The 53,264-nt window shown below is 59.4% G+C and carries 50 protein-coding genes (1 of these 50 running past the window's edge); 19 read left to right on the top strand and 31 right to left on the bottom strand.

Going from position 1 to position 53,264, the window contains the following annotated elements; translation table 11 throughout:
• The first annotated feature begins 118 nt into the window (after positions 1-118).
• Entirely contained in the window at positions 119-391 is a 273-nt protein-coding gene (locus tag AB5Y67_RS13795) for a hypothetical protein (protein ID WP_155737328.1), read from the top strand.
• 222 nt (positions 392-613) lie between these two features.
• On the opposite strand, the gene AB5Y67_RS13790 is transcribed toward AB5Y67_RS13795, so the two are convergent.
• Complete coding sequence (locus AB5Y67_RS13790) at positions 614-1,660, bottom strand: nitronate monooxygenase family protein (protein ID WP_064341403.1); 1,047 nt, start codon at positions 1,658-1,660, stop codon at positions 614-616.
• Positions 1,661-1,777: 117 nt separating this feature from the next.
• Positions 1,778-2,419 (bottom strand): ribonuclease, encoded by a 642-nt coding sequence (locus tag AB5Y67_RS13785; RefSeq protein WP_123172425.1) that lies wholly within the window; start codon positions 2,417-2,419, stop codon positions 1,778-1,780.
• A 203-nt stretch (positions 2,420-2,622) separates the two neighbouring features.
• Here AB5Y67_RS13785 and AB5Y67_RS13780 point away from each other — a divergent pair, with 203 nt between their 5' ends.
• Complete coding sequence (locus AB5Y67_RS13780) at positions 2,623-3,183, top strand: carbonate dehydratase (RefSeq protein WP_005343397.1); 561 nt, start codon at positions 2,623-2,625, stop codon at positions 3,181-3,183.
• 69 nt (positions 3,184-3,252) lie between these two features.
• Here the strand turns inward: AB5Y67_RS13780 and AB5Y67_RS13775 are convergent, their stop codons facing one another.
• Both AB5Y67_RS13775 and AB5Y67_RS13770 read right to left on the bottom strand, forming a co-directional pair.
• Positions 3,253-6,291, bottom strand: coding sequence for a cytochrome c peroxidase (locus AB5Y67_RS13775; RefSeq protein WP_325794053.1), 3,039 nt, complete (start codon positions 6,289-6,291; stop codon positions 3,253-3,255).
• Positions 6,292-6,481: 190 nt separating this feature from the next.
• Positions 6,482-7,390, bottom strand: a complete 909-nt coding sequence (locus AB5Y67_RS13770; protein WP_199427656.1) for an S-adenosyl-l-methionine hydroxide adenosyltransferase family protein — start codon at positions 7,388-7,390, stop codon at positions 6,482-6,484.
• A gap of 198 nt (positions 7,391-7,588) precedes the next feature.
• On the opposite strand from AB5Y67_RS13770, the gene AB5Y67_RS13765 reads away from it, so the two are divergent.
• The 3 genes from AB5Y67_RS13765 (at position 7,589) to AB5Y67_RS13755 (ending at position 11,024) form a co-directional block, all read left to right on the top strand.
• Positions 7,589-8,053, top strand: a complete 465-nt coding sequence (locus AB5Y67_RS13765) for a hypothetical protein (RefSeq protein WP_005354477.1) — start codon at positions 7,589-7,591, stop codon at positions 8,051-8,053.
• Positions 8,054-8,209: 156 nt separating this feature from the next.
• On the top strand, positions 8,210-9,679 hold the full coding sequence (locus AB5Y67_RS13760) for a GGDEF domain-containing protein (RefSeq protein WP_064341400.1): 1,470 nt from the start codon (positions 8,210-8,212) through the stop codon (positions 9,677-9,679).
• Positions 9,680-9,776: 97 nt separating this feature from the next.
• Positions 9,777-11,024: a DEAD/DEAH box helicase gene (locus AB5Y67_RS13755; RefSeq protein ID WP_325794054.1), complete on the top strand. Its 1,248-nt coding sequence runs from the start codon at positions 9,777-9,779 to the stop codon at positions 11,022-11,024.
• Positions 11,025-11,108: 84 nt separating this feature from the next.
• Here AB5Y67_RS13755 and AB5Y67_RS13750 read toward each other — a convergent pair whose 3' ends face one another.
• Positions 11,109-12,380, bottom strand: a complete 1,272-nt coding sequence (locus AB5Y67_RS13750) for a hypothetical protein (RefSeq protein WP_064341398.1) — start codon at positions 12,378-12,380, stop codon at positions 11,109-11,111.
• A gap of 215 nt (positions 12,381-12,595) precedes the next feature.
• Positions 12,596-13,360: a CphA family subclass B2 metallo-beta-lactamase gene (locus AB5Y67_RS13745; RefSeq protein ID WP_081043470.1), complete on the bottom strand. Its 765-nt coding sequence runs from the start codon at positions 13,358-13,360 to the stop codon at positions 12,596-12,598.
• A 944-nt stretch (positions 13,361-14,304) separates the two neighbouring features.
• Here AB5Y67_RS13745 and AB5Y67_RS13740 point away from each other — a divergent pair.
• Entirely contained in the window at positions 14,305-15,516 is a 1,212-nt protein-coding gene (locus AB5Y67_RS13740; RefSeq protein ID WP_199427654.1) for an ATP-binding protein, read from the top strand.
• A gap of 87 nt (positions 15,517-15,603) precedes the next feature.
• Here AB5Y67_RS13740 and AB5Y67_RS13735 read toward each other — a convergent pair whose 3' ends face one another.
• Positions 15,604-17,307, bottom strand: coding sequence for an amidase (locus tag AB5Y67_RS13735; RefSeq protein ID WP_325794055.1), 1,704 nt, complete (start codon positions 17,305-17,307; stop codon positions 15,604-15,606).
• Positions 17,308-17,432: 125 nt separating this feature from the next.
• Positions 17,433-18,530, bottom strand: coding sequence for an agmatine deiminase (gene aguA, locus AB5Y67_RS13730; protein ID WP_199416432.1), 1,098 nt, complete (start codon positions 18,528-18,530; stop codon positions 17,433-17,435).
• Positions 18,531-18,686: 156 nt separating this feature from the next.
• Between aguA and AB5Y67_RS13725 the strand changes: the two genes are divergently transcribed.
• Positions 18,687-19,640, top strand: coding sequence for a LysR family transcriptional regulator (locus AB5Y67_RS13725; protein WP_123172417.1), 954 nt, complete (start codon positions 18,687-18,689; stop codon positions 19,638-19,640).
• A gap of 491 nt (positions 19,641-20,131) precedes the next feature.
• Positions 20,132-20,476, top strand: a complete 345-nt coding sequence (locus AB5Y67_RS13720) for an endonuclease domain-containing protein (RefSeq protein WP_064341393.1) — start codon at positions 20,132-20,134, stop codon at positions 20,474-20,476.
• A 62-nt stretch (positions 20,477-20,538) separates the two neighbouring features.
• Here the strand turns inward: AB5Y67_RS13720 and AB5Y67_RS13715 are convergent, their stop codons facing one another.
• A complete protein-coding gene (locus tag AB5Y67_RS13715) occupies positions 20,539-21,105 on the bottom strand; it encodes a TetR/AcrR family transcriptional regulator (RefSeq protein WP_005335495.1) in 567 nt (188 codons plus the stop codon).
• 199 nt (positions 21,106-21,304) lie between these two features.
• Between AB5Y67_RS13715 and AB5Y67_RS13710 the strand changes: the two genes are divergently transcribed.
• A complete protein-coding gene (locus AB5Y67_RS13710; protein ID WP_064341391.1) occupies positions 21,305-22,342 on the top strand; it encodes an alkene reductase in 1,038 nt (345 codons plus the stop codon).
• A 99-nt stretch (positions 22,343-22,441) separates the two neighbouring features.
• Here AB5Y67_RS13710 and rpoS read toward each other — a convergent pair whose 3' ends face one another.
• The 10 genes from rpoS to putP all read right to left on the bottom strand — a co-directional run bounded on the left by rpoS (position 22,442) and on the right by putP (position 30,905).
• Positions 22,442-23,425, bottom strand: coding sequence for an RNA polymerase sigma factor RpoS (rpoS, locus tag AB5Y67_RS13705; RefSeq protein ID WP_005362773.1), 984 nt, complete (start codon positions 23,423-23,425; stop codon positions 22,442-22,444).
• A 45-nt stretch (positions 23,426-23,470) separates the two neighbouring features.
• Positions 23,471-24,541, bottom strand: coding sequence for a LysM peptidoglycan-binding domain-containing protein (locus AB5Y67_RS13700; protein ID WP_199427652.1), 1,071 nt, complete (start codon positions 24,539-24,541; stop codon positions 23,471-23,473).
• A gap of 9 nt (positions 24,542-24,550) precedes the next feature.
• Positions 24,551-25,132, bottom strand: a complete 582-nt coding sequence (locus AB5Y67_RS13695) for a YqaA family protein (protein WP_005354505.1) — start codon at positions 25,130-25,132, stop codon at positions 24,551-24,553.
• Entirely contained in the window at positions 25,129-25,746 is a 618-nt protein-coding gene (locus tag AB5Y67_RS13690; RefSeq protein WP_005335507.1) for a protein-L-isoaspartate(D-aspartate) O-methyltransferase, read from the bottom strand. The genes AB5Y67_RS13695 and AB5Y67_RS13690 overlap by 4 nt, the downstream gene beginning before the upstream one ends.
• Positions 25,747-25,753: 7 nt before the next feature.
• Positions 25,754-26,515 carry a 5'/3'-nucleotidase SurE gene (gene surE, locus AB5Y67_RS13685; protein ID WP_040068372.1) on the bottom strand — a complete coding sequence of 254 codons (762 nt, stop codon included), beginning with the start codon at positions 26,513-26,515 and terminating at the stop codon, positions 25,754-25,756.
• A complete protein-coding gene (gene truD / locus AB5Y67_RS13680; protein ID WP_325794057.1) occupies positions 26,496-27,554 on the bottom strand; it encodes a tRNA pseudouridine(13) synthase TruD in 1,059 nt (352 codons plus the stop codon). Before truD ends, surE begins: the two co-directional genes overlap by 20 nt.
• The gene (gene ispF / locus AB5Y67_RS13675; RefSeq protein WP_199427650.1) at positions 27,554-28,030 is read right to left on the bottom strand and encodes a 2-C-methyl-D-erythritol 2,4-cyclodiphosphate synthase; all 477 of its coding nucleotides are present in this window, start codon (positions 28,028-28,030) and stop codon (positions 27,554-27,556) included. Before ispF ends, truD begins: the two co-directional genes overlap by 1 nt.
• Positions 28,031-28,176: 146 nt before the next feature.
• Positions 28,177-28,869, bottom strand: coding sequence for a 2-C-methyl-D-erythritol 4-phosphate cytidylyltransferase (gene ispD / locus AB5Y67_RS13670; protein ID WP_199427649.1), 693 nt, complete (start codon positions 28,867-28,869; stop codon positions 28,177-28,179).
• Entirely contained in the window at positions 28,862-29,179 is a 318-nt protein-coding gene (gene ftsB, locus AB5Y67_RS13665; protein WP_005335520.1) for a cell division protein FtsB, read from the bottom strand. Before ftsB ends, ispD begins: the two co-directional genes overlap by 8 nt.
• A gap of 208 nt (positions 29,180-29,387) precedes the next feature.
• Complete coding sequence (putP, locus tag AB5Y67_RS13660) at positions 29,388-30,905, bottom strand: sodium/proline symporter PutP (protein ID WP_026035040.1); 1,518 nt, start codon at positions 30,903-30,905, stop codon at positions 29,388-29,390.
• Between the two features lie 326 nt (positions 30,906-31,231).
• Here putP and AB5Y67_RS13655 point away from each other — a divergent pair, with 326 nt between their 5' ends.
• The gene (locus AB5Y67_RS13655) at positions 31,232-32,125 is read left to right on the top strand and encodes a DUF535 family protein (RefSeq protein WP_199427648.1); all 894 of its coding nucleotides are present in this window, start codon (positions 31,232-31,234) and stop codon (positions 32,123-32,125) included.
• Between the two features lie 69 nt (positions 32,126-32,194).
• Here AB5Y67_RS13655 and AB5Y67_RS13650 read toward each other — a convergent pair whose 3' ends face one another.
• The 8 genes from AB5Y67_RS13650 to AB5Y67_RS13615 form a co-directional block, all read right to left on the bottom strand.
• Positions 32,195-33,121, bottom strand: a complete 927-nt coding sequence (locus tag AB5Y67_RS13650; RefSeq protein ID WP_005354531.1) for a L,D-transpeptidase family protein — start codon at positions 33,119-33,121, stop codon at positions 32,195-32,197.
• Positions 33,122-33,308: 187 nt separating this feature from the next.
• Positions 33,309-34,550, bottom strand: coding sequence for a mechanosensitive ion channel family protein (locus AB5Y67_RS13645; protein WP_058059635.1), 1,242 nt, complete (start codon positions 34,548-34,550; stop codon positions 33,309-33,311).
• A gap of 143 nt (positions 34,551-34,693) precedes the next feature.
• Entirely contained in the window at positions 34,694-35,893 is a 1,200-nt protein-coding gene (locus tag AB5Y67_RS13640; protein ID WP_005354534.1) for an acetate kinase, read from the bottom strand.
• Between the two features lie 274 nt (positions 35,894-36,167).
• Positions 36,168-36,638 (bottom strand): YhcH/YjgK/YiaL family protein, encoded by a 471-nt coding sequence (locus AB5Y67_RS13635; RefSeq protein ID WP_019445320.1) that lies wholly within the window; start codon positions 36,636-36,638, stop codon positions 36,168-36,170.
• 314 nt (positions 36,639-36,952) lie between these two features.
• Entirely contained in the window at positions 36,953-38,059 is a 1,107-nt protein-coding gene (locus AB5Y67_RS13630; RefSeq protein ID WP_199427647.1) for a 1-acyl-sn-glycerol-3-phosphate acyltransferase, read from the bottom strand.
• Between the two features lie 130 nt (positions 38,060-38,189).
• Complete coding sequence (locus tag AB5Y67_RS13625) at positions 38,190-38,888, bottom strand: aspartate/glutamate racemase family protein (RefSeq protein WP_151287376.1); 699 nt, start codon at positions 38,886-38,888, stop codon at positions 38,190-38,192.
• A 126-nt stretch (positions 38,889-39,014) separates the two neighbouring features.
• Entirely contained in the window at positions 39,015-39,605 is a 591-nt protein-coding gene (locus AB5Y67_RS13620) for a LysE family translocator (RefSeq protein ID WP_199427646.1), read from the bottom strand.
• 125 nt (positions 39,606-39,730) lie between these two features.
• Positions 39,731-40,327 (bottom strand): LysE family translocator, encoded by a 597-nt coding sequence (locus AB5Y67_RS13615; RefSeq protein ID WP_040068356.1) that lies wholly within the window; start codon positions 40,325-40,327, stop codon positions 39,731-39,733.
• 116 nt (positions 40,328-40,443) lie between these two features.
• Between AB5Y67_RS13615 and AB5Y67_RS13610 the strand changes: the two genes are divergently transcribed.
• From AB5Y67_RS13610 to AB5Y67_RS13600, 3 genes are all read left to right on the top strand, one after another.
• Positions 40,444-41,820, top strand: a complete 1,377-nt coding sequence (locus AB5Y67_RS13610) for a PLP-dependent aminotransferase family protein (protein ID WP_199427645.1) — start codon at positions 40,444-40,446, stop codon at positions 41,818-41,820.
• Positions 41,821-41,874: 54 nt separating this feature from the next.
• Positions 41,875-42,342: a hypothetical protein gene (locus AB5Y67_RS13605; protein ID WP_199427644.1), complete on the top strand. Its 468-nt coding sequence runs from the start codon at positions 41,875-41,877 to the stop codon at positions 42,340-42,342.
• Positions 42,343-42,510: 168 nt separating this feature from the next.
• Positions 42,511-44,172, top strand: a complete 1,662-nt coding sequence (locus tag AB5Y67_RS13600) for a hypothetical protein (protein WP_325794058.1) — start codon at positions 42,511-42,513, stop codon at positions 44,170-44,172.
• A gap of 117 nt (positions 44,173-44,289) precedes the next feature.
• On the opposite strand, the gene AB5Y67_RS13595 is transcribed toward AB5Y67_RS13600, so the two are convergent.
• Positions 44,290-44,703 (bottom strand): CBS domain-containing protein, encoded by a 414-nt coding sequence (locus AB5Y67_RS13595; protein WP_040068349.1) that lies wholly within the window; start codon positions 44,701-44,703, stop codon positions 44,290-44,292.
• A gap of 154 nt (positions 44,704-44,857) precedes the next feature.
• Here AB5Y67_RS13595 and AB5Y67_RS13590 point away from each other — a divergent pair, with 154 nt between their 5' ends.
• From AB5Y67_RS13590 to AB5Y67_RS13580, 3 genes are read left to right on the top strand one after another with little or no spacing between them, the layout of a single operon-like run.
• Complete coding sequence (locus AB5Y67_RS13590; RefSeq protein WP_201954292.1) at positions 44,858-46,768, top strand: ABC transporter ATP-binding protein; 1,911 nt, start codon at positions 44,858-44,860, stop codon at positions 46,766-46,768.
• Positions 46,761-47,222 carry a DUF2390 domain-containing protein gene (locus tag AB5Y67_RS13585; RefSeq protein WP_005343337.1) on the top strand — a complete coding sequence of 154 codons (462 nt, stop codon included), beginning with the start codon at positions 46,761-46,763 and terminating at the stop codon, positions 47,220-47,222. Before AB5Y67_RS13590 ends, AB5Y67_RS13585 begins: the two co-directional genes overlap by 8 nt.
• Entirely contained in the window at positions 47,216-48,070 is an 855-nt protein-coding gene (locus AB5Y67_RS13580; protein WP_047439456.1) for a 23S rRNA (adenine(2030)-N(6))-methyltransferase RlmJ, read from the top strand. The genes AB5Y67_RS13585 and AB5Y67_RS13580 overlap by 7 nt, the downstream gene beginning before the upstream one ends.
• A gap of 104 nt (positions 48,071-48,174) precedes the next feature.
• Here the strand turns inward: AB5Y67_RS13580 and AB5Y67_RS13575 are convergent, their stop codons facing one another.
• Positions 48,175-48,381, bottom strand: coding sequence for a hypothetical protein (locus AB5Y67_RS13575; protein WP_325794059.1), 207 nt, complete (start codon positions 48,379-48,381; stop codon positions 48,175-48,177).
• 191 nt (positions 48,382-48,572) lie between these two features.
• Between AB5Y67_RS13575 and AB5Y67_RS13570 the strand changes: the two genes are divergently transcribed.
• Positions 48,573-48,938, top strand: a complete 366-nt coding sequence (locus AB5Y67_RS13570) for a DUF2061 domain-containing protein (RefSeq protein ID WP_005343334.1) — start codon at positions 48,573-48,575, stop codon at positions 48,936-48,938.
• Between the two features lie 131 nt (positions 48,939-49,069).
• On the opposite strand, the gene AB5Y67_RS13565 is transcribed toward AB5Y67_RS13570, so the two are convergent.
• Positions 49,070-49,450 (bottom strand): hypothetical protein, encoded by a 381-nt coding sequence (locus tag AB5Y67_RS13565; protein ID WP_325794060.1) that lies wholly within the window; start codon positions 49,448-49,450, stop codon positions 49,070-49,072.
• A gap of 293 nt (positions 49,451-49,743) precedes the next feature.
• On the opposite strand from AB5Y67_RS13565, the gene AB5Y67_RS13560 reads away from it, so the two are divergent.
• Complete coding sequence (locus AB5Y67_RS13560) at positions 49,744-50,340, top strand: MliC family protein (RefSeq protein WP_042084554.1); 597 nt, start codon at positions 49,744-49,746, stop codon at positions 50,338-50,340.
• A 38-nt stretch (positions 50,341-50,378) separates the two neighbouring features.
• Here the strand turns inward: AB5Y67_RS13560 and AB5Y67_RS13555 are convergent, their stop codons facing one another.
• A complete protein-coding gene (locus AB5Y67_RS13555) occupies positions 50,379-51,554 on the bottom strand; it encodes an aspartyl protease family protein (RefSeq protein ID WP_325794061.1) in 1,176 nt (391 codons plus the stop codon).
• 611 nt (positions 51,555-52,165) lie between these two features.
• On the opposite strand from AB5Y67_RS13555, the gene AB5Y67_RS13550 reads away from it, so the two are divergent.
• Positions 52,166-53,264, top strand: the 5' portion of a protein-coding gene (locus AB5Y67_RS13550) for a DNA/RNA helicase domain-containing protein (RefSeq protein ID WP_325794062.1). Its footprint extends 371 nt past the window's final position; only the first 1,099 of its 1,470 coding nucleotides appear in the window; the start codon lies at positions 52,166-52,168; its stop codon lies off the right edge, out of view.

Here is a 53,264-nt window from a genome sequence, read left to right as displayed (position 1 = left end):
CGCCAGCGTTCAATCTGAGCCATGATCAAACTCTTCAATTTAAGTTTGGTTGCTTCGAAAAGCGGCTCAATGAATTGCTGAAATAAACTGTTCGATTCCTTATTGCTAAGAAATCGTCTTGGTCACTTCACCAGACATTGAAAATCAAAAATTGTTTTTGATGTTCGATGCTGTGAGTGCCCACACAGATTGCTTGATTCAAATTGTTAAAGAGCGACGCAACAGTGTGTTGCTGCGGGAGTGGAATTCTACTCAACCGCCTTCTCGAGTCAAGCCTTATTTTCAAGGGCTTTTCGAGGTTACCGACGAGGTTGTTTGCGTTGCCGCTTGCCCTGTCGATGTGGCGCATTATAGAGATCCAGCTCACATTGGCAAGGCTTTACCGCAATAAAATTGCAAAAAAGTGCAACTTCTTGGTTATTCATATCAACACACAGCCTTTATACAGACTTATCCACAACCAAGGGTGAAGTGAGAACGTTTTACACCGGATAAATGCCTTACAAGGGTACTGGCCTGGCACTCATCCACCATTGCCACACTGTCGCGTCTAACGCGCAGCGCCCTCGACATCTTCTATATAAGAAGGCGTATGAGGCATATATAGAAGCGCTTATCCCAATCCAGCCTCTTTGACCCAGCACGCCATCAGCTCGCTGGCAGGAAGATCCCTGCAACCCGATACATCCTGCCCAGCCCAGAGCGGAGAGAAGCCACTGTCCCCCGCCTTCTCGGCGGCGACGCGCAGCGGTGCCAGTGCGCCACTGGCATAGGGGAAGTGAGGGGCAAGATCCGAGAGCGGGCCCAGCTCTTTCATAAGACGGTTGACGATCCCCCGCGCCGGACGGCCACTGAACAGATTGGTCAGTGCCGTCTGCTGGCCCTCTGGTGAATGGATGGCGGCGCGATGCAACGCCGAGGTGGTCGCTTCATGGCAGCAGAGAAAGGCGGTGCCCATCTGCACGGCACTCGCCCCCATTGCCAACGCGTTGGCGATCCCCTTGCCATCGACGATACCGCCAGCGGCAATCACCGGCAGATCGGTCACCGCGAGAATTTGTGCCAGCAGGGTCAGGGTGCTCTGCTGCAAGGCGAGATCATCGGAGAGGAAATGACCGCGATGACCGCCCGCCTCCAATCCCTGAGCGATGATGGCATCGGCGCCGTGTTGAGCGAGCCATACAGCCTCCGCCACCGTGGTGGCGCTGGCCAAGACCTTGGCCCCCGCTGCTTTCACCCGGGCAAGCAGCTCGGGAGCGGGCAAACCGAAGTGAAAGCTGACCACCGCCGGTCTGAACTCAGCCACCATGGCGGCATGTTCCCCATTGAAAGGGGCACGACTTGGCGCCGTCGTAACGGTTGGGGGAAGTATGCCGAACTCGGCGTAGTAGAGAACCAGGCGCTGCTGCCAGCGGGCCAGTTCAACGGGATCCGGTTCCCGTTGCCGATGGCAGAAGAAGTTGATGTTAAATGGCCCAAGGCCGCTTTGGGCAAGACGCCCCAGTTCGCTGCGCAGTTCCGCTGATGTGAGCATGGCGGCAGGCAAGGAGCCCAAGCCGCCCGCACGGGTCACGGCCAGCGCCAGATAGCTGCCCTGCACACCGGCCATCGGTGCCTGAATAATGGGATAACGCATCCCCAGCTCGGCAAACAGGCTCATCCGTTCACCCCGAGCAGCATTGCCCGCTCTTGCGGGCCAAACCGGTTGTTGCCATCCATCTGTCAGACTCCTTTCTGATAACCGTGGTTACACATCAGGCCCGCAAAGAGTGGAGGCTTAACGCACGCTGCGCAGCAGGAAATCCGGCTGACCACAGGAGCGACGCTCACGCTTTTGCATCTCGGCGGAGCAGGTGACCGCATCCGTCCCCTCTTTATTGACGCAGATGTAGATCTCCCGCAGGAAGCGGCCACCATCGGCGCAAGCCACCGTGATGTTGTCGGGAGCCAGCCACTGGTTGGCGCTCGCCAGATCGGCCTTGAGCTGGAAACTGGTTTTGCGCAGAGGCTCTTCCGGGGATTGATAAGCCGCCGGGATCTTCACCTTCTGGCGCAGATCGCTTGCCAGCTGATGGAAGGCGTGCTGGCTCAAGCCGGAGCAGGTACCGTGCTTCTCCCACTCATGGCGATAGAGGAAACGGCTGGGGTAGAGGTCGGCAAACTCGCTCTCCATATCGGGATCGAGCCGTTCGCGAGTGCAGTTGCTGGGGTAACCGCGATCGTACTGGGGCCAAAGACCGTGCAGCACAAAGCCCAGCTTGCGGGAACACTGGTCCCGATCGGCCGGTTTGACGGCGCAATGCTCGGGCGACCAGGAGAGCGCCATGGCGTAATAGTCAAACTCCCCCGCCTCCCCTTTGGCCTGCACGGCCGAGGAGAGCAATAAACCACCCACCAACAGGGCAATCATCTTCTTCATCTTTATATGTCCATCTAACGCGACTCGGGATAACAGCCATGCTCCCATATTCTGGCGACCGGAAACAGCCATGCCGAAACGGCATACGACAAGGGTCAGACCAGTCAGGGGTTTCACCAGAGGGCGAGCAGGGGTAAGCTGACCGACCGGTAGGCTCCTCGTCCACCACCAGATAATCCCTCTTGGCAACCACAGGATGTAACATGATCCGCAAGAATCCCTCCGGCCATCTGCCTGTCATCGACGAATCCGCCTATATCGACAAGACCGCCATCATCTGCGGCAAGGTGATCATCAAAGAGAATGTCTTTGTCGGCCCCTATGCGGTGATCCGCGCCGACGAAGTGGATGCCAACGGCGAGATGGAACCCATCGTCATCGGCGCCAACTCCAATATTCAGGATGGCGTGGTGATCCACTCCAAATCCGGCGCCGCCGTCACCATCGGCGAGTACACCTCCATCGCCCACCGCTCCATCGTCCACGGACCGTGCGAAGTGGGAAACCGGGTCTTTATCGGCTTCAACAGCGTGCTGTTCAACTGCCATATCGGTGACGGTGCCGTGGTGCGTCACAACTCGGTGATCGATGGCTGCGATCTGCCGCCGGAGTTCTACGTCCCCTCCACCACCCGCATCAACCAGCAGAGCGATCTGACCCATATCCCGCGGGTCTCGGTAGATGCCGCCGAGTTCTCCGAGGACGTGGCCCATACCAATATCGATCTGGTCAAAGGGTACAAGGCGCTCTCCAACGAGTTCTGATCCCTCTGTATTCCCAGAGAACAAAACGGGCGCCGAGGCGCCCGTTTTTCATCTGACTATCTATGAAGGCTAGATGGCCCTGACGCAGATCGCTGCATGAGCCTCATCCGCCAGATCCCACAGCGGATCACCAGTGCTCAGGTCGAGCAACGGCAGCTCACCACCGTCATTGGCAGTCGCATCGCTGCTCCAGTAGCGGTTGTAGAGCGGCCACCCCTGCTGCTGGAGCAACTGATCCGTCGCGCCATCCTTGTTGTAGGCGGCAAACAGCACCTCCAGCTCGGCCCGGGTCGGCAGACGCCAGTCATCATGACCGCGCGCCACCAGCTGCTGGCAGTAATCCCGAGCCCGCGCCTGACCCATGGTCACATACTCCAGCGGGAAGGGATTGTAGTCGCCATCGCTGTCACTGCTCACACCGTCATAGGAGATGGACAGACGATCCGCCTCGTCCCTGCTCAACTGGCAGACAAAGGCAAGCTTGCCCGCCACCAGCTCGGGTTGACGGCAGCCCCGGGCAAAATCGGGCTGGGCATCGACCACCTGCACCGTCACGTTCAACGTGTGACGAGCCGTGGTCGCCACCAGTCGTGCCGTACCGACCGCCACACCGCGCACCTCGCCCTGCGGACTCACGGTGGCGAACTCCGGCTGTTCGCTGCGCCACTCAACAGGCCCATCGAGCGGGCCGAGAGAGCCATCGCTCAGTTGCCACTGCAGTTGCAGAGGAAGCGTCCGCCCCACTTCCAGTTGAGGCTGGGCAGGCAGCACGGCCAAGCCGGTGATCACCGCTCCCACCGGAGTCGGGTCATCCGCCTCACTCACCCCCAGCTCAGCAACCGTGGCCGGTGTGCGGCGCGGCTCGGCCGAGGCACTGCGCAAAAACTCGCCGATGGCATCCAGCTCGTCATTGCTGAGGCCAAGAGCATGCAGGTGATCGGAGGCTTTGGGGAAGAAGGGATCATATTGATCCGCTCCGGTCGGGAAGCCGACCCCGCTGCTCCACTTGGTCACGCCAAAGTTGTACATGGCCACCACCCCCTGCACCGAGCCGCCGATACGTTGGGCCAGGAGCGGGAAGATGCCGTTGTGCATATAGGGGCCGGTAAAGGCGACGTCCCGCAAGCTGGGGGTCTTGAAGCGACCGATGTCCGCCTTGTTGCGGGTCTGCAGGAAGCGCCCGCGATCTTCCAGCTTGCCACGACCGTAATAGGTGAGCCCCACACTCTCGAACCCGTGCTGACTCAACAGCGGGCCGGAGTGGCAGTTCATGCAGCGGCCATCGGTGCGGTAGAGGTGCATCCCCCACAGCGCCTTGTCACTGAGTGACTGACTATCCCCTTTGACGAAGCGCTCAAAATCGCTGTCTCGGCTGATGATGGTGCGTTCGAAGGTGGCGATCGCCTTGGCGATCCGCTCCAGCGTGATCCCCTGATCGCCAAAGGCGGTGGCAAAAGCAGCCTGATAGTCGGGGCTGGCCTGCAAGCGGGCCAGCAGCTCGTCATGACTCAGCGCCATTTCGATGGGGTTCTGGATCGGGTGAAGCGACTGCTCCTCCAGCGTGGCGACCCGCCCGTCCCAGAACTGGGTCGAGCTGAAGGCACTGTTGAGGATGGAAGGAGCATTGCGATTGCCCTTCTGGCCCAGATGACCGACCGAGACGCTCAGGCCGTCGCTCCACCCCTTTTGCGGATCGTGGCAACTGGCACAGCTGATGTCCCGCCCCTTGGAGAGCTGTTTGTCGAAAAATAGCTGCTGACCCAGCACCACCTTGGCCCGGCTATAGGGGTTGTCGGCCGGAAAGGGAACCGCCGGCAGCGGCCCCAGCTCCTGCCATTCCACCCCGTCATCCACCCGGGCGGCGGGCCATTGGGCCGATAAACCGCTGTACTGGGCGCGCAGAACCGCCATGTCCGGCTTGCTGCTGTCGCGCACCACGGAGGGTCGCACCGGATAGGGTGCCAGTGCATACCAGAGCAGACTGCCCTCTCCCTCATCCAGCCAAATTCGGGTCGCAATTTGATAGAGACGGGGTTGACCCGCACCATCCTGCAGCCAGATCTGGGCGGGCAGGCCAACAGCAAAGGTATTGGGATAGCGCCATGCCGACTTGTCACTGCTCAGCAGCCGTTCGAACTCGGTGAGGGTCGGCAGGCGCCAGTCGCTGCGGCCGCAAGCGGTCAGCCCCGCAGCCAGTTGTGGCTGGCTGGCAACCGCCAACGCACTGGTGTCACTGCCATACAGCCAGTACTGGCTACCCTTGACCCCGCTGACCGTGCGCACATCGTGCAGGCACTGCCAGGGGCCACGCACCACCAGCAGCCCCTGCTCATCGAGGCGCAGCAGATCTGCCGTCTCCGGCTCGTCCGGCTGGCTGGGATTGGCGGGATAGAGCTGGGTACGGGCGGACTGGATCTGGGCACTGTTGCTGCGCTGATACCAGCTCCGCGCCTGCTTGTCATCACGCAGGGCCAACAGCATCTGCCAGCTGTCGGCATAGTCGAGCACGGCGCCCGGCTGGCGCTGGGCCAGCAGGAAGGCTGCATAATCCTGAAGAGCCGCCTGTTGCTGCACGCGGATCTCCGCTGCCCTGCCCCACTCGGCCTGACTGAGGGAGCCATCTCCGCTCTGATCCGCCAGCAGGAAGAGCGCCGTCTCCTCCTCGTTCAATCCCAGCCGCGGCACGCTGTTGCGGCGCGCCAGAGTGATCCCGGCCGAGAGATCCACCACCCGCACCGATACCGCTCGCAGCAGATAGCCCTCGTCGCTGCCAAGCAGCTCCAGCGGCTGATCCAGTTGCAGACCTTCAGGCAAGGTGATGCGGGCAAGCTGGCCCGGTTCGATGGCCTGTTGCACGCGGATCCCGGTGGCGACCTGTCTCACCTCAAGCTGTGCTCCCGCCCCCAGTCGATCAGCCACATTGACCTCAATGGTCAGAGGAACCCGGGTATGAGTTTCCGGCGGCACTGTTGGCGGCGTGATGGGCGGTTCGGTCGGCTTGACGACCGGTGGGGTCACCTCGGGTGAGGGGGCCACAGACGTATTGCTGTGATTGTCATTGCATGCGGTCAGAGCCAGCAGGCTGAGCAGTAAAAGGCTGGTTTTCATTCGGTATGGTTGAGTGGTCAGACAAGTGCGCGATTATCCAGCCAAATACCAATCATTATCAATTGCATTCAATTAATATGCTTTTTGACAACAACTCCTTATCAGCAACGCCTTACCACCCGATGAGTGAGGGCAGCCTCTTTGGCTGCCCTCACTTGCTTAAACCCGCTTGTCGAAATCCCGACAATCTTCAGGAGCACTTCTTCAGGCTGATATGCCAGTTGGCACCGGATTGCACCTGATGCTTGGCGGCGAAGCTGTCCATGTTCAGCGCCACCGACACCTGCAGCAGGCTGTTGAGGTAGACCAGCGGCTGACCTTCCGGCACATCGCCGAAGCTGCTGACGTAAGGGGCCTTGCCGTCATATTTGACCACATCCCCTTCGCGGATCTTGATGCAGGCGTTATCCCCCCTGTTGATCCCCGCCTTGGTCAGCAGGGCATCGTCGATATTGGTCCAGACATTGCCGTACTGCACATCGAGGATCGGGATGGTGCCCTTGAGGGTGCCATCTTTCTCGGCTACTGCAGGCTGATAGGGGATCTTCACCACCTCGGCGGGCAGCAGCGGGCCGACCTGCTCGTAGCTGATGGCGCCGGAGGCGAGCCGTGCGCCGGTATAGGCGTACACATCGCGGCCATGGAAGGTGTAAGACTTCTCGGAGCCCTTGAGGCGGTTGAGTTTCTCGTCAATCTGGCGCACCGCCTCGATGCCGAAGTGCTCGGCCACCAGGGTCAAAGTGCCATTGTCCGGAGTCACAATGTAGTGGCCGCTCCTGGTCTTGAGCACTACTGATTTGCGCTCGGTGCCGACACCGGGATCAACCACGCTGACGAACACAGTGCCCTTGGGCCAATACTGCAGGGTCTGGTAGAGGCGGTAGGAGGCTTCCCAAATATTGTAAGCCGGGATCTCGTGGGTCAGGTCATAGAGCGGCAGGGTGCGATCCACCCCGAAGGCAACCCCCTTCATGGCCGACACGGCGCCATCTTTGAGGCCGAAATCGGTCTGGATCACCAGCGCTTCGTTGGCGGCGGCGATGCCGCTTGCCAGCATGAGGGCGAGCGCGATGGCGCGGGGAGCGGTACGAATATCCATATCTGAACTCCTGAATCATCTGAGGATAACGAAACGGCGACAGCCATTTAGACATCCAGACTGCCACCAATGGATTTTTTTGCAAGGGGTTTGCAACAAAGTGAGGGACGACTCGCAGAAATTGTGCTCGCCAAACGGCGATAGCGGGGGTATCAAAGGCAGAATGGGAAAACGTTTACAATACAGGAGCTCAGCACCATGACACAACCCGTACCGGAGATGATGACCCTGCTGCTGGAGATTGGTGAACAGAGCAGTCAGCTCTGGCTGAGCCAGCCAGATGCGGCCCCGTCACACTACCCGCTGGCCTTTGGCACCCACGCCATCCAGCCCGGACCGTTTCGCAATGCGCCACCCACCCCGCTCGAACTGGAGCGGGCCATCATGGTGGTGGAAGATGAGCTGATGCGCATCGCCCCGCAGATCCCGCCCGGCTTGCAGCTGACCCTGCGCAGCCAGCCGTCGCTGGCCGAAGTGCTGGGGGACAACCAGCTCGACCGGGATCTGGTGGAGCAAGCCTTTGGCCAGCTGGCCGCGATGGCGGAAGGGGATCCCCTCGCCGCCAGCTTGCTGCCCCGCGACGAGCACTTTGCCGCCGTGCTGCTGATCGTCAGGGAGTGGCTGCACCATCTGGCCAGCGAGAGCGTGCTGATCGTGGAGTAGGGATAAATAAGTGGTGAGGGCTTCAGCTTCTGGCAAGGTTTGTCGGTGGATCCTGTCGGGATTTCCTTCGCGTATACTTTGCCCGTATGGCGCCCGCGCCCCTATCGGTACTCTAACCAGACACCTATGACCTTATTTTCAGGTAACCTCCCAGCCTTGCGCTGGCCATCGGCGTGTGCTCGCCAGTTCATCGTCAAAGTGGCCGGATTAGCCCTGCTCGCCCTGACCGGGCTGGGCACTGTCTTCTACTACACCTATCTCACTATCCAGCACGACATGGATCTCATCACAGCCAGACAGAAGAACGTGTTCGAGGTCTTCTACCAGCGAGCCAAGATCCTCAAGGTGGAGAACATCACCAGCTATCTGGCACAGCACCATCTGCTCGATCAGCCACCGCCCCCGAATAGCGTCGGCAGCGACTATCTCTACGGGTATGACCTCAAAAGCAAATACCGCTTTGCCGATATTCCGCTGCGATACCCGGCCGCCAATATCCTCAACACCTTCCGCTATGCCCTCTCCTATCCGGAGGTGATCAATATCTACACCATCTGGAATGACTACCGGCTGATCGGCATGGTGGCCGACAACAATGTGCTGCCCACCAGACTGGCGCCGATCAAGGTGGATCTGATGACCCTGCCCGCCTGGTATCACTACTTCGGTTGCGCCAGCTTTGCCCCCGGCCGCCCTTTGTGCAGCGCCGATGAAGCCTTTGTCTCCGATATCGAGATCGACAGCTTCAGCATGCGCAACACCATAGTGATGTACTTCCCCTTCATTCATCAGTCGGGGCGCGGCGGTTACAAATACGGGCTGCTCGGTATCGACATCGCCGTCGATGAAGCATTTAACGATGTGCTGCGACCCTTCGACACCATCAACCCGACCCGCACCAACATATCGTTTGAAGCCGCCGAGCCCTGCCGCCCGAGGCATCTCTGCCTGAGCAAACCCTTTATGCGCACCAAGGCGGGGGATGATCTCTATCTGAAGTGGTCCTACAGCTGGTTTGATTTCGTCAAGCTGGCCCTGCAAAGTGCGGCCTTCAAGGTCTATCTCATCGTGCTGTTGATGGGCATGGTGGCCTGGAAGCAGATCTACCTGCGGCTGCGCACCCTGGCGCACACCGACCACCTGACCCGGCTGCCACGCAGAGATGTGCTCTGCCAGAGTCTGCTCCATGAGCACGACTATCTGATGATCCTCGATATCGACAACTTCAAGTCGATCAACGACACCTATGGCCATAGCGTCGGGGATCTGGCACTGGTCGCCTTTGCCCGCCACCTCAGAAGCAATATCCGCAAGGTGGACAGCGCCATCCGTTGGGGCGGCGAGGAGTTTATCGTGCTGTTCAAGGGGATGGAGGATGACGAGATGATGATCCACTCCGCTGGTCGCCTGCTGGATCGACCATTGGGGATCCCCGAGCTGCCCACCCCCATCACCTTCTCCGCCGGGGTGATCCGCATTCGCGACTACCTCACCGTCACCGAGGCGGTGCATCTGGCCGATGAGCTGCTCTACCACGTCAAACAGCACGGCAAGCACAACATCGCCTGCTACGAGGGCAAAAAGATCCGGCTGATCCGCCCGTTGCCGGACGACGCAGAGGCATAGCCGCCTTCTGCCGCTCCCCCTGCTTCTGTTACCATCGCGGCCACGATCACTCATTGCATCGTGGCCGCAGGCCGCGATAACCCCGACTGGTGCCCCTATGTCCACAGCCTCCTTTGCCGAACAGGCCCTCTCCCCCCGCTTGCAGCAGACCCTGACCGAGCTCGGCTATGCCGCACCGACCCCCATTCAGGCTCGCGCCATCCCCGTCATTCTGGCAGGGCGGGATCTGATGGCAGGCGCCCAGACCGGCACCGGCAAGACCGCCGCCTTTGTGCTGCCGCTGCTGGAGCAGTTGCTACAACAGCCACAAGCAGAGCCCCGCCCGATCCGCGCGCTGGTGCTGGTGCCGACCCGCGAGCTGGCGGTGCAGGTCGCCGAGAGCGTGGCGCGCTACGGCCAGGGCACCGGTCTCACCAGCACGCAAGTCTACGGCGGAGTGAGTATCGCGGCGCAGGTCGAGGCGCTTCAAGCCGGGGTGGATCTGCTTATCGCCACCCCGGGCCGCCTGCTCGACCATCTGCGTCAGGGGGCATTGAGCCTGGATAGCCTGCGCCATCTGGTGTTTGACGAGGCGGATCGCATGCTCGACATGGGCTTTATGGACGAGATCACCGCGCTGCTCAAACAGATCCCGGCGGATCGCCAGACCCTGCTCTTCTCCGCCACCTGCGACGACAACCTGTTTGCCCTCTGCAAGGTGCTGCTACGCGACCCCGAGCTGATTGAAGTGGCACCGCGCAACACCACGGCGGCCGAGGTGGAGCAGCGGGTCTACACGGTGGATAGCGATCGCAAGCTGGCGCTGGTCGAACACATGCTCAAAGTGAAAGGGTGGGCACCGGCGCTTATCTTCAGCCGCACCCGCCAAGGGGCTGACAAACTGGCCCAGCAGCTTGGCAAGACGGGCATCAATGCGCTGGCCTTCCACGGCGATCTGTCGCAAAGCGCGCGAGAAAAAGTGCTGCTGGAGTTTCGCGCCGGCACCCTCCAGGCACTGGTCGCCACCGACGTGGCGGCTCGCGGCCTCGATATCAGCGATCTCAACTATGTGATTAACCTCGAGTTCCCGTTTGTGGCGGAGGATTACGTCCACCGTATCGGTCGCACCGGCCGCGCTGGCAACAAGGGGCTCGCCATTACCCTGTTCAGCCCGGAAGATGCACCGCTGCTGGAGAAGGTGGAATCTGTGCTCGACACCCGCTTGCCCCAGCAGTGGTTTCCGGGCTTTGAGCCGGATCTCACCCGCTTCGAGCCCGAGCCGCGCCGCAACAGCAAGGCGGCCCAGAAGCAGCGCGCCAGAAAGCAGGCGCTCGCTGGCAACAAGGGTGGCAAAGGCAAGCGTTAAGCCGCCCCTGCACCGCCAATAAAAAACGCCCGCACGGGCGTTTTTTTGTTATCTGACAGGGGCCTGCTCTTGGCGAGTAGAGCCCTAGCGGGTCGCCAGCACCAGTGGCAGGGATCGCAAGATCTGCCGCTCCGCCAGGGTCGAGAGGATAAACATCACCATATAACCGAGGCCCAGCGCCACAATAATTGCCACCACGTTGGCGGTGAATTCGGCCACCAGATAGTAGGCCGCAATCAGCGCCACTATGCCCGCCAGCCGGATCAACAAACTCCGGGTAAAGTGACCGTGAGCCTTGATATAGGCGAGCTGATAGCCGTTGAGCATCATAAAGATAAAGAAGATGGAGAAGTGGAACAGCACGGGCACCGCCCCCACGTAGTCGGCGGGGAAGAACAGCAGCACCAGCGGCTTGCCCGCCAGCAGCATCAAGCCAAAGAAGGCCAGACTGACAATGGCGGAGAGCCGGAAGATCCAGCGGCGGATCAACCTTATCTGGCGGTGATCGCCATTGCGCAGATTGACCGCCAGCTCCGGCAGCACGAAGCGGTAGATGGGGAAGACAAACAGGGTGGTCATATAGGTGAAGATGGGGCGAACCACCACCTGAAAATCCCCCAGCTCGTCGATGCTGAAGTGGCGGATGGTGAGCAGCACAGTGATGTAGATCATCAGGATGCTGGCCCCCGCCTCCAGGGAGGCGGTAAAGCTCTTCTTCACATAGCTCACCATCTCGGGGCCGAACGCTACCTTGGCCAGCGGCTTGGTGGCGATGGCCCGACGGCGCGAAACATACATATAACCGGCGATGGCGAGTGACGAGAAGGTCAGCCCGTAGAAGAGCGAAGGGAGCGCATCCATCCCCAGCCCAAAGTAGCAGGCCATAAACAGCAGACCGTTGGCCAGCGGCTCCAGCCAGGTGACCCGGTTGGAGAGCTGATACATCCGGTACATGGCCACCAGATTGGTGAAGTAGACCTTGAGCCCCAGCCCGAAAATGACCCCTACCAGTTGCAGATACTCCACCCGGATATGGAGCCCGTGCTTGATATAGGGGATCACCGCCCCCCAGGTGAGCAGCACGATGCCGATAAGGAAGTAGCGAAAGATATTGATGATGTCCCGATCGTTCTTGGTCTGGGAATAGCTCACCACCATGGAGGAGCGAAAACCTGTCATCAGGATAAAGGAGAGGGAGATCAAATCCACCACGCTGTTGAACAGCGCCAGCTCCCCCTTGGCGACCCACTGCGCCAGCCACACCTTGAAGGCGAAGCCGATAACGATGCTGACCAGCGAGGCCCACATCCCGGTGATAAAGGCCTGCTTGAGGCGCGCGAGAGAGGCGTATTGCATAACGAAAATTGACGGCTTTCAGGGAAAAGAGAGAGGGCCATCTTATGAAAGCCCACCCGCATTGAACAGCCTTAATCCATCGCACTCACAGCCACCAAAAAGGCCGCCAATGCAAAAGGCCCGCTTATTTCCTGAAAGCGGGCGTTTTGTGGTGTGCCGTTATGGCTGCTGATTGCAGCGATGGCACGGCTTGCAGGCTCTCTGCCACGCAGCAGCTATGACTGCGGCGCCGCCTTGATCAACTCTTCATAGTGATCAATCAGCTCGGGGCCGTGCAGCGGCGAGTCGTGACCGCCGATCACCGTCTTGATTGGCAGCTTCATCGCCTTGAGCCGCTCGATGGTCTGCGGATAGGCCTTCACATTGGCAAAGCTCAGGTTGCCCAGCTTCTCCTTGAGGATGCAGTTGCCATAGAGCACCTGCTCGTCGGGGAAGTAGACAAAGATGCCGTCTGGCGTGTGGGCCGGGCCCGCGTAGAAGGCGCGCACCTTGCCCTCTTGCAGGGTGAAGTCGCCATCGTGCACCACGTTGGGCAGCACCAGCGGCAGATCCGGATACTCCGGCAGCCCCTTGCGGGTAAAGGCGACAATCTCGGCCCAGTCGCTCTTCATCAGATCCCGGGTCTGGCGCGTCGCCACCACCTTGGCGCCGATGGACTTCCAGTAGGCGTTACCGCCCGCCCGATCGGTGTGGTAGTTGGTGTTGATCACCTCCAACACCGGCTTGCTGCTGACCCGTTTGATCAGCTTGTGCAGCTCGCGGGCGGTATCCGGCGTCCAGGTCGCCCCCACCACCGTCACCCCTTTGGCCCCGAAATAGACCATGGAGTTCTCTTTGACGTAGTAGTTATCCTCCACCACATAGACAGGGCCACTCACCTGCTTGAGCTCGATCCCCGCCGCCCGCACGCTACCGCCCCAGAAGCTCGCCATCAGCACCACGGCCCCGGCCAATCCGCACTTCATCCAACCTTTCATCATCTTGCTCCCTCGAACCAACCACCCCCTCGCCACCCCTGTGGCAAGCCGGGCCTTTTAAGCAGTGAGCAGAAGATACGGGGGATTTGTGAGGGGAAAATGAGGTTGTGTGAAGAGAAAGTGAAGTCTGGGGGAAGTCAGGGGGAAGTCCGGAAAAATCAGCGGCGACCTCCTGTTCGCGATCGTCCGAATACGCTGCGCTATTCGAACCTACAACACAGATAGCAGCCCCTCACCCTAGCCCTCTCCCGAGGGAGAGGGGATGGCCCGTGCCAATTCCAAGCCACTCATATTCACCCGCACCACAGAGCCAACGCACAATCAGCGGAGCATATTTGCCCCCTTCTCCCTCTCTTGATCACAAACAAGGGGAGAAGGGCTGGGGATGAGGGGGAGGTAACAATAAGCCACATCATGTAAGGACGCTTAGCGCAGCGTAATCGTCCGTTTACCGCCGCGAACCGAGTCATGGCAACGCCAACAGGAAACTCTGAATATCACCTGCTTATCGGCCACGACCTGTTCGCGATCGTCCGAATACGCTTCGCTATTCGAACCTACAACACAGATAGCGGCCCCTCTCCCGAGGGAGAGGGGATGGCCCGTGCCAATTACAAGCCACTCATATTCACCCGCACCACAGAGCCAACGCATAATCAGCGGAGCCTGTTTGCCCCCTTCTCCCCTTGCGGGAGAAGGGCTGGGGATGAGGGGAGGTAACAATAAGCCACATTATGTAGGGACGATTAGCGCAGCGTAATCGTCCGTTTACCGCGAATATCCTGATAGCAAGAGAAGCCGAAAACTCCGAACATCTGTGGTCTATCGTCAACCCCTTACCGCGATCTTCCGAATACGCTTCACGATTCTAACCTACACATCTTGATCAAAAGTATAAATTTCTATTAAATAACGTAACTTCACTTTACCTTTGGCATGGGAACCGCATGAACTCAGAAAATAATATTTTCGCAAAATTTAAAGCGCAGAAAGCGAAAATAAAAAATGTGGATAGCTATTTCACCCCATCAAAACCTATCGAGGCATATACACATTTAAAAGGTAGAGATGAGGAAGTTCAACACATATTAGGAACGTTAACAACCGCAGGCCAGCACTGTATGATTTATGGTGAGAGGGGCATTGGTAAAAGCTCACTTGCCCTCTCGACACTAGAAGGTGGTAAAAAAGCCGGAATATTTACCCAGCCGTTTTTCATCAAACGTTGCGATAACAAAACAAAATTCAAAGACATCATTCAACAACCTGTTGTTTATCTTGATGAAGACTATGTGGCTCAGAAAAAAGAAATAACGACAAAGTCTGGTATTGGATTAAATTTAGCAAAGCTATTTCGAGCCGATGTTGCAGTTGAAGAAAAAATAATAATAGAAAAGGAAGATTTAACTGCAAGCAAAGTTTGCCAAGCGTTCAATGAATTAGAGGGAATCTTACTAATTGACGAATTTGATGTGGTTGATAATGGAGTAAAACATGAAATTGCTGAGCTCATAAAGCAACTCAGCGATAGTGATAGCAAACTTAAAATTTTACTAGTTGGAATCGCCAGTGACGGTGCATCTCTTATTGATGGTCACCAGTCAGTAAATAGATGCCTTCATGAAATAAAGCTTTCTCGTATAGAAGATGTCTATCTGCATGAGATTATTGTTACTGGTGAAAAAGGACTAGAAATAGAATTTGATGAAGATGTAAAAAACAAAATTATTGAAATCAGTAATGGCTTCCCTTACTTTACACATCTAATAAGCAAAGAATCTGCCGAAATAGCTCTTTCTGAATCTAAAAACAAAATTGATCAAGTTATGTTAGCCAGGGCTCTTGAAAAAGCAGTTATTAACACAGAAGGTCAGCTTAAAAGAGCTTATGATCATGCAGTCACATCCTCAAGAACCTCTGTTTACCCTTCAATCCTATATGCTGCTGCAAAATTCCCTGACAACCGGTTCACAATACAAGAGTGGATATCTCAAATTAAAGATGACACAGGGACTCAATATACAAATTACGCGATGAGTAATTACATTGGTCGTTTTACACGCGAAGACAAAGGGAAAATAATAACTAAGGCGGCTCGTGGCGTTTATACAATAACAGATCCTAGAATGCCAAGTTACATTAGAATGATTAATAGTTAAAACATAGTGTGTATAAAAACTCTATTAATTGAAAAGCCACCTATAGCAGGTGGCTTTTCCCTTTATAAAGAGGTTATTCCGAGATAGTTAACCCAACGGCGGCGTACGCGGCGGCACCATACGCTTGCTGCCGGTGGACTCGAAGGCCGAGGCGAAGCGCAGCAGGTTGTTGTCGTCATAGGCGCGGCCGGCGAAGGTCAGCCCAACCGGCATACCGATATCGGCCATCACCCCCATGGGGACGGTGACGGTCGGCACGCCGAGGTGGCGAATGGCGAGGTTGCCGTTGGCAACCCAGATGCCGTTGCTCCAGGCGATATCGGCGGAGACCGGATTCACATCCGCATCAGCCGGGGCGACGTCGGCGACGGTGGGGAACAGCACGGCGTCGAGCTTGAGCCCGTCCATCCAGTCTTCCAGATCCAGCTTGCGAGTCTTCTCCAGGCCGCGCAGGCCATCCGGCACTGTGGGGATCTCGTCAAAGCGCTTGATACCGCGCTTGGCCATATTGACGTACTCGTCCATGCCCGCCGCCAGATCGCCCTCGCGGTTCGGCAGGGTGCCCGGGTCGTGGGGGAAGATCTTCGGCCCATCGACATCCTCAAGCTTGTTCAACTTGGGATCGCCGTTGGCGCGCAGGAAGTCGTCGAACGCCCAGCCGGAGAGCTCCCACAGCTCGTCGTTGAGAAACTCCGGGCTCACGATGCCGCGATTGAACACGGTCGGCGCACCGGGTCTGTCCCCTTCGCAGTTGGAGACCAGCGGGAAGTCCACTTCGATAACTTCCGCGCCCGCGGCTTCCAGCGCCTTGCGCGCCTCTTCCCAGAGGGCAATCACGGAGTCGCGGGTATGGATGCGCTGACCGGTCGGGCCGCCGATACCGGGGTTTTCGCTGGTGCCGGCCAGTTCATCCTTGTTGATAAACATGCGCGGCACGCCGAGGCGCTTGCCCTTGAGGGCATCGGCATTGGCTGCCAGTTCCAGATAGGAAGCCGGACGCACTTCGGAGGCCTTGGGCAGCTGCACCCAGGGCTGCATGCGCCAGAGATCGCCACGGGTGTCGGCATCGTCAGCCACCACTACGTCGAGCACTTCCAGCAGGTCGTTCATGGTGCGGGCATAGGGCACCACCACATCCATGGTCGGAGTCAGCGGCCAGTTGCCGCGCACCGAGATGACGCCACGGGACGGGGTATAGGCACACAGACCGTTGTTGGAGGCAGGGCCACGGCCGCTCGACCAGGTCTCTTCCGCCAGACCGAAGGCAGAGAAGCTGGCGGCGGTGGCGGTACCGGCACCGTTGGAGGAGCCGGAGGCAAACGGCGCGGTCAGGTAGTCGGCGTTGTAGGGGCTCTCTGCACGGCCATAGACGCCGCGCTGCATGCCGCCATTGGCCATCGGCGGCATATTGGTTTTGCCAAGGCAGATGGCACCGGCTGCGCGCAGGCGCTCCACGGTAAAGGCATCGCGCTGGGCCACCAGATCCTTGAAGGCCGGGCTGCCGGAGGCGGCAGTCAACCCCTTGACCAGATAGCTGTCTTTGGCGGTGTAGGGGATGCCGTCGAGCGGGCTCAGAGTCTCGCCACGGGCGCGGCGGGCATCGGAAGCCTCGGCCTCTTTCAGTGCATCGGGATTGGCGACCACCACGGCGTTGAGTTTGGTGGCAGTCTCGGGGCCGTTATAGGCCTCGATACGGGCCAGATAGGCCTTGACCAGTTCGACCGCAGTAGTGCGGCCTGATTCGAGCGCGGCACGCAGCTCGGCAATGGAAACCTCGGTCACTTCGATCATGGGGATCTCCTGTAAAAGGGTGACTGTTTGTCATGATGATCGCCGCATCAGCGCCTGCGACCATCACACTATCAAGAGATAAAACCCCACAGCGTGGGGTTTTGAATACCAGCAGGAACCGGTTCTTATTTGCCGGAAGGGATCTGCTGAGTAATGCAGTGAATATTGCCACCGCCCAGCAGGATCTCGCGGGCCGGTACGCCGATCACGGTGTGCTCCGGGAAGATCTCTTCCAGAATGCGCTGGGCTTCGCCATCGGTGGCGGCATCCAGCAGCGGATAGACGATGCGATCGTTGGTGATGAGGAAGTTCACGTAGGAACCGGCCAGACGGCCTTCTGCCTCGCGCGGCACACCGCTGCCGCTCTCGACACCGGCAGACTCCTCTTCAGTGCAGAACAGCGGGCCCGGCTGGGGCAGCTTCCACACTTTCAGCTTGCGACCCTTGGCATCGACCGCCGCTTCCAGCACCTTGAGGGCGGCCACGGAGCGGGCGTACTGGGGATCGTTCTGGTCGTCAGTCCAGTGCAGGGCCACTTCACCCGGACGCACGAAGCAGCACATGTTGTCGATGTGGCCGTCGGTTTCATCCATGTAGACGCCTTCGTCCAGCCAGATAAAGCTGGTGACGCCCAGATAGTCGCGCAGGTGCGCTTCGATCTGCTCTTTGGTCAGGTGCGGGTTGCGGTTTTCGTTGAGCAGGCACTCGGCGGTGGTCAGGCAGGTGCCTTCACCATCGACGTGGATGGAGCCCCCTTCCAGAATCAGCGGCGCATCGTAACGAGCCATGCCGTGCTGGGCCAGCATCTGGGCAGCGACCTCTTCATCCTGATTCCACGGGTAGTAGAGACCGCCCTTGTGACCGCCCCAGGCGTTGAAGCCCCAATCCACCCCACGGCACTCGCCGGCCGCGTTGGTCACAATGGTCGGGCCGGTATCGCGGGCCCAGCAGTCATCGCTGTTCATTTCGACCAGAGTGACGTGGGCGGGCATGATGGCGCGGGCCTGCTCCATAAACCGGGCTGGCACCCCCATAAAGACCGGGGTGGCACCGCCGATGGCATCGGCCACCTTGGCGAAGGTCTCTTGCGCGAAACGACCGGCTACGCGCCAGTTGTCCGGGCGAAACGGCCAGATCATCCAGACGGCCTGCTGGTGCGCCCACTCGGCGGGCATGGTGAAGCCGTCGGCGGCCGGCGTGGAGTTAATGGTCTTGATGCTCATCGCAAGGCTCCTTGCATGGATTAAGGCCCCCGTTTACGCCCGATGCGGCGCGGGAACCTTGGAAAAATAACAGTGGGTCGCAGAGTAAGACGTTGCGCCCCCATCCATCAAATGAATAGAATGGATTGTCCCATAAACACGGCGAATAATCCCCCCATGAAACTGCACCAGCTCGACCTCAATCTGCTGCTCGCGTTTGACGCCCTGATGACGCAGGGCAGCGTCACCCGCGCCGCCGAAGCGCTCTTTATCAGCCAGCCCGCCATGAGCCACTCCCTTAACCGGCTGCGCACCTTTCTCGGCGACCCGCTCCTGGTGCGCACCCCGCAGGGGATGCTGCCGACCCCGCGCGCCCAGCGGTTGCATCTCGGAGTGCAGCAGGCGCTGCGGCTGCTGGAGCAGCAGCTCACCGAGGAAGAGGAGTTCGAGCCGAGCCAGTCGAAGCGGCGCTTCGTGCTCTGCACCACAGATTACGTGGAGTGTGTGCTGATCCCGCCGCTTATTCAGCGGCTCAGGCGGCTGGCGCCCGGGGTCACCATCGAGATCCGCATCCTGCGCGACACCCTGCCCGAAGCCGAGCTGGCGAGCGGCGAGATCGATCTGGTGCTGGGCTTTGACGAGTACATGCAGGTGCCGGGGTATCTGGGCAAAGAGACCTGGCTCACCGAGCCGCTGGCCGGGCTGGTACGCGCCGATCTGCCGATTGCCAAATCGGCCCGCGCCGGCGCCGAGGATGACCCTTCCCAGTGGCAAGAGCGCATCACCTTGCCGCAGCTCATCGCCATGCCCCATGTGTTCCACTCGCCGCTTGGTACCTCGGAGGCAAGCCTCGACCGCTATCTGAAGAGTCAGGGCTTTAGCCGCACCATCTCGGTCAACAGTCAGAGCTATATGTCCGCCGCCGCCATCGTCAGTCAGAGCGATCACCTCTTGGTGCTGCCCAGCATGGTGGCCGAGCTGCTCGCCACCCACTGGCCGCTGAAAAGCCTGCCGCTGCCCGAAGACGTGCCGGATTACCACTTAAACTGCGTCTGGCACCCCGTGCACGCGCAGCAACCGGCGCTGGTATGGCTGAAAGATTTGATGAAAGAGCTGGTGGGGCCGAGGTGAGGCCGCAGCGTCTGGCATACCCCATCGGCGCATACGCAACAACCGGCGCAGGTGTGGCTCAAGGATTTGATGAAGGAGCTTGTTGGCCGACCATGATGCCCAAACCGAACCTCGATCAATTCCCTCTCCCTCTGGGAGAGGGTTAGGGTGAGGGCGGCGCCTTCCCCCTCATCCCCAACCCTTCTCCCGCAAGGGGAGAAGGGAGCAGTTACGCTACCACTTGCAGCATCGCTGACAACCATTCAGCCAGTCTGCCAGCTAGGCGACTCCCAATACATTCGAAAAGTTATCGCCATCTGCTATCACCCAATCCAGCTTCCCCTGCTCGAATCCGGCAATGAACACAGTGATGATCAGCCCAATCCCAACCACAACTCGATCTTTTCCCTCTCCCATTGGGAGAGGGCTAGGGTGAGGGGACGCAATACCCAACCGGTAAACAGATGGGAAGCTGGCTATATCTATAAGGCGATACAGAGTGGGAGCAAGTAATGGAGAGCAACCGTGTTGCCAAGCGACTGAGACGAGATGCCACACAGGCAGAGCAGAAACTGTGGCAACAGTTGCGCAATCGCCGTCTGGCGGGGCTGAAATTTCGCCGCCAAATGCCCATCGGCCCCTATGTGGTGGACTTCATCTGCCTTGAACAGGGATTGATCATCGAAGTGGATGGTTCGCAACATGGAACACTAGCGAACCAGATGCATGATGAGGCTCGGACAGCCTATCTCAATCAGCAGGGATTTCGGGTGATACGAGTGTGGAATAACGATGTACTGGGCAGGCTCAACTCCGCGCTGGATTTTATCCTGCTCTCATTACACCAATCCGATTGACCCCTTCTCCTCAATTCAAAAAGCAAAAACGGAGAAGGGGACACCCAATCCACTGACTATTTTTACGCCCGCAGGGCCCGCATCAGCTGGGCGACTACGTCGTCGAGCAGGGGGCGATCGGGGCGGCACTGGGCGAAGGTGACCAGCCCTTGCAGGTTGATCAGCAGCAGGGCAGTGAGGGTGTGGATATTGCTATCCGGAGCCAGTTCACCCTTGGCCTGCGCCTGCGTCAGCAACTCGGCCAGATCCTGCTCCAGCTCGCCATAGATCCCCTTGACCCGCTGGGTCAGCTCCTCATCCTGCTCGCTCAGCTCCATCATGGTGCGAGTCACCAGACAGGAGCCGCAGAGCGCCTCCCCTACAATCCGGTCGAGATAGGCCGCAAGGCCCGCCAGCGGGCTCGGGTTGTCGAGCAGGGAGCGGCGCAGGGTGCGTTTACCCTCGACATAGTGATCCACCGCCGCCAGCAGCAGGCCGCGCTTGTTGCCAAAGGCGCCGTAAATACTGCCCGGGTGCAGGCCGGTGGCAGCCACCAGCTCCTGCATGGTGGTCTTGGCATATCCCTTGGCGCGAAACGCTTCCATGGCATTTCGCAGTACCTCGTCCCGATCAAACTCGGCTATGCGCATGGTTCCTCCCGTGGGAAATGGTTCACCGGCAAGGGGCAACAGGGCCCGCCGATAAAGAGTGGCTGGAAAGGGCGGCAAGTTTACCCCAGCCGCCCGCTCGGGCCAACCTTCTTGAACGCGCATTCAAAAAAAGCTTGCGCCCGACGCAAAAAACGTCTTGAATGCACGTTCAAGAATAACCCGTTCAGGACAACCTATCATGAATACCCTGTTTCAGCCGTATCGACTCAATGACACTCTGACCCTGGCCAACCGTTTCATGATGGCCCCGCTCACCCGCTGCATGGCAGGCCCAGGTCTGGTGCCGACCGAGCAGATGGCTGCCTATTACGGCCGCCGCGCCGACATCGGCCTGATTGTTTCCGAGGCCGTCATCATCCGCCCCGATGCGCAGGGCTACCCCAATACCCCGGGCCTCTTCACCCAGGCGCAGATCGATGGCTGGAAGAAAGTCACCAGCGCCGTGCACGCCAAGGGCGGCAAGATCTTCGCCCAGCTGTGGCACGTCGGTCGCCTCTCCCACCCCTTCTTCCATCAGGCTGAAGTGTTGGCCCCCTCTGCCGTGGCGCACGAGGGCACCGTGCCCCGCATGCGCGAGCTCACCTATCAGGTGCCGCGCGCCTTGACCGAGGCGGAAATCGCCCAGCTGGTGCTGGATTACGCCCAAGCCGGTGCCAACGCCATCGAGGCGGGCTTTGACGGGGTGGAGATCCACGGCGCCAATGGCTACCTGATCGACCAGTTCCTGCACCACTCCACCAACCTGCGCACCGACAACTACGGTGGCAGCCCGGAAAAGATGAGCCGCTTCGCGCTGGAAGTGGTCGATGCCATCAGCGCCCGTATCGGTGGTGATCGGGTAGGTATTCGCCTCTCACCGGGTGCCTATGTCCATCTGGCGGGCAGCCCGGAAGATCGCGCCGTGTTCGACTACCTGCTGGGCAAGCTCAACGATCGCCCGCTGGCCTATATCCACCTCGGCATCTTCGATGACAACCTCACCTTCGATTATCTGGGTGGCCGCGCCTCCGACTATCTGCGCGCCCACTACAAGGGCAATCTGGTCGGAGTGGGCAACTACGACGCCGAGCGCGCCGCAGCAGCCATCGAGGCCAACCGCTTCGATCTGGTGGCTATCGGTCGTCCGCTTATCGCCAACCCGGACTATCTCGCCAAAGTGAAAAATGGCGAAGCGCTGGTGCCCTACGCCGACACCATGCTGGCTGAGCTGGTATAACCACGAAGCCATCGCCAGACGACAGGCAATAAAAAACGAGGGGAGCTGTTGCTCCCCTCGTGCTATCTGGCTGATGCCGCATTCCGTTGGTGCGGATGCTTAATTGGTACGAAATAGCGCCTCGATGGAAAGCCCCTGACTCAGCAGGATCTCCCGCAGACGGCGCAGCCCCTCCACCTGGATCTGGCGTACCCGCTCGCGGGTCAGGCCAATCTCGGCCCCCACATCCTCGAGGGTAGCGGGCTCGTAGCCCAGCAGACCGAAACGACGGGCCAGCACTTCCCGCTGCTTGGGGTTGAGTTCCTCCAGCCAGTGCACAATGCTGCTGCGCATATCATCTTCCTGTGACTCCAGCTCAGGCCCCATGCCGCGCTCGTCGGAGAGCACATCCAGCAGCGCCTTGTCGCGATCGCCACCAATGGGGGTGTCCACCGAGGTGATCTTCTCGTTGAGCTTGAGCATGCGATTCACATCGTCCACCGAACGATCCAGCGCGAAGGCGATATCCTCGGCGGTCGGCTCGTGATCGAGACGGTGAGAGAGTTCGCGCGCGGTGCGCAGGTAAACGTTTAACTCTTTGACCACGTGAATGGGCAGACGGATGGTGCGGGTCTGGTTCATGATGGCCCGCTCGATGGTCTGGCGGATCCACCAGGTCGCATAGGTAGAGAAACGGAAGCCGCGCTCGGGGTCAAACTTCTCGACCGCGCGGATAAGACCGAGGTTGCCCTCTTCGATGAGATCCAGCAGCACCAGGCCACGGTTGTTGTAACGGCGGGCGATTTTCACCACCAGTCGCAGGTTGGACTCGATCATGCGCTTGCGGGCGGCTTTGTCACCCCGCAAGGCACGACGGGCGTAGTAGACTTCCTCTTCGGCAGTGAGCAGCGGGGAGAAACCTATCTCCCCCAGATAGAGCTGCGTGGCATCCATCACCTTGTTCAGCTCAGGTGCCAGCAACTCATCGGAGATAATATCTTCCGCCTCGGCGGCTACCTCCTGCAACTCTTCTACTTCATGAGATTCGGGTTCAGCGTCAAACTCTAACTCTGCATCCTGCATTACCAGTTGTTCTTGGCTCATGGCGTGTCTCCCTGACGTTACCAGAGTAAGACGGTCTCTCTGGGGTTAACGCTTTGGCAAATAGCTCATCGGATTGATCGACTTGCCTCTGTACCGGATCTCGAAATGCAATCGCACATCCGGCGCGTCCGTGCTACCCATGTTGGCAATGACCGAGCCCCCCTTGACGCTGTCCCCTTCCTTTACCCGCAACTCGTCGTTGTGTGCGTAAGCGGAGAGATAGTCATCATCATGCTTGAGGATAATCAGCTTGCCGTACCCCCTTAAAGCACTGCCAGCGTATACCACTTTACCGCTGCTGGCGGCGTAGACGGGTTGCCCCTTCTGGCCGGCTATGTCGATCCCCTTGTTACCCTGTTCTGCAACAGAGAACCCCTCGACAATCCGGCCTTTTGCGGGCCAGTGCCAAGCAAGTCTCGACTGGGAGCTGTTTATTTTTTGTTCTTTGGACTGAGCGTATTCCTTCGGTGCTGCCGGAGCAACGGATTTCTGAGAGATGAACGGCGTGGTCTGACCAGATCCACTCGGCTCGGCCAACGGACGCGGACCGCTGCTCGGGCGACTTGTTGTAACCGGCGTTGCGGTTGCCGGACGAGTCGCAGCCACCATCTGGGTCGAACCGCCGCCTGCGGTCTGGACATTGAGCACCTGACCCGGTTGCAGTGCATAGGGGGCACTCAGGTTGTTGCTCTGGGCCAGCGCCTGCGGTGTCATGCCGAACTGGCGGCCAATGCTGCTCAGGGTATCGCCGCGGCGCACCTCATAGGTACCGGCACTGCGGCTGCTGCTCATGCTGGCGCTGGAGCCATCGAGTCGCAGTCGCTGCCCCGGATAGATGTTGTAGGGCGGGCTGATGTTGTTGAGGCTGGCCAACGACGGCACGTCGTTGCCGGAGTTGAAGGCGATGGAGTAGAGGGTATCGCCCCGCTTCACCACATAGCTGCCGCCCTGAATGGGGGCGCTGACCTGGGCACCGCTTTGGCGAGCCGGAATGGTCGAGACAAACTGCCCCTCATCAACACCATCTACCGGAGCTGCATTTTTACTGGAGGAGCAGGCAAGCAGCAGCCATGACAACACCACGACACTGCTTCCTTGCCAAATACGCGAACGCATAATGGATCCTTAACGACTAAACCAGAAATAGGCCACCACGGCCAGACCAATACAGAGCCAACCGAGCACATCTACGTAGTGCATCAGTTTGCGTTCCATCTTCTCGCCCCCCCAGCGCATCAGGCCCGCAACCAGGAAAAAGCGCATGCCACGACCGATGAGGGAGGTGATGATGAAGGGCAGCAGAGCCATTTGCAACAACCCTGCCGTCACGGTAAACACCTTGTAGGGGATAGGGGTGAAGCTGGCAATGAAAATGACCCAGATCCCCCACTGCTCAAACCAGTTGCGAGCAATCTCGATCTTGTCCTGATAACCCACAGACTCCACCAGTGGCAGCACGACCGGATCCCACAGGGCATAGCCAAGTGCATAGCCAAACAGGGCACCCAACACAGAAAAGACGGTAGCCAGCGTGGCGTAGTGCCACGCCTTGTGGGGCTTGGCGAGCGCCATCGGTGCCAGCATCACGTCCACCGGGATCGGCCAGAATACCGACTCGATGAAAGCGGTAATGGAGAGATACCAGGGGGCATGCTTGTGGCGAGCCCACTGCATCACCAGTACGTACAAACGGGAAAACAACTTCACTCAACATCTCCGTCAATCAGGGGAACAAAACGTACCGGCTCCAGAATACGGCTGGTCAGCTGGGATCCGGATCGTTCGATCAGTTGCAGGGTCTGCTGGCTGTCACCCACGGGCAGCACCAGTCGACCCCCTTCGGCCAGCTGATCGGTCAGTGCCGTCGGGATCTCGCTCGCCGCGGCCGTCACCAGAATGGCGTCATAAGGCCCCTTGTTGGGCCACCCCAGCCAGCCGTTGCCGTGCTTGGCCGAGACATTGTGCAGATCGAGCTGGCGCAGTCGGCGTCGGGCCTGGAACTGCAGCGACTTGATCCGCTCCACGGTATACACATGCTCCACCAGATGGGCAAGGATCGCCGTCTGGTAGCCCGAGCCAGTGCCAATCTCCAGCACATGGGCCGGATTGTTTTGCATCAGCAACTCGGTCATTCGCGCCACCATATAGGGCTGCGAAATGGTCTGGCCGTGGCCAATGGGCAGGGCGGTGTTGTCCCACGCCTTGTGCGCCATGGCCTCGTCCACGAACAACTGGCGCGGCACTTTCGCGATGGTCGCCAGCACGCGAAAATCGCGAATATCCTGCGCAATGAGCTGATTTAACAGGCGCTGTACTATCACACCACCCTCATCCCTGCAGATCTAACCAGGCCCCCAGACCGGCGAGACTGTCGTAGGCAGTCATATCGATGGTCAGGGGGGTAATCGAGACATAGCCCTGCTCGATGGCAGCAAAATCGGTACCGTCACCGGCATCCTGCTGGCTGCCGGGGGGGCCGATCCAGTAGATGGGCTGGCCACGGGGATCCTCGGTGCAGATCACCGACTCCGCCCGGTGGCGATTGCCAAGGCGGGTGGTCTTGATCCCCTTGATCTGCTCGAGGGGCAAGTCCGGCACGTTGACGTTGAGGATCTGATCGGCAGGCAGGGGGTGTTTCATCAGCCCCTTCACCAGCAGGGCCGCATAGTGGGCCGCCGTGGCGAAGTGGGTCTTGCCTACCAGCGAGATGGCGATGGAGGGGTAGCCAAGATGGCGCCCCTCGGTGGCCGCGGCGACCGTCCCCGAGTAGATGACATCATCCCCCAGGTTGGCGCCGTGGTTGATGCCGGCCACCACCATGTCGGGTTCAGGGCGCACCAGCTCGTTGACCGCCAGATGCACGCAGTCGGTCGGCGTGCCCTTCACCGCATAGCTCTCGCACCCATTAAAGCCGTTTTCTGCAATGCGGGTAACCCGCAGCGGTACTTCCAGCGTCAGGGAGTGACTCGCGCCGCTACGGTTGCGATCCGGCGCCACCACAATGACCTCGCCGCAGGCGCGCAGCGCCTCGCTGAGGGCACGAATGCCCTCGGCATGCACACCATCATCATTACTGACCAGAATTCGCATCGGTCTGATTCCTGAAACCGTGATCGGCCTCTTCGGCCTGCATTAACTCGCGCACCACGCTGGTGGCAAACGCGCCCGCCGGCAGGAAGAAGGAGAGGGTCAGCGCCTCGCCGTCCAGCTGCCAGCTCATCTGCTCCGGCTTGAGCAGCAGGGGGCGCCTGTCCTGATCCAACCCTGCCTTCTCCAGCCCGTCACACCAATCGCTGTAAGGGGCCAGCACGCCCTGTTCGAACTCGGCAGCGGCGCCCTGACTGGCCAGACGGCCACGGCCCCACTGGGGGGCGGTGAGCTGCACGTCGCCGGAGGCAAGACGCGCTTCCAGCTCGGGGGTCGCGCTCTCTTCGCTGAAGATGGAGTGGCTGCCCTTGAGCATCACGCAATCACCGGCCAGCAGCTGATGAGCCAGCCCCTGCTCGATACGGGCGCTGACAATGGCGTTGAACAGCATGCTGCGGGCGGCAGAGAGGTAAAGTGAGCGCTTGTTGCGATCCTTGATCCGCTTGCCGGCAAACATCGCCTTGGCCGCTTCCAGGTTATTGCCATCGCGGCCAAAACGCTGCTCACCATAGTAATTGGGTACGCCCTGCCCGGCGATAGCTTGCAGGCGCGCCTCCAGCCCGTCGGCCTGTTCCAGACCGGTGAGACGCAGGGTGAAATGATTGCCCTTGAGGTAGCCGACCCGCAATTTGCGGTTATGACGCCTGGCTTGCAGGATCTGGATGCTGTCGCTCTCGATAACCGACAAGTCCGGTTCGGCCTTGCCCGGCAGGTGAATGCCGAACCACTGCTCGGTCACCGCGTGGCGATCCTTCAGGCCCGCCCAGGTCACCGCATTGCGGTTGACACCGGCCGCATCGGCCAGCAGACCCGCCACCCAGGCGGTGTTCTCGCCGGTTTTGCGCACCCGGACGAAGATGTGTTCCCCTTCACCGCAAGGCTCAAACCCGAGATCTTCATTGACCACGAAGTCGGCGGCCTCGGTCTTGAGGATACCGCGGGCGGTGGGCGCCCCGTGCAGATAGGCAAGTTGTTCCAGCATTATTGTTTCACCAGTAGGACGACGGCTTCGGTGGCGATCCCTTCCTTGCGCCCCGTAAACCCAAGCTGTTCGGTGGTGGTCGCCTTGACGTTCACCCGGTTCAAATCACATTGCAGATCGGCGGCCAGCACGGCGCACATGGCGTCGATATGGGGCGCCATTTTGGGGGCCTGGGCGATGATGGTCACATCCAGGTTGCCGATGGCATACCCCACCTTCTGTACCCGGGCAAAGACATCCCGCAGCAGAATGCGACTGTCGATCCCCTTGAACTCGGCAGCGGTATCGGGGAAGTGGCGACCGATGTCCCCGGCACCGATGGCCCCCAGCAGGGCATCGCTCACCGCGTGCAGCACCACATCGCCGTCAGAGTGGGCAACCAGCCCCTGCTCGTAGGGAACCGGCACGCCACCCAGCATGCAGGGGCCAACACCACCAAATTTATGAACATCAAAACCATGACCAATGCGCATCATCAGCGGCAACCTCCCAACATGCTGAAACCAACCCCATCAATTTTGTGTACGTCCACACCATGTCCAATCCGGATCATGCTAACTCCTTGTTCGGGCCTGTTTGTTCGAGACACTCTGCTCTGAACGGTCTGTTCTGACTGAGGGGCTTATGCCTGCTGGCTTAAAAACAGCCCCGCCAGCGACAAGTCTTCCGGCCGGGTCACTTTGATATTGTCGGCGCGCCCCTCCACCATCCGCACCGTGAATCCGGCCCGCTCCATGGCGGAGGCCTCGTCGGTGATGGTGGCGCCCAGCAGTAGCCCCTCTTCGAGCGCCCGCTTCAGGGCTCGGGTCGGGAACATCTGCGGCGTCAGGGCATGCCAGAGCTGCTCGCGCTCGACGGTGGCGATGATATTGCCCTCCCCATCGGAGCGTTTCATGGTATCGCGCACCCGACTGCCGAGAATGGCGCCGCCGCAGTTCATGGCCGCGGCAATCAGCGCATCGAGATCGCCGTGAGTCAGGCAGGGGCGGGCCGCATCGTGCACCAGCACCCACTCCCCTTGCGCCACATGGAGGCCATTGAGGACGGAAAAGGCGCGCTCGGCGCCTCCCTCTACCCGCACAATGCGCGGGTCGGCCGCCACGGGCAGGACCTCGAACCAGCGGTCATGGGGCGCCAGCGCCACGATCACCTGGGCGATGGCCGGGTGGGAGAGCAGCCGCTCCAGGGTATGTTCGAGAATGGTTTTACCCGCCAGTTGCAGGTACTGCTTGGGGCAATCGGCCCCCATCCGGCTGCCGATACCGGCGGCAGGGACGATCGCCGTCAGGCCGGATACCCGGCTGGCATCAGTCATCGTAGGGCTCATCGTCCGGCGCTGTCTCTTTGTCTTTCTCTTTGGGGATGATCCGGTAGAAGGTCTCCCCCTGCTTGATGTAACCCAGATCGTTGCGCGACAACTCCTCGATGGCCTCGAGGCCAGAGGTGAGATCATCTATCTCGCGGTAAATGAGGTCGTTACGATCCTTGAGAGTCTGGTTGTCCCGCTGTTGCTGCGAGATGGCCTCCGACAGGTTCTGATAATCGGATAGCCCGTTCTTCCCCAGCCAGAGGTCATATTGCAGTCCCCCCAGCAGGAGGATCAGGATCAGGGTGAATAGCCGCATGCACTAGGTCTCCTTCAGGCGGCCTAGTGTCCCATATTCGGTGCCAAGACAAAAGAAAGCGAGCACCCGGGAGCCACCGGCCGAACATAAAAAAGTGCCCAAGAGTGAATCAGATAGCACAAAGCCCCGCCAAACCGGTGCAAGGATAGCCAACCAGGGCGCTCCTTGTCCGGGGGCGGGGCTCTCAATCAGAAAGCGGTAAGGGGGATCAGTTCACCACGACTGGTTCTCCCGCGCTCTCGGCCGGGGTGTTGTACTCCTCCTCGGCATCGCGGAAACGCTCCAGCATCGCTTTTGAGGGCGCTTCGCCCAGCAGACTGCCCACCACGATGGCCAGCAGTGCGAACAGGAAGCCCGGAATGATCTCATACAGCCCCAGCCAGCCGAACTGCTTCCAGACGATGACGGTGATGGCACCGACCAGCATGCCCGCCAGCGCGCCGTTGCGGGTCATTCGCGGCCAGAGCACAGAGAGCAGCACCACGGGACCAAAGGCGGCACCGAAACCGGCCCAGGCGTAGCTCACCAGCCCCAGCACCCGGTTTTCCGGATTCATGGCGACGGCGATGGCAATCACCGCGATCAGCAGCACCATCAGGCGCCCCACCCACACCAGCTCACGCTGGGAGGCATTCTTGCGCAGGAAGGGCTTGTAGAGATCCTCGGTAATGGCGCTGGAGCAGACCAGTAATTGACAACTTAGAGTGCTCATTACCGCCGCCAGAATAGCGGAGAGCAGCACACCGGCGATCCAGGGGTTGAACAGGATCTTGGAGAGCTCGATAAAGACCCGTTCCGGGTTGCCGGTCACTCCAGCCGCCACTTCCGGGAAGCGGGCGAAGTAGGCCAGCCCGAAGAAGCCGATGGCCACCGCACCTGCGAGGCAGAACACCATCCATGTCATGCTGATGCGGCGGGCATTGGCCATGGAGTGGTGGGAGTCGGCTGCCATGAAGCGGGCCAGAATGTGTGGCTGACCGAAGTAACCAAGGCCCCAGGCCATCAGCGAGACAATGGCGATCACATCCAGATTCTTGAACATGTCGAGGTTGGTGGCGCTCTTGGCGGCCACCTCGATCATGGCGCTATCCACCCCGCCGACGGCGATGATGACGAAGACCGGGGTCAGGATCAGGGCGAAGATCATCAGGGTCGCCTGCACCGTGTCGGTCCAGCTCACCGCGAGGAAGCCGCCGAAGAAGGTGTAGGTGATAGTGGCAGCGGCACCGACCCAGAGGGCGGTGTTGTAATCCATGCCGAAGGTGCTCTCGAACAGGCGGGCACCGGCCACCACGCCGGAGGCGCAATAGATGGTGAAGAACAGCAGGATCACCAGCGCAGAGAGAATGCGCAGCACCTTGCTGTGATCTTCAAAGCGATAGGTGAAATAGTCCGGCAGGGTCAGAGCATTGCGGTTCTTCTCGGTATGTACCCGCAGGCGACCCGCTACCCAGCGCCAGTTGAGGTAGGCGCCGATGACCAGACCGATGGCGATCCAGCTCTCGGAGATGCCGCTGACGAAGACAGCGCCGGGCAGGCCCATCAGCAGCCAGCCGCTCATGTCGGAGGCGCCGGCAGAGAGAGCGGTAACCCAGCTTCCCATCCGGCGGCCGCCCAGAATGTAGTCATCAAAGTTGCGGGTGGCGCGATAGGCGACGAAGCCGATCAACACCATTCCGAGGATATACACCAGGAAGGTGATTAACATGGGTGTGCTAGCTGTCATGCAAAACTCCGTTTTGTGTCATTTTCTGCCCGCTCTGGTGACGGGCTCATCCCTAAAAAACCGGCCTAGCTTAATCAGCCGTTCGCGCCAGCTCAACCACTTTTAACAAACACAAAACACAATAAAAACCTTTGCGCATCAAATCATCTGCCGCATCAAGAGGATGGCGCCAGATTTCCTGCCGTTGCCGTGATGGTCATCTCGCAGCGCCAGCCGCTACTGAGCGTTATGTTTTCACATTTTGTTACTATCCATTTTTTTACAAGCCAGCGCCCCGCTCCTACACTCCCCGCCCTGTCTCATCACACCAGTCAGAGGTCGGCACCATGTCATCTCATCTGTCACACCTGCGAACCCTCGCCCGCCGCCTTCATCCGGTGGAGGAGTCGGGTCATCTCATCCGACGGGCCAAGTATGTGGGGCGTCTCTGGCTCAATCCTGGCGCCCGCGCCCTCTATCGCCAGCAGCAGGAGCAACCGCTGCTAGCGCAGGCGATCAGCCGCTTCCCCGATATTCTGGAAAAGCCGATCCACCCCTATCGCCACAAGGGGCTCCGCAAGCGCCTGCGAGCCGGGCTTATCAGCGGCCACTACCAGCAATTGGCACGTCAGCTGCCCAAGGCGCAACAACTGGCAATCTACAGCGGTCGCGGCCTGCTGCTGGCCCAGTGGCAGAGCGACAAGCTGACGGCCCCCCTCACCCTGAAACTGGATTACCAAACCCACATGGGCAAAGAGGGGGAGATGAGCCTGACCCTCAAGCTGGGTGACGCTGCGCTCTATTACATGGCCCTCAATCTGCGTCCCGCGCCAAACCCGACCCTCGAGATCTGTTCGCTGCAGGGCGGCAAGGGGCAGAGCGAGGAGATCAAGCAGGTCACCAAGGCGTGCGGCGGGCTGCGCCCCATGTCGCTGCTGGTCTATATGGCTGCCGAGCTGGCCCGGGGGCTGGCGTGCAAGAGCCTGCTCGGGATCCGCACCCAAAGCCACGTCTATCAGAGCAGCAAGCGCACTGCCGATCGGGTCAAGTTCGACCTCGACGGCTTGTGGCAGGAGCATCAGGGCTGCGTGCAGGATGAACTCTGGATGAGCCTGCCGCTGGAAGTGCCCCGCAAGACGCTGGAGGAGATCCCCTCCCGCAAGCGGGCCAGCTACAAGGCTCGCTATCAGCTGCTCGATCAGCTCGGCAGCGAGCTGCAGGCAAATCTGCTGCGAAGCTGAGTCAATGCAGCAGAAACAAAAAGGGCGAACAGCATGCTGTTCGCCCTTTGTCATGACGGGAATTTGCCGTTAGCGGTTGATCGCCATCGGCATGCCGTTGCGCTGCTCCAGCGCCTGCTTCACCAGTTGGGAGTCGCTGTCGGCGTGGGCAATGAAGCGGGTCACCGCCGGGGTCATCGGCAGCGGTGCCGGCAGCTTGGAGTTGAACTCCTCTTCGCTGCGCGACAGCGGCTGGTGCACTTCCAGATAGCGGACGCCGTTGGGCTCGAGAGAGGCCTTGATCGGCTGGTTGACGAACTGGACGCGGGTACCGACCGGTACCTGCTTGAACAGATAGGCGATGTCATCGTTGCGCAGGCGCACACAGCCGTGGCTCACCCGCAGGCCGATGCCGAAGTTGGCGTTGGTACCGTGGATGGCATACATCTTGCCGATGTAGAGGGCAAACAGACCCATGGGGTTGTCAGGGCCGGCCGGCCATACCGCAGGCAGGCTCTCGCCACGGGCGGCATATTCGGCATGCATCTTGGCGGTCGGGGTCCAGGTCGGGCCCGCTTTCTTGCGCTGCACGCTGGTCACCCAGTTTTCCGGAGTATCGGTGCCGAGCTGGCCGATGCCGATGGGCAGCACTTCCACCACTTTTTTACCCTTGGGGTAGTAGTAGAGGCGCATCTCGGCCACGTTCAGCACGATCCCTTCACGGGGTGCATCCGGCAGGATCAGTTGCTGGGGGATCACCAGCTTCTCGCCGGTCTGTACCAGCAGGGGATCCGCATCGGGGTTGGCTTCGGTCATGTTGGTGAGCCCCAGCTGGAATTTGGCCGCAATGGCCTCCAGCGGCTGGCCGTTCTCTTCGGCCGGAACCACATATTCCAGATTCTCCCCTACCAGACGGCTGTTGGCCGCAGGCAGAGCATATTCAACAGCGAAAACCGGCGCAGCGGTCAGCAGCAGGCTGTAGCAGAGTGTTGCCACACTATTGCGAAGGAGCTTCATAACTTTCCCATGATGATGACTTGAAGTGACGTCTCTGGGCTGGCAGCTGATCAAGAGGGGATCAGGGGCGCGAAGAGAAGGCCGCCATTTTTCTCCTCTGCACGGCAAATTTCAACTGACAAGTGGCGACGGGTCGATGATTAATATGCGGTTTTTTCCGCGTCCCCGACCCGCCCGGTTTCCCTGTTTATCCCCGTTGCCAGGCACGCATATCGTAACCTGTGGGAGATTGATGCAACCGCAGATGAAATTGCTCAATGATGGCGAAGATATGGTCGAAAATATCGGCCTGGATCCCTTCGTAATCGGCCCATGCCGTTGTCGCGGTAAAGCAGTAAATTTCCAGCGGCAGACCGTCTGACGTGGGTGCCAGCTGGCGCACCATCAGGGTCATGTCCTTGCGAATACCGGGGTGGGCACGCAGGTAGGCATCCAGATAGGCGCGCAGGGTGCCGAGGTTGGTGAGGTGACGACCGTTGATGGGGCAGCTCAGGGCATCGCTCAGCTGCTGGTTGTAGGCACTCAGCTCCTGCTCCTTGCGGCTCAGATAGGGTGCCAGCAGCTGCGCCTGCTTGAGCTGCAACTGCTCATCGGCCGTCAGAAAACGCACGCTGGTCATGTCGATATTGACGCTGCGCTTGATGCGACGGCCGCCCGACTCGGTCATCCCCTGCCAGTTCTTGAAAGAGTCGGAGATCAGGGCATAGGTGGGAATGGTAGTGATGGTCTTGTCCCAGTTCGATACCTTGACCGTAGTAAGGCCGATGTCGGTCACCTCGCCATCGGCGCCGTACTTGTCCATCTGCAGCCAGTCACCGACGCTCAGCATCCGGTTGGCGGAGAGCTGGATCCCCGCCACCAGCCCGAGGATGGGGTCCTTGAACACCAGCATCAGCACTGCGGTCATGGCACCCAGACCGCTGAACAGGAACAGCGGCGACTTGCCGAGCAGCAGGGCGATCATCAGGATGCCCACCAGAATGCTGCCTACCAGCTTGGCCCCCTGGAAGATGCCGCGCAGGGGCAAATCCCGACCAAGGCGGGTGTAACGGCTCACCGACAACAGGCAGTCGAGCAGGGCGAAGAAGGCCAGCAGCAGGAACAGCAAAATCCAGAGCTGGGCCACCATCTCGATAAGCTTGAGGCTATCCGATTGACGGGGCAGCCAGATCTCCGCCTGACCGAGCAGCACGGCCCCCTGCAGCACAAAGGCGAGCCGGTTGAAGAGTCGCTGTTGCAACTGGGGCGGCAGCCATACCTGCTTGGCCTTGCCGAGGATCCCCACCAGCCGGACCAGCAGCACCCGGTGCAGCGCCATGTGCAGCAGCAACGAGGTGATGACGATAAAGCCCAGCGCGATCACCAGCGCCATCAGGCTGGTCACTTCCACCCCAAGGCCCGACAACCAGTTAAAAAACGCCTCTTTCATTGCTCTCTCCCGAACCGGGCAGCCCGCTGGCTGCAAAAACAGTGGTGGTCAGGGTACCGCTCCCCTACCCCATGTCAAATCGGCGTACGCCAGAAATGACAACGCCCGGCACAGGCCGGGCGTTGTTTCAAAGCGAGGCTGACTTAGCAGACCAGGCTCAGGGCATCGCGAGCGATGACCAGCTCTTCGTTGGTCGGGATCACCATGGCGCAACGGCTGTCGGCGGTGGTGATGCGACCTTCGCCACCCAGTACCGCGGCGTTGTTGGCCTCTTTGTCCACCTTGAAGCCGAACAGGGCCAGACGGTTCAGCACCATCTCGCGCACCATGGCGGCGTTCTCACCGATACCGCCGGTGAAGACCACGGCGTCCAGACGACCGTCCATCGCAGCGGCGTAGGCGCCGACATACTTGGCCACACGGTAGGTGAAGACATCCAGCGCGCGCTTGGCACCGGCGTCGGTGGCGTAGTTGGTGGTGACGTAGCGGCAGTCGCTGCTCGCTTCGGTCATCCCCAGCAGACCGGACTCACGGGTCAGGGTGTGGTTGATCTGCTCCACGCTGTAACCGAGCTGGTCGTGCATGAAGAAGACCACGGCCGGATCGATATCACCGGAGCGGGTACCCATCGCCAGACCTTCCAGCGGAGTCAGACCCATGGAGGTGTCTACGGATTCGCCGTTCTTGATGGCGCAGACAGAGGCACCGTTACCCAGGTGGCAGTTGATGATGTTCAGCTCGTTCAACGGCTTGCCCAGCTCTTTCGCGGCTTCTTCCGCGATGTAGCGGTGAGAAGTACCGTGGGCACCGTAACGACGGATGCCGTGTTCGCGGTAGAGCTTGTGCGGCAGCGCATAGAGGTAGGCCTCTTGCGGCAGGGTCTGGTGGAAGGCGGTGTCGAACACAGCCACGTTCTTCTCGGACAGCTGCGGGAACACTTTCAGCGCGGCGCGAATACCGATGAGGTGCGCCGGGTTGTGCAGCGGGGCGAACGGAATGGCGGCTTCGATACCGGCGATCACGCCGTCATCAATGCGCACGGAGCGGGAGAACTGCTCGCCACCGTGTACGATTCGGTGACCGATGGCCACCAGTTGCTCGGCAAGAGTCGGATCCTGCGGCAGGATGTGACCCACGATATGGTCGAGGGCCTCCTGGTGAGCGGCACCCGCTCCCAGCATGGCTTCGCCCTTGACCCCGTGGAGTTTCCATTTGATACGTGCATCATCCAGATTGAAGCATTCGGCCAGGCCGGACAGCATGTCCTCACCTGTTTCGGCGTCCATTACGGCAAATTTCAGGGAAGAGCTACCGCAGTTAAGGATCAATACCAACTTGCTCATTTTCTACATCTTCCTGTGCTTCGGCTTTATGCCGACAGTGTCGTGTCATCCAAAAGAGGATGGGATTCCCCTGCCGGGGGCTTATGGTCGCAGGAGGGTGCGTCCAATTTTTCAATTCTTGCTCTTGAAAGAGTCATCGCAACCTGTGGTGCGTATCACTGGTTTCAATTCTTGCTCTTGAAAGAGTGATCGCAACTTGTGGTGCGTATCACTGGTTTCAATGCTTGCGAGTCTCAACGCATCAGCTGCGCAGGGCTCGCCTCAATGGGAATACTCAGGCGATAGCCAGCAGATCCTTGTGTACCTTGACCACCAGCTTCTTCACCTTGGCGGGCTGGTTGAAGGTACAGAGCGGGCGGTGCAGCTCGCCCGGCCAGAAGATGGCGAAATCGCCCGGTTGCAGCGCCAGATAGCTGGTCTGCTCGTCATCGACAAACCAGAGGTCGGGATGGGGATGGTCGGCGCCGTCGCTCACGTAGTCGTGGGGGCCCACACCTATCCACTCTTCACCGCGCAGCAGCAGCTGGATATCGAGATACTGCTGATGGAATTCGCCACGGCGATCCGCGGCTGGCTCGGTCAGATCCTCGCTCACCAGACAGAACAGGTTGAGGCCATCAATCTCGGTCTTGCCGAGCGGAGCGTCACCCCAGTGAGCCACGCTCTTCACCACCTCGGCCATGATGCGGGCCAGCGGGGCGGGCAGCGGTGTCCGCTGCAGGGTGTTCAGGCTACCGGTGATCATGGCGTCTGTTTCCTGTTAGGTATATCTGGGCGGCATCTTTGCCCGCCAATGAAAAAGGACCTGTGACAGGTCCTTCAATAATGCCGTCTGCAATCCGTGCAAACCGGTTTAGAGCTTTTGCTCATGTTCAGCTATATGGGCACTGTTACACACTCGTCAGCACCTTGCCAAGAGACATAATCCCATTTTCATAGTGATCGTACCAGCTGAAACCATATTATTCACCACCCTTTCCTCCTCGACTTTGACCAGACGCAAAAACGGGCGCATCAGCGCCCGTTTTTTTCGCAAAACCGTTTAACAACCGGTTTCATTCAAGCCTTTTTGGCGTTTTCCACCGGTTTGGCGTACATGGCCCGCCAGATCGCCTTGTGCTCTTCCGGCACCTCTGACTGACGAGTCAGGAAGGCCGCCTGTTCGATGGTATTGGCCTTGCCGGAGACATCGGCCGCCAGATAGTTGCTGGGGAAGAGGTGGTAACTGCTCCAGATCGCCTTGTCGATCAGCGTGGCCAGTTCGTCCGGATCGCTGAAGCCCTCGGTAATCGGCGCACCGAAGGAGACGTGTACCCGCCCCTTCATACCGACGATACCGGCGACGATACTCTCGATATCCTCGAACTCGCCCTTCTCATAGCTGCCGTTGACCGACTTCTCGTAGAGCTCGCGCGCCTTCGCCTTGTCGGTCGGGTCCAGCTCGTAGCTGATGCTGACCGGCACGATATTGAGGCTGCGCATGTAGTCGACGAAGTCGATCTTCTGCTTCTTGCCGTCGACGTAGAACATCTTGAGGATGGCGGGATCGGTCTTGTCATCGCCATTCTTGGCGCGCCCTTCCTTCTGGGCAATCCAGATGGAGTGACCTTCGTGGACCGAGTTGCCAATATAGGCAGACAGCTCGCCGAGCGCCTTCATCATCTCCCGCGGCCCCTTGGCGGAGCGTTTGACGATAAAGCTCTTGTTGAGCTTCATCAGCTCGGTGGCGCAGGGTTTGCGCAGCAGGTTGTCACCAATGGCGATGCGCACGGTATCGAAACCGTGGGTGTGCAGCCCCCAGTTGACGAACGCCGGATCCATGGCGATGTCTCTGTGGTTGGAGACAAACAGATAGCCCTGCTCTTTCTTCAGATGCTCGATCCCGGAGAAGGTCACCCCCTTGGTGGAGGTGGCGATCATGCGGGACATGTACCGGGTGACCCCCATCTGGACCTGATGCACAGTGGTCACTTTTGACCATTTGCGGCGCAGGAACAGGCGGATCATCGGGCGGATGGCCCAACCCAGCCAGCTCATCAGGGAACCGAAACGATACTTGGCGATGGCGCCGATAAATTCATCATCCTGGATCAGCCGTTCGATGGCTGCCGGCACTTCTTCATCGCGGTAGGGGCGAATATCCGCGAATCTATCTACTTCAGTCACAATGTCAGCCTTGCATGCTAGGAAACCGCAGCCAACCCGCGTTGGCCGGGGAAAATTCAGGGCGCAATTTTACACGCTTTTATGGCAAGGGGTATGAGACAAGCATGAATAGTGAGATCTGACCAGTTTATTAATCGGATGCCAGTGCCAGCGCGACCGCAGCTTCGGCATGGATGGCGGTGGTGTCGTAGAGCGGCACCGCCGCCCGGGCATCGCCCACCAGCAGGGCAATCTCGGTGCAGCCAAGGATCACCGCCTCGGCACCTGCGGCCGCCAGCCCCTCGATAATGGCCAGATACTCGGCCCGCGATGATTCACGGATCTCCCCCAGACAGAGCTCGTCATAGATGATCCTGTGTACCCGCTCCCGCTCAGCTTCGGCAGGCACCAGCACCGCCAACCCGAAGCGCTCCTGCAAGCGCCCCTTGTAAAAATCCTGCTCCATGGTGAAGCGGGTGCCGAGCAGGCCGACCCGGGTTATCCCGTCCGCCTGCAATTTGGCCGCGGTAGCATCGGCGATATGGAGCAGCGGGATATCGATGGCCGCCTCAATCTCGGGGGCGACCTTGTGCATGGTGTTGGTACCGATCAGCAAGAAATCGGCACCGCCATCCTGCAACTTGCGCGCCTCCGCCGCCAGCAGGCGGGCGGTAGCGGGCCAGTCACCGGCATGCTGCAACCGCTCGATACCGGCAAAGTCGACGCTATTGAGCAGCACCCGCGCCGAGTGCAAACCGCCAAGCTGCGCCCGCACCCCGCGATTGAGCGCCTGATAGTAGCTGACAGTGGACTCCCAGCTCATGCCACCCAGCAGACCGATACATTTCATATGAACTCCTTTCATCCCAAGGGAGGGCAGAACCACGCAACCTTGCAGGCAAGACCACGGGAGCGAGATAAAAAAGGCCCCGCAGGGCCAACAAGACAGCCGGTAAAGGCCCGGGTCAACCCCGGGCTAAATCCAGATCATCCCGACACAGGCGGCCGTCGCCAGCCCCATGCCAAGATTGAAACGCCGCCAACCCCGGGCGGTGCGAATGATTTGCCGCACCTGGGCACCAAAAAGCACCCAGAACGCCCCGGTATAGAGGCCGGTAATAAAGAAGATCACCAACACCCAGAGCGCAGAGGGCCAGTAAGCCTCCCCCGCCAGAGTGAAACCGCTGATGGCGGAGAGCGCCATCATCCATGCCTTGGGGTTGAGCAGTTGCAGCATGGCCCCCTGATGGGCGGGAATGAGCGGACGGTTGCCCTCGGCCGGGCCGCTGGCGGTCGCCACCTTCCACGCCAGCCAGAGCAGGTAGGCCGAGCCGATAATCTTGAGGCCGTCGTGCAGCAGCGGTACCCTCTCGAACACCACGCCAAGTCCCAGCGCGGTAGCGAGGATCATCAGATTGATCCCCCCCACTACCCCCACCAGCAGGGGAATCGTGCGGCGAAAACCCTGCGCCGCCCCGGCGCTGGTGAGCAACATGTTATTTGGCCCCGGCGTGCCGCAGGTAACCAGGGCAAACCCCGCCAGGGGCAGTAACCAGTTCAGATCCATCTCAACCTCTTGTCGATGCAACGCCCCCGTTATGGGGAAAGCCTTCTAATATGCAGAGCCAACCCCGTGGCGACAAGTCAGAAATGCCTCTTTCCAGGCCACCTCCCCCTCCAGCGCAACACGGCTCAATACCAGAGCATCACCACGCAGAGCGCCGTCAGCAGACCGAGAGAACCGTTGAGTCGGCGCCAGCCCCGATCCGAGCTGATCCAGTTGCTCAGCTGATGGCCGAACAGTACCCAGACAAAGCAGACCGGCAGGGCCACCAGCGCAAACATGACCATCACTGCCAGCTGACTCGACCAGTAACTGGCGCCGGGCAGGCTGAACAGACTGATGGCGGAGATCCCCATCATCCACGCCTTGGGATTGAGGAACTGAAAGCCCAGCCCCTCCAGCATGGTTAGCGGACGGGCCCTCCGGGCCGGATCCCCCGGCGCCCCGGCCACCGCGATACGCCACGCCAACCACAGCAGATAGAGGCTGCCGAAGATCTGCAAACCGAGCCGTAGCAGGGGCCAGCGCTCGAAAAGCGGATAGAGCCCCAGCGCCAGCACCAGTTGCAGCACCGGCTGCCCCAGCCCCACCCCGAGCAGATGTGGCAGGGTGCGGCGCACCCCGAAGTTGGCGCCGGAGGCCGTCAGCATCAGGTTGTTGGGCCCCGGCGTACCGCAGGTGAGTACGGCAAAACCGAACAGGGTGACATACCACTCCATCGTCATATTGTGACTCCTTATCCGCCATATTGTATCGATACAATGTGTGCTATTTGGTTGTTATCAGGTTGAAATTCACGCTATATTGACAACAAATTTTGATCAATGGATTTATTGTCACCATGACAATCTGGACGCCCGACCTTGCGGCCTTCGATGGCCCCCTCTACCTCAAGCTGGTCAAAGCGATCGAACAGGGGATCGTGAATGGCGAGCTGCCACCGCAGACCCGATTGCCCACCCACAGATCCCTGGCGGATCGTCTGGGTGTCACCGTCGGCACCGTCACCCGCGCCTACAGCGAGGCGGAGCGGCGCGGCCTGCTGGCCGCCAGGGTAGGTCACGGCACCTGGGTCAAGGGAGCGAACACGGATCCCGCCAATGAGTGGGTGATCCGCCAGGAGGAGGGGCACCGCATCGAGCTGTGGCAAAACCTGCCGGTACAGCTGGATCGGGCGGCCATCATTCGCCCCATGTTGGGGGAAGTGGCGGACGGGGATCTCAACGCCCTGCTCGGCTACGACAAGGAGGCGGGACGACCGGATCAGCGCCAGCAGTTTGTCGATTGGCTGGCGGAGCAAGGGGTGGCCTGCAGTGAGGATCGCCTGCTATTCAGCCACGGCGCCCAGCACGGCATCATGCTGGCGCTGCTGGCGACCAATTGCGTGGGGGAGACCATCCTGTGCGAGGGGCTGAGCTACCCCGGTATGCTGGGCAATGCCCGCCAGCTGAAGAATCAGGTGGTGGGGCTGGCGATGGACGAGGAGGGGCTGCTGCCCGAGGCGCTGGACGCCGCCTGCCGTACCCGCCGGGCCAAGCTGCTCTACCTCACCCCGACCCTGCAAAACCCCACCACCGCCATCATGAGTCTGGCGCGGCGAGAGGCCATCGTCGCCATCGCCCGTCGCCACGATCTGCTGATCATCGAGGATGACGTCAACGGCCTGCTGCCCCAGCAACCTGTGATCCCTCTGGTCAATCTGGCGCCGGAGCGGGTCATCTATCTGGGCAGTCTGGCCAAGATCGCCTGCGGCGGCCTGCGGGTGGGCTTCGTGCTGACGCCCCCCGCCTTGCGCAGCGCCTTCGCCCAGACCATGCGGCTGTCGAGCTGGATGGTGAGCCCGCTGCTGATCGAGCTCGCCTGCAAAATGGTCAGTCAGCGCCAGATCATGCCGCTGGTCGAGCAGCAGCGAGAGATCCTCAAACGCCGTGGCGAACTGCTGCGCCACCTGCTGCCCGCCGCCCGCTGGCAGCCGGGCAGCATGCACGCCTGGCTGCCGCTGCCGGAGCCCTGGCGCAGCCAGCAGTTTGCTGCTGCCGCCGACGCCCTTGACGTTGGCGTGGCGAGCGGGGAACACTTCGCCGCCGGTCAGTTTGCCGCTCCGCAAGGGGTGCGCCTGAGCCTGAGCCAACCCGCCACCGACGCCCGGGTCGGCGAAGGGCTGGCCCGTCTGGCCCAACTGCTGCAGGGGACGCCCCCCAGCAATCCCCTGCTATAGTCAGGGCCAGCCGACCTGACCTTCACGCTTCATCGTCATAGCCAAGGAGATGCCGTGCCCTCCATCAGAGCCGCCCTGCTGCTTACCCCCCTGTTGTTGGGTGGCTGCGCCTCGTCAACGACCCACCAGCAGCTGGGGGCCGCGCTCAATGGACTGGAAGGGGAGTTGCAACGACTGGAAGAGGAGCTGGCGGCGATGAACGGCCTGCACTATCAAAAGGCGATCGATGCACCGCTCAGTTTGCGCCGCGCACTCGGGGCGCCGCAGCCCACGCCAGAGGGGCTGGTGCCGGTGGCCAGCAAGCTGGAAGATGGGCCACTCCTGCGCTATCAATACCGACTGCCAGCAGGTATGGCGAGCCTGCCCCAGGACAACCTCTGCCAGCGCTACGAGTTCGAGCTGCGCCATCTGGGCCGCCTCGGCAAACTGGAATTGAGCTGGCAGGGGGAACAGGGCAAGGGGTCGCGGCTGATCCGCCAGAGCGACTGCCCCTTCGGGACGCAGATCCGCCCTCGGCAATAACAGGTTGCAGCCCTGAGCGATGGCATAACCGATTGAAATAACAGCCCATAGTGCGCCCTCCAGCCCCCTGCTGGCTACTGTCAGCTTTTCACTCAGCGAGTGCTGTGCCTATGTTCCTCTTGGGTCTACCATAATCAACCTAATGGTTTGCTCACAGGAAGTACCTGCATGACGATACTGCTGCTCGAAGAGGATCCCCTGCTCCGTAGCGCCATCACCCGGGAACTGACCGAACAGGGGGTGCCCGCCGATCGGATCCACTACCACAGCCATCCAAACCACGAGCGCAGTGGCCTGCTGGCCCTGCTGCAACAGCACGCCTTCGACGCCATCATCTGTCAGCAGGACAAGCAGCAGGATCTTGACGGAGCCCGGCTGCTGCACGAAGCGCACTATCTCGGCCTGCTGCAACCCGGTTGCGTATTGCTGCTGCTCGATGCTGATCAGAGCGAGCAGGAGTTTCTCCCCTCGGATCTCTACTTCTCCCTCTATCTGCCCCTCCCCTTCATGATCCAGCAGCTCACCGCGGTGCTCGGCCAACTGGTGAAGTTAAGCAGCCTGACCCGCACGCTGGCCGCCCCCATTCTGCTGCGGGAGTGGCAACTGGCTACCGCCCTCTGTGAAGACCTGCTGTTTCAACGGGAGAATCGCTCGCTGACCCCCTGGCTGGATCGGCTCAAGGGCTACCTGCTGCTGCAATCGACCGAGCGGGTCACCGCCGCCCAGCACTATGCCCTCTGTGCCAACGAGTATCAGGCGAGCTGGCCAAGGGCCGGGCTCTTCTACGCCATGCTGGGGCTCGGCAAATTGCAGAGCGCCCAGACCGACTTGCAGCGCCATCAGGCCAGCGTCTCGATGGCCACCCGGCTGGAGCTGCAACTCGCCAGCCAGCTGCATCAGCATCACTGGCTGGCGGCGTGGGAGACCATGGGAGAGCTGCTGCAGATCCGCCCCCATCAGCCGCGCTGGCATCAGCTGGCGATGTTGCTCGGGCTGGTGCTGCAAGATGAGGAGAAGGTGCTGGAGCAGGCCAACAGCCTGACCCTGCGCCATTTCAGCGAGCAGCGCGTCCGGCTCGCCATCGACAGCTTCATGCTCAATGCCAGTCTGGCGGTGCTGTGGCACGCCCCTTCCAGCAACCGGATCCGCTCCCTGCAACAGGAGTGGGAGCACCTCAAGCGCACCGTCCACCTGCAACCCCACGAATATGAGCTGCTGCAGGCGTTGATGCTGGGGCTGGATTACCGCTTCGACGAGGCGCTGATCCTGATTGCCCACCACCAGCCGGATGAGGGGAGCAACAACCACCTCACCCTGCTGCTCGGCTTTGCGGTCAGCCAGTTCTGCGGTTTGCCCCACCACGCCCAGCGCTACCTGACCCAGCTGACCCAATACCGCGTCAGGGTGGCGCCCCACCCGCTCACCCGCCAGCTGTTCCACCATCTGGTGGCCGAGCTGGGCCAGCGCCTGACGGCGAGAGAACAACGGCTGAGCGAACTGCGCCAGCTGCGCCACAAGGCGATGCAGGCCAGCCAATATCAGACAGCCCTGCAAGCGGGCTTGCAGCTGCTGGAGGAGTTCCCCGCCCTGCCGGGCGATGCCTGGCAACTGCTAGAGCTGCTGCAACACTGTTGGCCAGCGGGTATGGCCGCCCCCAGGGTGGCGCTGCTGGTTGATACCCTGGAGCGGCGCCTCAAGCACAGCCCCGCGTTTCTCGATCAACATGCCCAGCAGTACCAGCGCACCCTGCAGGAAATCCGCACCCATCTTCAGCCGCACCTCTCCGGCAGCGGCCCCTCCTGCCTTGTCGCAGGGCAGCCCGAGCCGTGATGATGCTGGCGGCGTGCAAACCGGCATTGTCGGCAAAGCCAATATAGAGAGAGGGGAGCCTTGGCTCCCCTCTCTCTATATTGGTTCTCTGTCAGCTGATGACGATGAGCGTTGGGCTCAAACCAGCGCGTCACTCTCCAGCGCAGCCTTGAGAAAATCCTTCCAGCTGATAATGCCGACCAGAGCGCCATTCTCCAGCACCGGCAGGCAGGAGACCCCCTTCTCCAGCATCAGCTTGACGCCGTCGCGCACGGTGAGATGGGGAGCGATGGTGACGAGCTGACGACTCATGATCTGGTGGGCCCGCTTGTTGAGGGTTTCGGTATCGCGGCTCATCTCGGCTTCGGAGTCTAGATAGGGGCTGATGGCGCGGAACAGATCCCGATCCGAGATGACCCCTACCAGCTCCTCCTCTTCCAGCACCAGCAGGTGGCGAAAGTGTGCCTGCTCGAAGATATCCCTGATGACTCGGAGTCGATCATCCATTGAAACGGTGGCGACCCGGGTCGTCATAATATCCCTGATATGCATGCTAACCTCCCGTAACCAAACTGGTTTCTCTGTTATGGCATGTTTTTGCAGCGCCAGCCAGTGGCCAGCCCTTCGCTACAGTGCAAATCAGCGTCATTTCACGTAAGATCCGCGCCAGTTTTTCTCCTCCATTTTGAGCAAGCAGATCCCACCCATGATAGTTGCCAGTCAAATCGAACTGATCCGCGGCGGCCGCAAGCTGCTGGACAACGCCTCCGCCACCATTCACCCCGGCCACAAAGTGGGTCTGGTGGGTAAAAACGGCTGTGGCAAGTCCACCTTTTTTGCACTGGTACGGGGCGAGCTGGCCATCGACAGCGGCACCTTCAGCCTGCCCGCTGGCTGGCAGATTGCAGGCGTGGCGCAGGAGACTCCGGCGCTCGACTGCTCCGCGCTCGAGTACGTGATCGACGGCGACAAGGAGTTCCGCTCGCTGGAAGCCCAGCTGGTGCAGGCCGAACAGGATGACAATGGTCTGCTGGTGGCCGAGCTGCACGGTCGCCTCGATACCATCGGCGCCTACAGCATTCGCGCCCGCGCCGCCGAGCTGCTGCACGGCCTCGGTTTCAGCGACGAGCAGCTGAGCTCGCCGGTGCGCAGCTTCTCCGGTGGCTGGCGCATGCGCCTCAACCTCGCTCAGGCGCTGCTCTGCCGCTCCGATCTGCTGCTGCTCGATGAACCGACCAACCACCTGGATCTCGATGCGGTGATCTGGCTGGAGAAGTGGCTCAAGGGCTATCAGGGCACGTTGGTGCTCATCTCTCACGACCGCGATTTCCTCGATTCTGTCATCAGCCGCATCATCCATATCGAGAACGGCAAGCTCAATGAATACACCGGCGGCTACTCCGACTTCGAACTGCAGCGCGCCGAACATCTGGCCCAGCAGCAGTCCATGTACGAGAAGCAGCAGCGGGAGATGTCCCACATGCAGGCGTATGTGGATCGCTTCCGCTACAAGGCCTCCAAGGCCCGCCAGGCCCAGAGCCGCCTGAAAGCGATGGAGCGGATGGAGAAGATCCTGCCCGCCCACGCCGATTCCGAATTCAGCTTCGAGTTTCGTGAGCCGTCGGCCCTGCCGACCCCGCTCATCGCCATGGAAAACCTCTCTGCCGGTTACGGTGACAAGGTGATCCTGGAGAAGATCAAACTCAATCTGGTACCGGGTTCGCGCATCGGTCTGCTCGGTCGCAACGGCGCCGGTAAATCGACCTTTATCAAGATGCTGTCGGGCTCCAACCCGCCGCTCTCTGGCAAGCTCGAAGTGAGCGCCGGGGTGAGCATCGGCTACTTCGCCCAGCATCAGCTGGAGACCCTGCGTCTCGATGATTCCCCGCTCGATCATCTGGCCCGCCTCGCGCCGGACAAGACCGAACAGGAGCTGCGCAACTATCTGGGCAGCTTCGGTTTTCACGGTGACAAGGCGCTCGACAAGGTAGCCCCCTTCTCCGGCGGCGAAAAAGCGCGGCTGGTGCTGGCGCTGATCACCTGGCAAAAACCCAACCTCCTGCTGCTGGATGAACCGACCAACCACCTGGATCTGGAGATGCGCCACGCCCTCACCATGGCGCTGCAAGGCTTCGAAGGGGCCATGGTAGTGGTCTCCCACGACCGTCACCTGCTGCGTACCACCACAGATGACTTCTATCTGGTGCACGGTGGCCGGGTCGAGCCGTTCGACGGCGATCTGGACGACTACCACAAGTGGCTCGGCGAGCAGGAGAAAGAGGCCAACGCCAAACCGACCGATGGCCCCGTCTCTGCCAACTCGGCGGTGGCGCGCAAGGATCAGAAGCGGCGCGAGGCTGAGTTCCGGCAAGCGACACGTCCCCTGCGCCAGAAGCTGGAAAAGCTCGAAGCGAGCATGGAGAAGCTGCAAGGCAAGCTTGGCGACATCGAGAGCCAGCTGGCCGACCCCGCCATCTACGAAGAGAGCGCTAAAACCAAGCTCTCCGAGCTGCTCAAATCCCAGGGCCCCCTCAAGGAGCAGCTGGAAGAGGTGGAGCTGGAGTGGATGAGCCTCTCCGAAGAGCTGGAAACCATGGAGCAGGCCTTCTTTGCGTGACGAACAGCTGATGGCCAGCGAGCGGGTCGCAGTCCACGAGTTGCCGACGCCGATCGGCTTCTGGCACTGGAGCGGCAAGGTCTATGGTGAGCGCAGCCAGGATTGGCTCACCGTGCAGGAGCAGGGGGGCAACGTCAATCTGGCGCTGCTGCTGCACCGGCTCGATCAGCTCGGCATCGTGGTCGATCTCACCGACCTGCAACCGGCGCTAGTGCAGACCGAAGCGGTGCTGACCCCGTGGCGCGCCCTGCGCCAGAGCGCCAAGACGCGACTCGACGAGCAGCAGTATCAGTCGATGCTCGCCCACGAGCTGGAGCTGGAGCGGCTGCAACAGGGCGTCCTGTTGCAGACCCTGCGCAGCCTCTCCCTGTTTCGCGGCAACAGCCGCAATTTGTTGAACTATCTATCGTTACTGGGTGCCCAGCAGGGCCCCCTCAGAGATCTAATATGCTGAGCTACCGCCACGCCTTTCACGCCGGCAACCATGCCGACGTGCTGAAACACGCCGTTCAGGCCCTGATCATCGAGTCCCTCAAGAAGAAGGAGAAACCCTTCATCGTGCTGGACACCCATGCCGGTGGCGGTCTCTACGACCTGCGCGGCGACTGGTCCCAGAAGAAGGCCGAGTATGCCGACGGCATCGGCCGCCTGTGGGACGAGCGGGCCCAGTGGTCTGCCATGGCCCCCTATCTCGGCGTCATCGAAGAGATGAACAGCGATGGCCAGCTGCACTACTACCCCGGCTCGCCAGAGCTCTCCCGTCGCCTCACCCGCGAGCAGGACAAGCTGGCGCTGATGGAGCTGCACAACAACGAAGTGGAAGACCTGCGCGCCAACATGGGCTATGACCCCCGCGTCGCCGTGCACCACCGCGACGGCTTCGAGGGGCTGATCGCCCTGCTGCCGCCGACCCCGCGCCGCGGGCTGGTGCTGATCGATCCGCCCTATGAGCTCAAAGAAGATTACTTCGCCGTGGTCGACACCCTGAAAAAAGCGCAGAAACGCTGGGCAACCGGCATCTACGCCCTCTGGTATCCGATCCTCGGGCAGGAGGCGGACAAATCCCGCGACATGCTGCGCGCCATCAAGCGCGAGAACTTCGGTAACGTGCTGGTGGCCGAGCTGGAAGTGGCCGGTCAGACTGCCGACTGGGGCATGAACGGCTCAGGCATGCTGATCATCAGCCCGCCCTGGATGCTGGACGAGCAGATCGAAGCCTTCCTGAAACCGCTCTGTGCCAAGCTGGCTCAGGGCGCCGGCGCCCAGTACAAGGTGGAGTGGCTCAACAAGGCCGAGGATTAATCCCCCGCCCCTACGGCGCTCACCGAGTTCAAACGCAAAAGCCCCATCACGGGGCTTTTGCTATTGGTGCGGCCGGTGTGTGCGGCAGTCTGAACCTGCGCACCCTATGAACGGGCGGGCAGATCCTGTTTCAGCGCAACCAGCAACAGGGCCAGCAGGCCAAAGGGCGGAAACAGACAGAGCAGGGAGCAGATAAGGGTGATCAGCGCCGGATGCTCGCTCTTGCGGCGCGCCAGTCGCCAGGCGATGACGCTGACGATGACCATCAGCAACGCAATGAACTGGCCAAGCAGGGTGGCATTGATATTCATGAAAGATCCTTTTTCATGGGCAAGTGTGAAGAACCTGTACTTTATCGCCTTGGTTGCGATTGGCAACCGCTAAACCGCACCGGCCACTCGCCCGTTGATAGGTTCTCTCTATTCCGGCAATAGATGAGAATAGTTTTCATTTAATCTCATTTCGGCGGATACTCTCATCATCAACAGAGGGAGCCGTCATCATGAAAAAGACCATCAGCTTTGCCATTCTGCACTTCGGTGTCGCCTTTACCGTGGCCTACCTGCTGACCGGTGAGCTGCTGACCGCCAGCCTGATCGCCCTGATCGAGCCCGCCGTCAACACGGTCGCCTTCTACTTTCATGACCTTGGCTGGCACAAGCTCAAGCCAAAGCACAGCCTGCAGGCCAAGACCAGCAGCTTCGCGGTGGTCCACTTCTCGGTGGCCTTCGGTGTGGCCTTCCTGCTGAGCGGCGAGCTGCTCACCGGCGGCGTGATGGCGATGATCGAACCGGCCATCAACACCGTGGTGTTCTTCTTCCACGAGCGGCTGTGGCGCGCCCGCAGTCAGCAACTGGCGCTGGCCTGATCAACCGGGCAACCCGCCTCCCCCTTTATCGCGGCCACAAAAAACCCGACATTCCGGCCAGGAGTGTCGGGTTTTTCACATCAGCAAAGATCTGTATCTGGATGCATCACCCGATGCCCCATCCATAACGATCAGGCTTTCTTGCAGATGGGGTCAACGATAAAGGCATTCTGATCAAACTTCTGCCAGGCGCCGGTGCCGACCCCATCGACCACCAGAATGGAGACCACGCCGAAATCGACAAAGATCCCGAGCAGAGTGGTGGCATCGAACGACTTGGAAACCGGCACGGTCACCGAGTAGCAATCCGTACGCTTGACCGTGATGGTGTAATTCTCTTTCTTCTTGAACGAGGTGATCACATTGCCGTGGCCCAGCAGCATATCGTTGACGTAGATCTCCGCATCGGGATCCTGACTGCGAATGGAAACCTGCTGACTTGTGCCGTTAAACATGGCCGCACAACCGGACAGCATGATGGCCAGCAAGGCCCCCGTCATCAACCTGAACATAGCTAATCTTCTTGTTATTAAGAAAAGGCCGCAAATCTAGCACGCCTCTCGAACAGGAGTGAAAGTACAATGCTGCTGGCCTGTCTGAATGCTCAAAATAGCGACCACTCCTGACCGGTTTTCAAACAAGCCGGCCTCATCCAGCAACAGTTCCCTTCCCTACTGGAGTAACGCGGCAAAACCGGTCGCCAGCACATGCTGCAGAGCAAAATGCGCTCAGCTCCCCTGCTGCATTGCCCTGTAGAGTGTGCTGTAGTAGGCAGATATGCCCTCCTCATTGCTGGAATCTATCGATGAACAAGACCTTGCTTGCCACCCTGCTGTTTGCCCCTCTGCTGGCCAGCGCCGCAACCCCCTCCTTTGACTGCACCAAAGCCTCCGGGTCGGTCGAAACTCTGATCTGTAAGGATGCCGGACTGGCCGCCCTTGATAACGAACTGGCGGCCCTCTACCCCAAGGCGATTGCAGCGCTCTCTCCCGAACAGCTCAAGACCGAGCGCGCCATGCAGCGCGGCTGGATCAAGGGTCGCAACGACTGCTGGAAGGGGCAGGATCTGCGCCAGTGTGTGGAGGATAACTACCTGCTGCGGATCACCGAACTGCAGATCAGCGGCGGCCAGCTGATGGTGCCGGCACCGGTCAACTACAAGTGCGGCAAGAACGTCATGCTCTCTACCTACTTCTATAACGATGCCAAGCTGCCCGCCGCGGTGATCAACCTGAGCGAGGGCAACAAGCAGCAGCAAGTGCTCGCCTATGAAGCTCCCAGCGCCAGCGGCGCCCGTTATGAAGGGCAAAACCTTACCTTCTTCACCAAGGGGGACGACGCCACGCTGGAGCGTTACGGCCAGCCAACCCTCACCTGCATGGAAAATCCAACCAAGGGCTGACGCTCATAGGGGCGGCTCGTCTTGCCGCCCCACCTTGACTAGATAGCGATATCCAGCGGTTTTCCTTCCCGCACAATCCGCAACTTGAGCGACCCCGGCTTGCCGGTGCTGAGCAGTTCACGCACCTTGTCGATATCGAGGGGACGATAAGCCACCCCGTTGATCTGCTCCAGAATGTCGCCGTTGGCCAGACCATAGGGGGCAAGATCCCGTTCGTCGCTGTAGTAGACCTGCAGATGCTTGCCATCAAAGCGCACCCCGATATTGCGCAGGATTGGCGGCACTTTGCGCGCCAGGCTGTCGGCGTCGTAGCAGAGCATCATCCGCCCGGGCATGATCGCAAAGCGATTGAAGCGGCTAACAAAATCCAGCCCCAGACCATACTGCTCATTGCTGTTTTCCGACACGCGCAGCTCACCGAGCTGGCGCTCATCAAAGTGCAGGCCGGTGAGGATATGTTCACGCCCCTCCACCATACCGCTGGCATCCACCCCTTTGCGTGGCATCGCATCTTCGCCAGAGATCGCCTTCTGGCTGGCCATAAAGTCGATAAAGGCATGATCGGCATAGCTCTGATCGGCCCCGGTATCCAGATACATGCGCACGCTGCTCTCGCCGTAGGTCAGATACACTGCCGGGGAACGGTTGTAGCTGTCTTCATAGCCGATGCAACGCTCGAACGTGGCTGCCGACGGTGCCGTCAGCAAAGCCGTGAGCTGATGCCTGTCGCGATCAAACACCCAGTTGAAACGGCGGATGGTGTCGATCCCGAGGATGCCATCAATACGGCTGCCAAGAGACTGGGAGAAGAGATCGAAATCAATAGTTGCCCACAGCTCGCTGTCATCAATGGTGACCGACCCCACCGAGAAGGGCTGCGGCTCAACAAAGCCAAGCTGCTCGCTGCCCAGTTGGCTCGAAACGCTGTTCACACTGGCAAAATCAGCCTGATAGGCCCTGGGCAATTCGCTTAAGGTCAGCGCCTTGAAACGGCTGGCCAGACGACGATCGATAAAGGTGATACTGGCCCCGGTATCGAGCAAAAACTGGTACTGCTCACCAGCGATGGTGACGGGGATCAGGGGCGCACTTTCGTAATGCACTGTCAGCACCGGGCCGGGTGCATTGCGCTTGGTGGATGAATCCGGGGCTGTGCAGCCTTGGACGACGAACAGGGCCAACATGGCCAGCGCCACTTTGAACTGCGACTTCATAACTCTCCTTCCCGATAGCAGATGCCCCCGCGACGCCACCGCATAACGCTATCTTGTTGATTTATAGATAAATAAGCTGTTTCAGCGGGGAGCGCGGACAATAGCAAAGAGTTTTATGCTGGTTCAAGCCGGATATGACCATGAATATTCTATGGAGTTAGCTCAAGAATGGTTGTTCACGCTATGTCGGCGCGTCATCAATCGTTGGCGATATTTGATTAATTTATTGATCTTGCACAGAAATTCTCAATATTGAGCTTTCTCTCCACAGCGCCATGGTTAATATTGCCATTTGGCAACACTTGCCTCGTCGGAGTCTCCCATGAGCCATGCCAGCCACACCTCGTTGGTTAAAAGCAGCAGACTGGAGGCTGAAATTCAGGGGCGGTAGCAATTACGATGTTTAAACGCAATATTCTCTCACAGAGATATTACGTATCGATACTCCATTAAAATGGAGCCACAATAAACTAATTAATTACATAATGACACTTTAGGTTATATTAAAAACCAATCACCCACGGCACCAAGAAATTAGCCTCGGAAAATCACCGCATTAGCTAAAAACTAAAAGTTAAAAACATAATTTTAGGTACCATAGAGCTTAATAAATGAAAAGTATAAATATCTTATCTCTTATACAGGCCCACTCATCCCTTTCTTCTGATGAATACAATAGTTTTATAAAAAACTATAACATTGATATAAAAAGAAATGAGGTTGACGACCTAAAAACATTAGCAACTGAAATGTATGAAAGCCTTCCATTTGTGAGCATATTTAATAGCTTCTACATAGGATATAAAATACAACACATCAGCAAAGAATTTGACTTATTAAGGTTTGGAAGCAACTATATAATTAATGTTGAGATCAAAAAAATAAGCACACCAGATAAAATAAAACGACAACTTCAAAGGAACAATTACTATCTTGGTCACATAAATAAAGTCATACATAACTTTTGTTTTATTTCCCAAACAAAGACCCTTTACAAGTTAAATTCTGGCGGTGAAATAGAAACTGTTGAGTTAACGCATCTAGTTAAGTTGTTAACCCAGCAAAACCTGATGAATCTAGACAATCCTGATACTTTATTCAATCCATCAGAATATCTGGTGTCACCATTCAACTCCACAGATAAATTTATAAACAATCAATACTTTTTGACGAGTCAGCAGGAGGCAATCAAAGATAAAATTATTGATGCAATAGAAAGTAATACAGCAAAATTCATGGCTATTACTGGTGGGCCAGGCACAGGAAAAACGCTATTAACATATGATATTATAAAAACCATCAGGAAGAAAAAACGCACGTTAATAGTACATTGTGGGCAATTAAACGATGGACATGTTCGATTAAGAGCAAAAGGATGGAATATTATAGCCATAAAGGAATTGAAAAATCATGATTTAAGTAGTTTAGATCTAGTTCTAATAGATGAAACACAACGGATATATATATCCCAATTTAATAAAATACTCGACGATGCCGAAACTAGTAATTTTCAATGTGTCTTTTCGTATGATAAACAACAGACTTTATCTGCATCCGAAACAAATTCAGATATTGATAGCAAAATAAACTCCATCAGAGGCATAGTTAAATATGCTCTATCAGATAAAATCAGAACAAACAAAGAGATCGCAAACTTTATTAAACTATTATTCAACAACCTGAGAAATGATGTTGTTCTATCAAGTTGTG

Origin of the sequence: Aeromonas sp. s12 (assembly GCF_040907925.1) — a bacterium.
Classification (GTDB): Bacteria; Pseudomonadota; Gammaproteobacteria; order Enterobacterales; family Aeromonadaceae; genus Aeromonas; species Aeromonas veronii.
Note: the sequence above shows the minus strand (reverse complement) of the source record. Positions and strands in the feature narration are given on the sequence as shown.

Coding starts and splice junctions, on each gene's coding strand:
- AB5Y67_RS13610 (WP_199427645.1), top strand. CDS start 40,444: ATGACAATCTGGACGCCCGACCTTGCGGCCTTCGATGGCCCCCTCTAC.
- AB5Y67_RS13645 (WP_058059635.1), bottom strand. CDS start 34,550: ATGAAAGAGGCGTTTTTTAACTGGTTGTCGGGCCTTGGGGTGGAAGTG.
- surE (WP_040068372.1), bottom strand. CDS start 26,515: ATGCGAATTCTGGTCAGTAATGATGATGGTGTGCATGCCGAGGGCATT.
- AB5Y67_RS13715 (WP_005335495.1), bottom strand. CDS start 21,105: ATGCGCATAGCCGAGTTTGATCGGGACGAGGTACTGCGAAATGCCATG.
- AB5Y67_RS13575 (WP_325794059.1), bottom strand. CDS start 48,381: ATGAATATCAATGCCACCCTGCTTGGCCAGTTCATTGCGTTGCTGATG.
- AB5Y67_RS13710 (WP_064341391.1), top strand. CDS start 21,305: ATGAATACCCTGTTTCAGCCGTATCGACTCAATGACACTCTGACCCTG.
- AB5Y67_RS13620 (WP_199427646.1), bottom strand. CDS start 39,605: ATGGATCTGAACTGGTTACTGCCCCTGGCGGGGTTTGCCCTGGTTACC.
- AB5Y67_RS13580 (WP_047439456.1), top strand. CDS start 47,216: ATGCTGAGCTACCGCCACGCCTTTCACGCCGGCAACCATGCCGACGTG.
- AB5Y67_RS13790 (WP_064341403.1), bottom strand. CDS start 1,660: ATGAGCCTGTTTGCCGAGCTGGGGATGCGTTATCCCATTATTCAGGCA.
- ftsB (WP_005335520.1), bottom strand. CDS start 29,179: ATGCGGCTATTCACCCTGATCCTGATCCTCCTGCTGGGGGGACTGCAA.
- AB5Y67_RS13555 (WP_325794061.1), bottom strand. CDS start 51,554: ATGAAGTCGCAGTTCAAAGTGGCGCTGGCCATGTTGGCCCTGTTCGTC.
- AB5Y67_RS13785 (WP_123172425.1), bottom strand. CDS start 2,419: ATGAAGAAGATGATTGCCCTGTTGGTGGGTGGTTTATTGCTCTCCTCG.
- AB5Y67_RS13590 (WP_201954292.1), top strand. CDS start 44,858: ATGATAGTTGCCAGTCAAATCGAACTGATCCGCGGCGGCCGCAAGCTG.
- AB5Y67_RS13625 (WP_151287376.1), bottom strand. CDS start 38,888: ATGAAATGTATCGGTCTGCTGGGTGGCATGAGCTGGGAGTCCACTGTC.
- AB5Y67_RS13700 (WP_199427652.1), bottom strand. CDS start 24,541: ATGCGTTCGCGTATTTGGCAAGGAAGCAGTGTCGTGGTGTTGTCATGG.
- AB5Y67_RS13780 (WP_005343397.1), top strand. CDS start 2,623: ATGATCCGCAAGAATCCCTCCGGCCATCTGCCTGTCATCGACGAATCC.
- AB5Y67_RS13745 (WP_081043470.1), bottom strand. CDS start 13,360: ATGATGAAAGGTTGGATGAAGTGCGGATTGGCCGGGGCCGTGGTGCTG.
- rpoS (WP_005362773.1), bottom strand. CDS start 23,425: ATGAGCCAAGAACAACTGGTAATGCAGGATGCAGAGTTAGAGTTTGAC.
- AB5Y67_RS13755 (WP_325794054.1), top strand. CDS start 9,777: ATGTCCACAGCCTCCTTTGCCGAACAGGCCCTCTCCCCCCGCTTGCAG.
- AB5Y67_RS13635 (WP_019445320.1), bottom strand. CDS start 36,638: ATGATCACCGGTAGCCTGAACACCCTGCAGCGGACACCGCTGCCCGCC.
- AB5Y67_RS13740 (WP_199427654.1), top strand. CDS start 14,305: ATGAACTCAGAAAATAATATTTTCGCAAAATTTAAAGCGCAGAAAGCG.
- AB5Y67_RS13600 (WP_325794058.1), top strand. CDS start 42,511: ATGACGATACTGCTGCTCGAAGAGGATCCCCTGCTCCGTAGCGCCATC.
- truD (WP_325794057.1), bottom strand. CDS start 27,554: ATGCTGGAACAACTTGCCTATCTGCACGGGGCGCCCACCGCCCGCGGT.
- AB5Y67_RS13775 (WP_325794053.1), bottom strand. CDS start 6,291: ATGAAAACCAGCCTTTTACTGCTCAGCCTGCTGGCTCTGACCGCATGC.
- AB5Y67_RS13655 (WP_199427648.1), top strand. CDS start 31,232: ATGTCATCTCATCTGTCACACCTGCGAACCCTCGCCCGCCGCCTTCAT.
- AB5Y67_RS13615 (WP_040068356.1), bottom strand. CDS start 40,327: ATGACGATGGAGTGGTATGTCACCCTGTTCGGTTTTGCCGTACTCACC.
- AB5Y67_RS13650 (WP_005354531.1), bottom strand. CDS start 33,121: ATGAAGCTCCTTCGCAATAGTGTGGCAACACTCTGCTACAGCCTGCTG.
- ispD (WP_199427649.1), bottom strand. CDS start 28,869: ATGACTGATGCCAGCCGGGTATCCGGCCTGACGGCGATCGTCCCTGCC.
- AB5Y67_RS13595 (WP_040068349.1), bottom strand. CDS start 44,703: ATGCATATCAGGGATATTATGACGACCCGGGTCGCCACCGTTTCAATG.
- AB5Y67_RS13560 (WP_042084554.1), top strand. CDS start 49,744: ATGAACAAGACCTTGCTTGCCACCCTGCTGTTTGCCCCTCTGCTGGCC.
- AB5Y67_RS13565 (WP_325794060.1), bottom strand. CDS start 49,450: ATGTTCAGGTTGATGACGGGGGCCTTGCTGGCCATCATGCTGTCCGGT.
- AB5Y67_RS13640 (WP_005354534.1), bottom strand. CDS start 35,893: ATGAGCAAGTTGGTATTGATCCTTAACTGCGGTAGCTCTTCCCTGAAA.
- AB5Y67_RS13750 (WP_064341398.1), bottom strand. CDS start 12,380: ATGCAATACGCCTCTCTCGCGCGCCTCAAGCAGGCCTTTATCACCGGG.
- AB5Y67_RS13765 (WP_005354477.1), top strand. CDS start 7,589: ATGACACAACCCGTACCGGAGATGATGACCCTGCTGCTGGAGATTGGT.
- aguA (WP_199416432.1), bottom strand. CDS start 18,530: ATGAGCATCAAGACCATTAACTCCACGCCGGCCGCCGACGGCTTCACC.
- putP (WP_026035040.1), bottom strand. CDS start 30,905: ATGACAGCTAGCACACCCATGTTAATCACCTTCCTGGTGTATATCCTC.
- ispF (WP_199427650.1), bottom strand. CDS start 28,030: ATGATGCGCATTGGTCATGGTTTTGATGTTCATAAATTTGGTGGTGTT.
- AB5Y67_RS13735 (WP_325794055.1), bottom strand. CDS start 17,307: ATGATCGAAGTGACCGAGGTTTCCATTGCCGAGCTGCGTGCCGCGCTC.
- AB5Y67_RS13725 (WP_123172417.1), top strand. CDS start 18,687: ATGAAACTGCACCAGCTCGACCTCAATCTGCTGCTCGCGTTTGACGCC.
- AB5Y67_RS13570 (WP_005343334.1), top strand. CDS start 48,573: ATGAAAAAGACCATCAGCTTTGCCATTCTGCACTTCGGTGTCGCCTTT.
- AB5Y67_RS13770 (WP_199427656.1), bottom strand. CDS start 7,390: ATGGATATTCGTACCGCTCCCCGCGCCATCGCGCTCGCCCTCATGCTG.
- AB5Y67_RS13720 (WP_064341393.1), top strand. CDS start 20,132: ATGGAGAGCAACCGTGTTGCCAAGCGACTGAGACGAGATGCCACACAG.